This window comes from Sinobaca qinghaiensis (assembly GCF_003610495.1).
In the GTDB taxonomy this organism is placed as follows: Bacteria; Bacillota; Bacilli; order Bacillales; family Marinococcaceae; genus Sinobaca; species Sinobaca qinghaiensis.
The window spans coordinates 344,958-402,628 of sequence record NZ_RAPK01000009.1 but is presented as its reverse complement, the minus strand read 5'-3'; the positions used below and the strand labels follow the sequence as shown (position 1 = coordinate 402,628).

Here is a 57,671-nt window from a genome sequence, read left to right as displayed (position 1 = left end):
ACATGAGTGTATTCCATTTCCAGAAGGTAGGGTATAATGTGGGTGGCAAGCTCCCGGTAAGAATAAAACGAACCATCCGGATGCTGCTTCCATGTGCCGGCGTGCATTTCATAAACGGCGATTTTTGATTCATAAAAGTTAGTGCGTGCACGTTCAGCAAGATATTTCTCATCGTTCCAGTGATGCGTTGATTCCAGCATCGAAACGGAAGCCGTATTAGGCCTGATTTCAGAAAAAACAGCATAGGGATCAGCTTTCAAAAGGATGCTGCCGTCTTCTGCTGTAATGGAGTATTTGTATGTAGCCTGTGCTTTCCACTCCGGGAAAAAACCGGACCATACTCCTAAATCATCAATACGGTGCAGTTCGAAGCCTTCTCCTGTCCAGGCATTTTCTTCACATGCGATGTGGATTTTTTCCGCATGGGGGGCCCAGACGGTAAAGCGACAGCCTTTTTTTCCTTTATAAGTAATATGGTGGCACCCAAACACGTGATGGCTGTGATAAAATGTTCCTTCATGAAAAAGATAAAGTTGCTCTTCTGTAATCCCGTACATATCCATTTGTATAACTCACCTAAATTCGTTTGACGTAAAAGTTTCGTTCCAGCAGTGCTGTCCTATTAATACTTATTCGCTGCATACAGAGGTATTCCCTTTTTTATAAGAAATTATTTATTTTTTCCCAACTTTAATACAAGAATATAAAATTAACGAGAGAAAGGAGCAGGATATATGTTTTTTGGAAAAGAAACGGTGCTTCCGGCCGCCCGCACAGCAAAAGAATTTGATGGTCTGTTAAAGAAAGAAGGGACACACATAGTACTGCTCAATACCCACATTGCGCAGCTGAAAAGCATGATCCAGCTGGCCAAATCCGAAAATAAGAAAGTTATCCTGCACGCTGACCTTGTGCAGGGACTTGCCCATGATGAATATGCAGCCCAGTTTCTCTGCCAGCATATCAAGCCGTATGGATTGATTTCGACAAGAAAACAAATGCTGATCACGGCAAAAAAACATAAAGTTCTGGCTATGCAGCGATTATTCCTGCTCGATTCACTGGCACTCGACACGAGTTTCCGATTAATAGATGACGTTAAACCGGACATTATAGAAGTACTGCCGGGTGTCATCCCGGGCATGATAACAGAGGTACTCGAAAGGTCCGGCATTCCTGTAGTAGCAGGCGGGCTCATCCGCAGCCGCGAAGAAGTTAATAATGCTCTTCAAGCAGGGGCAACAGCAGTAACAACCAACCGGAAGGAACTCTGGAACCCTGATTTATAAAAAGAAAAGCTTTTCTCTTTACAATAATTCCACACGGGGTGTACAATAACTATAAGTTAAAATCAGGTCGGAGCCGCAGGAGAGACCGCAATATTTCTATACAGGACAACTGTATGGTCATATTGCGGTTTTTTTATACCTGATAAAACGGCGGTCCGGCACTACAGGAGGGCGTAACTTTGAATAATCAATCATTTTCAGCTGTATCCAGAGAGAGCAGATTAGAACAAATGAGCCGGGAAACGCTGGACGTTTTAGTAATTGGCGGAGGTATCACAGGAGCAGGAATTTCCCTGGATGCTGCCGCAAGAGGTATGAAAACAGGACTGGTGGAAATGCAGGATTTTGCAGCAGGAACTTCCAGCCGTTCAACCAAGCTTGTCCACGGTGGATTAAGATACCTTAAACAGTACGAAGTAGGACTTGTAGCTGAGGTTGGAACAGAAAGAGCAATCGTATATGAAAATGCTCCGCACGTAACAGAACCACAGTGGATGCTTCTTCCTTTAGTAGAAAACGGTTCGTTCGGTAAAACTTCAATGTCCTTTGGACTTAAAGTGTACGACAGGCTTGCTAAAGTAAAAAAAGAAGAACAGCGCTTTATGCTTAATAGAGAAAAAACGCTGGAAAAAGAACCGCTTCTTAGAAATGAAGGGTTAAAAGGCGGCGGTGTATACGTAGAATACCGGACAGATGATGCCAGGCTGACCCTGGAAACAATAAAGCGTTCCATAGATTTTGGAGCAAATCCGGTTAACTACGCCAGAGTGGAAGATTTTGTGTATGAAAATGGAAAAGCTGTGGCAGTTAAAGTAAAAGATACAGTGAACAATAAAGAGTATACCATTTATGCCAATCATATTATTAATGCTGCAGGACCGTGGGTGGATACGCTGCGTAAAAAAGACGGCTCCAACTTCGGCAAGCATCTTCGTCTGACAAAGGGGATTCACCTTGTATTCGATAGAACCCGCTTCCCGCTGCGCCAGGCAACTTATTTTGATACGCCGGACGGCCGTATGGCTTTCGCTATCCCAAGAGACAACAAAACGTATGTTGGCACAACAGACACCGTGTATGAAGCAGATATCGCTTCCCCGAGAATGACGGAAGAAGACAGAAGCTATGTTCTCGAGATCTCCAACTACATGTTCCCTGAGCTCAAGCTCACAAAAGAGGACGTGGAGTCAAGCTGGGCCGGACTGCGTCCGCTTATCTATGAAGAAGGAAAATCAGCTTCCGAGATTTCCAGAAAAGATGAAGTGTTTCTTTCTGAAACCGGTCTGATCTCTATTGCAGGAGGCAAGCTGACTGGGTATCGCAAAATGGCTGAAAAAGCCGTCGATATTGTGGCAGAACGAATGAATATCCATGCTCCATGTCCAACCGAGCACATTCACCTTTCCGGCGGGGCAGTAGATGGATCTTCCGGCTTTGATACGTATGTAAAAACACAGGCATACCTTGGCGAGCAGGCAGGTCTGTCCAAAGATGAAGCCGAGCAGGTTATTGAATTCTACGGTTCTAATGCACCGAACGTATTTGCTCATATTAAGAAACAGAAAACAGACATTGAACAGGCAGGTCTTCCGTTAAAACTAGGCGGCCAGATTCTTTACGCGCTTGAAGAAGAAATGGCGGTTACACCGCTTGACTTCTTTAACAGACGTGCCGCTCTTCTGTTTTTCGGAATGAACGAAGTAGATAAATGGAAAGAGCCGGTCCTTGCTTTTATGAAGAAAAAAGCAGGCTGGAATGAAACACAGGCAGCTTCATTTGTAGAAGAGCTGGAAACGGAAATCCGTTATGCCAAGCATACAGAAGAAGAAGTAGAAACAGAAAGCGCCGTGCTTTCCTAATAATTTATGAACAGCAGAAGCGATCCGGCTTCTGCTGTTTTTTTATGGGATAAATGAGATAAAATAAGGGTATACATACAACAACGCCGTCGGCAGAAAAGCCATTTTTTATTAATCATGGTAGAACGTGTCTATGTTTACTATAATAAGAATATACAAACAGAAAAGAGGTCATGCGAAATGGACTGGAAAACGAATTGGGAAAGATGGACGTCTTTTTCATCTCTGGAAAAAGAACTTGATGAGGAGCTGAACGTTCTTTCCGAAGAAGAAACGCAGCTTGAGGACAGTTTTTACAAGTATCTGGAGTTTGGCACAGGCGGTATGCGCGGTGAAATGGGACCGGGTACAAACAGAATGAATATATACACGATCCGCCGCGCAGCAGAAGGACTGGCACGGTTTATAGAAAGCAGGGGGGAGGAAGCTAAAGCACGAGGAGTCGCGATAGCTTATGATTCCAGGCACCGATCCGGCTTATTTGCGATGGAAACGGCACGCACGCTGGGTGCACACGGCATTCAGGCATACATATTTGAGAACCTGAGGCCGACACCGGAACTTTCCTTTGCTGTTAGGTATCTGCATGCTTTTGCAGGCGTTGTCATTACGGCAAGCCACAATCCTCCTATATATAACGGTTTTAAAGTGTACGGCAAAGACGGCGGCCAGTTTCCTCCGGAGCCGGCAGAAGAGCTGGTAGACTTTGTAAACAGCGTCGAAAATGAACTGGAGATTGAAACAGCGGAGCAGAGCACATTGGAACAGGATGGCCTGCTGAAAGTAATCGGGGAAGAAATAGATCTTCCGTACAATCAGCATCTGGAAACCATCCTGCTGGATCCGGAAACTGTAAAAAAAGAGGGTGGAGATCTTTCCATCGTTTTCTCACCGCTTCACGGAACCGCTCATATACCGGTAACGCGGATTTTTGAATCGAGCGGATTCTCCAATGTGCATGTCGTAGCCGAGCAGGCAGAGCCTGATCCGGAGTTTTCCACGGTGAAAAGCCCGAATCCTGAAGAAAAAGCAGCATTTGAACTGGCTATTGAGCAGGGAGATAAGCTGGGAGCCGATCTGCTGGTGGCAACGGATCCGGATGCGGACCGGATTGGTATTGCGGTGAAAGCCAAAGACAACCATTACCAGGTGCTGTCCGGAAATCAGACAGGAGCGCTTATTCTGGATTTTCTTCTTTCCCAGCGTAAAGAAAAAGGCATCCTTCCTGAAAATGGAATCGTCATGAAAACAATTGTGACGTCGGAACTAGGACGCGTTATTGCTTCCCATTACGGGCTGGAAACGATGGACACGCTGACCGGATTTAAATTTATCGGGGAGAAAATCAAAGAGTTTGAAGAAAGCGGCGAATACGTGTTTCAGTTTGGCTATGAAGAATCCTTTGGTTACTTGATTGCCGATTTTGTCAGAGACAAAGATGCCGTACAGTCTGCTTTAATTATCGCAGAAATGGCGCTCTGGCATAAAAAGAATGGCCGTACCATCTATGAAGCTCTTCAGGAGCTTTATGAAAAATACGGATGCTATCTCGAAGACCTGGATTCACTGACTTTAAAAGGAAAAGCAGGGGTTGAAAAAATCGAGGAGATTATGCATCACTTCCGTTCCAATCCGCCGGAAATCATCAGCGGGCAGAAAGTAACCTCGATGGAAGATTACCATACCGGGGAAAGAACATTTTTAACAGATGGTAAAAAAGAAAAAATCGAGCTTCCGGTGTCCAACGTTCTTAAATTTAAGTTCGAAGACGACTCCTGGTTTTGTGCCAGACCGTCCGGAACAGAACCAAAAGTTAAATTTTATTTCGGCGTAGTAAAAGACGATGTTAAAGAAGCCGAAGAGTCTCTGCTGCAGCGTAAAATGGATGTTATGTCCATCGTTCACCAGATGATTCAATAATATAAAAAAAGAGCTGCCCCAAATGCTATTTGGGACAGCTTTTTTTATTTTACTTTAAAGCTTTGTTTATGATCAACTTCATCGATCGGGTTGACCTCGATTTTATCCACTTTCGAAAAACGCGGCCCTTTTTCCACAGAAGTCAAAAAAGACCTCATCGCTTTGTCATCGCCTTCCGCTGCGATTTCCACGGTATTGTCTGTTTTGTTATGAACCCATCCATAAATGGAAAGTTTATCTGCTTCCATTTTTGTGAACTGCCGGAAACCAACGCCCTGAACAAGGCCATGTACGATTATATGCTGTTTCACTGCCGCATTCCTCCTTTATCCATTTCTATACCTTAATGAAATGAACTTCAAACCATGGGTCTGACTCCAGGGACTCTTCTGTTTCTGAAATAACATGAGGAACCCCTTCTTCGTCTGTAGACAGCCAGGTGCCGGAGCTGTCCTGAAAAACCGGATATACGTAACCTTCCTGAAATAGGATAGTTCCATTCTGAGGTTCTATATAATCATGGTGCAGTGCTTTCCATACGGTACGTCTGCATTTTACTAATTCCATCTTTTTCTCCTTTGTATCTTTATATCTTTAGCATTATAGCATGAGTAAGCCGGCAGAAGAAAATATTCAGGCAGCTTCATTAATAACAACGAAAGAAATCCCCCTCATCAAAACCACAAGGCTTTGACGGGGGGAGAGGATGTTTATGATTTATTATTTTTTTGCCGAATGGTGGCGGTAGGCCGTGTGGTTAACGGGGCCGATATAGCTGTTAAGAGGAAAGGAATCGGTAATGGCTGCATGAACAAACTGTTTTGCCAGAGCGATTGCCTCTCTAACCGGTACTCCTTTTGCAATTTCGGCTGTAATGGCTGCGGAAAAAGTGCAGCCGGCTCCATGGGTATACGCGGTATCTACTTTAGGCGATTCCAGCAGTTCAAATGTTTTTCCATCATAAAAAACATCCGTAGAGCTGCTTCCGCCAATCTCACCACCGCCTTTGATAATAACAAAAGCCGGGCCTTTTTCATAAATAAGAGCCGCCGCCTGCTTCATATCGTCAATGGTTTTCAATGGCTCGGTGCCGGCAATCGAAGACGCTTCAAATAAGTTGGGTGTCACGACAAGAGCCTTAGGAACAAGGGTGTCGCGCAAGTACTGATCAAGTTCAGGATTCAGCGCTTCATCGGTGCCTTTGCATACCATCACCGGATCGACTACTAATTTTTCTACTTTAAATTCTTCTACCTTTTCTGCGACCAGTTCAATTACTTCTTTTGACCCGAGCATTCCCGTTTTGGCTGCGTCTACGCCTATTCCTTTGAGTACGGTCTGCAGCTGGGCTTCCAGAGCACGAATATCCTGAGGATAAACGGCGTGGAACCAGTCCCGGTCGGGATCTTGTGCAACAATAGTTGTCAGTGCAGTCATTCCGTAAACTTCAAGCTCCTGAAATGTTTTCAGGTCTGCCTGAATGCCGGCACCGCCGCTCGTGTCAGAGCCTGCGATACTGAGTACTTTATTTAAGCTCATATCTATCATCCTTTCTTATATGGCCCATTCACCATTTTGAAATACAGATTCTTTAGTGCCATCCGGCAGAATGCCTTCAATATTCATTTTATTGCTTCCTACCATGAAGTCAACATGGGTCAGGCTGGTGTTTAAACCGGCCTCCTGCTTTTCCTGCTCGTTCATTGTGGTGCCGCCTTCTACACAAAAGGCATAGGCGCTGCCTATTGCTAAATGGTTCGAAGCATTCTCATCGAAAAGCGTATTGTAAAAAAGTATGCCGCTCTGGGAAATAGGGGAGCTGTGGGGAACCAAAGCCACTTCTCCGAGCCGGTGGGACCCTTCGTCGGTGTCGATAAGATTGCGGAGAGTGGATTCTCCTTCACCGGCAGAAAAATCAACAATTTTTCCATCTTTAAAATGAATAGTAAAATCATCAATCACATTGCCGCTGTAATTTAAAGGCTTTGTATTTTTCACATAGCCGTTTACGCCGTCTTTATGCGGAACGGTAAATACTTCCTCGGTAGGCATGTTGGCGATAAAATGAACACCTTCTGTGTTCGGTCCGCCGCCGCCCGCCCAGATGTGATGATCCGGCAGGTCAATTTTTAAATCCGTGCCGGGAGCTGTATAATGCAGCTGCTTGTATTTTTTGCTGTTAAGAATAGCAGATTTGGCCTGAAGCTTTTTGTCATGTTCTTCCCAGGCAAGTACAGGATTCTCAAGGTCGGCGCGGACGGCTTTGAAAATAGCTTCCCACAGCTGCTGCACGGCTTCTGTTTCAGATACTTCCGGAAAGACTTTTTTAGCCCATCCAGTTGAAGGAGCAGCCGTAACGAGCCAGCTTACTTTATCAGATTGAATATAATTGCGGAACTGCTTCATGGCCTCTCCGGCCGCTTTATTGGCAGCAGCCACTTTTCCTGCGTCTGCATATTTCAGCAGATCCGGATCGGAGGATTTCACAGTAATAAACGCGGCTCCTCTTTCTGCCAGCTCTTCCCGTGCTTTGGAATGCCACCACGGATATTCCTGAATAGCCTCCATTGGCGCGTGATCGAGCTTAAGCTTGGCAAGCTCTTCGTCGGACCACTCCACGTGGACATTGTGAGCTCCTGCTTCATAAGCTTTTTCAGCAAGCAGTCTTACAAACTCATATGAATGAATGGGAGCGGCGATGACCAGAATCTGCCCTTTTTGAAGATTGACTCCCTTTTTGATGGACAACGATGCATAATTTTCTAGTTTTGTATTAAAATCTGTCATGATGCTGTCTCCTTTGCGGCTGGAATAGTTGTAATGAAAGTCTGTCAAAATTGTATCATAATATGGACAAAAAAAAGAACGATTGGAACAGCTCCAATCGCTAAAAGGTATTGTACGTATTTAAAAACAAAGAAAAATAGGAGCGGATAGACGAAAACCCGCCCTTTTCCAATGCATTATTATCGTATCAAAAGATAAGACAATGCGTAAACCTAGTATGAAATGATGAGCCGTATTCTATTGATATATGCTTGCTCCAGCTGCTGTTTTAATAAAAAATATAACACTAGGAATATTTTGTTCGTTTTATAGAATAAAACAGCAAAAAAAAAGAGCACTGCCGGGCAGTGTTCTTTTTAATGGATATGCACAGTTTCCCTGGAATGGAAATTATGCGCGTCCGCTACAAACCGGGTAGGAACGGACTGGATTTTGCTGTTGTATTTTGTAACGGTATTATTATACACACGCTTTGCTTTATCAAGCTTTGCTTCCGATTCTATAAAGAGAGCTTCCAGTTTTTCAAAATCTTTATTTCCCTGTAAGCCTTCATTTTCCTGTTTTTTATCAAATACACTGCGCAGGGATGCAGATAGTGCTTCGTCAGCATCCACAAGCTCTGCTCTCGACTGTTTCCTAGAATCCAGCCCGCTGCGGAGTTCCAGAAGCTTTTCAAGAAGTGCCTGCTCATGACGCATATAGGGCTGGGCAGTGTCTACAAGCTCAGGAATGAGGTCGAATTGACGCTTGATCTGCACTTCCACCTGCTCCCAGGACTCTTCCACCCAGTTTAAGTATTTGATTAACGCATTATATCCAATTATCCAGCTTGCTAAAGCAATAACGATAACTATTCCGAGAACGGTCCCAAAAAAGGTCACATTCCATCAACCTCCTTTATAGCATGCGGCAGTATCCTGCCTGCAAAAGCATTAGTCTATTATACCACGAGTGCCGGGTGAAAAAACACACCTGCCATATAATAGAAAAGGCTTTTCCTTTTTAATACGTAATGCCTACCCGTTTTCTTTCATAGGCGGGATGAAGGAGAAGGTGAACAGTGAAAGCTGCTGTATCGGCTGTAGTGATTTTATAGCCATCTTTAGGAAGGAAATCTTCTTCGGCACGGATTTTTCCATGTTCTTCGCCATCAGGCAGGTAAGTAGGACAGATAATAGTCCAGACGAGACCGGTTGTTTGCAGCATTTCATATACTTTGGCATGATCCTCTGCGGCGGTCGTACTGCGGCGCTTTGACTCAGAGGAAGCGAAGCGGTACGTTCCCGGTTCTGAACGGGCATCGAGTATACCTGCTGTGCCTATCGTCAGAAGCCTGTTTATATTGTGTGCCTCCATAGCCTCAATAATATGAGGCATACTCTGCTGGAGCGTATTCTGTTTATCGGTGCCAAGGGCGCTGATAACTGCATCCGCTCCTTGAATCGTCTGTTCGACATCTTCTTTATGAAGAGCGTCTCCTTTTATGACCTTCAAAAGAGGAGAGGCTGATGTTAATTTCTCAGGAGAACGTGCGAGCGCAGTAACTTCGATGTTTTCTTCCAGCAGCATATCCAGAATGTAGCGCCCGACTCTGCCGGTTCCTCCGAAAAGAGCAATTTTCATACTATACCTACTTTCTCAAAGCTTAATACTACTGTATTTTCCCCTGTTCGCAGCAGAAGAAACATAAAAGCCTGGAAAAGATAAGGAAATAAAGCATTCATTATTTCCTGAACTGTATTTGAAAACGTTACCAAATTAGATGGATAACAATGATAAAATAGAAGTAATCAATGAACGAATTTCTCCTCCCAATCTGAATAAAAGGGTGATGCAGTGTGGATAAGCAGGACTGGTGGTTTCCGACAGATATTCAAATAAAAGCGACAAGGCTGCACAAATGGATGAGAAAACTCGGCTATACCGACTACGATGCTTTTTATAAAGCCTCGATATTGGATATAAGCTGGTTCTGGAGCCAGGCGGAAAAAGAGCTGGATATTGAATGGTTCCACCATTACAGGTATGCGCTTGATCTTTCTGACGGCTGGAAATGGCCGCACTGGTATGTAAAAGGAAAGCTGAACGCTTCTCACAATGCCGTTTTTAAATGGGCGGAAAAGGAAGATACCAAGCAGGGCACGGCTCTGAAATGGGAAGGGGAAGACGGAGAGCAGGAACAGTATACATTTGATGAGCTCACAGCTGCCGTTAAACGCGCAGCCAATGGATTGAAGCATTCAGGAATAAGCAAAGGCGATGTCGTCACGCTGTATATGCCGATGATTCCTGAAACCGTCATTTCCATGATGGCTCTCTCGCAGATTGGTGCCGTTTTTTCGCCCGTTTTTTCAGGATACGGGGCAGAAGCAGTAGCGGCAAGAATGGATGCGGCCGGTTCTTCCGTACTGATTGCGGCCTCCGGCTATACGAGAAAAGGCCGTCCGGTTTTAATGAAAAAAGAGGCGGACCGGGCGGTTGATTTATCCGAATCCGGAAAAACGCTGATCATTGTAGAGCGGGAGGACGACGTAGAAATCCGGGATACAATAGATATAACCTGGAAAGAAATTATAAACCATGCCCCGCTTGATAAGGTTCATAAAGCGAAAAGCGACGAACCGTTTATGCTGCTCTATACGTCAGGCACCACCGGAAAACCTAAAGGGACGGTTCATACACATGGCGGTTTTCCTATAAAGGCGGCATTTGACGCAGGGCTTTGCATGGATGTGAAAAAAGGGGATACGTTCTGCTGGTATACAGATATGGGATGGATGATGGGGCCGTTTCTTGTATACGGAGCTCTAATGAACGGTGCGTGTTTAATGATGTATGAAGGCGCACCTGATTACCCGGAACCGGATCGACTGTGGAAGCTGACAGAGTCAGCGGGTATTACCCACTTGGGAGTCTCCCCGACACTCATCCGTTCCCTAATGCAGCACGGGAAAGAATGGACAGAAAGAAAAGACCTGTCCTCTCTTAGAGTGATAGGGTCCACCGGAGAGCCATGGAACCCGGAACCGTGGAAGTGGCTGTTCCGGACAGCCGGCAGAAGCAGAATTCCTATCATTAATTACTCGGGAGGCACAGAAACATCCGGCGGCATTTTAGGAAACCTCCTATTAAAGCCAATCGGCCCGGCTACTTTTAACAGTGCCATTCCGGGTATGGCGGCAGACGTATTCAATGATGACGGCCAGTCGGTGACAGGAGAAGTGGGAGAACTGGTAGTGAAAAAGCCGTGGGTCGGCATGACAGCCGGTTTTTGGAAAGAACCCCAAAGGTATGAAGAAGCTTATTGGAAAAGGTGGAAGGATATCTGGGTTCATGGGGATTGGGCAATAAAGACAAAAGAAGGCTACTGGACCATTACAGGAAGATCGGACGATGTGATGACCATTGCCGGCAAGCGGGTGGGCCCCGGCGAAATCGAATCGATTCTGGTGGAACATTATGCAGTAAAAGAGGCTGCTGCCATCGGGATCCCTGACGAGAAAAAAGGCGAGGCGCTTGTATGTTTCATTGTATTAAATGAAGGAAATCAGCCGGATAAAAGTATCACTGAAGAAGCGGGCAGACGCTGTGAGAGCAGCATGGGAAGGTCACTTGTCCCGTCAGCCATTTTCATTGTGGACGATCTTCCAAAGACAAGAAACGGCAAAATTATGAGAAGAGCGGTGCGGTCTGCTTTTCTAAATGAAGAAACAGGTGATTTATCGGCTCTTGAAAACCCGCAGGCTCTTGAGGATATTAAAGAAAAAGCAGAGAAGATGTAGATTTTCACGACGGCGGTTTCTTGATAAAGAAGCTGCCGTTTTTATCATGCCAAAAATGAGAGTTTCGCATTTCCGTCCTATAAACTTTCTTTCAAGACCTTGAATTTTCCGTACTATTTAGTATAATTATCTTAATTCCGATATAACCAATGTGTTTTATTAGAAAAACAGTTTGCTGATAAATAAAGAGAATAGATGCCTGCGTAAGAAGGCTCTTTCCAAGCAAAGAGTCTTTATTTTTTTCTGGAAGCCGCTTTTTACTAGCAGAGCCTCCGGTGAAAAAATAGATACTTTACCCGTTGTTTATTGAAAATTGTTATAATGAGTGTCGCTGCTGTTTATCGTAAATAAAGCAGTTAACATATAAAAATATCTTTGTGAGGTGGATCTCTTTGCAGCTTCAGGTAATAAATAGTCCTTTTAACCAAGAACAAACAGAGCTTTTAAACAAAGTTCTTCCATCGCTTACGGAAGAACAGAAAACGTGGCTGAGCGGATATCTGGCAGCATCCCAGGCAGCATCTGCAGGAACCACAGCAGTAGCAGAAGCGCCGCAGACATCCCAGTCCCCTGGAGCAGAGCCGGTCTCCAAAGAAGTAACCATCTTATTTGGTTCCCAGACTGGAAATGGACAGTCGATAGCAGAAGAAATGTCTAAAAAGTTAGAAAATCAGCAATATGAAGTAACCCTTTCTTCTATGAATGATTTTAAAGCGAATACGTTGAAAAAAGTAAAAAATCTACTCGTTATTGTGAGTACCCACGGGGAAGGCGACCCGCCCGACAACGCTGTGTCCTTCTATGAGTTTTTAAATGGAAGAAAAGCGCCTCAGCTTCAGGAACTGCAGTATTCGGTATTATCCCTCGGAGACAGTTCATATGAATTTTTCTGTCAGACGGGTAAAGAATTTGATACGAAGCTTGCTGAACTTGGTGGAAAGCAGCTTACGGAACGTGTCGACTGCGATGTTGATTTTGATGAAGATGCCGCAGAATGGATGGAAGGCGTCATTACTGCCCTGAATGAAAACCAGGCTGCTGCTTCTGCACCTTCTGCTTCCCAAACGTCGGACAGTGCAGTAGAAACAGAGCAGACGGCATACTCCCGTACGAATCCGTTTAAAGCAGAGCTTCTGGAAAGCCTGAATTTAAATGGCCGTGGATCAAATAAAGAAACCCTTCATCTCGAGCTGTCGCTTGAAGGATCCAATCTTGAATATGAACCCGGCGACAGTCTGGGCATTTTCCCTGAAAATGATCCAGTGCTGGCTGACCAAGTTATTGAAGAAATGGGATGGGATCCGGATGAAACCATCCAGCTGAACAAGCAGGGTAAAGTAAGCTCCCTCCGTGATGCGCTTATTACTTATTACGAAATTACAGTGCTTACAAAGCCGATGATGGAAAAAATTGCCGGCCTTTCCGAAAATCCTGAGCTGCTAAAGCTTACACAGGAAGGAAATGAGAGTAAGCTTAAAGAGTATATTTACGGCAGGGATCTTCTGGATCTGCTCAGGGACTTCGCGCCATGGAAGGCATCAGCTTCCGAGTTTACAGCGATTCTTCGTAAAATTCCGCCGCGTTTGTATTCCATCGCAAGCAGTCCTTCGGCCAATCCGGAAGAAGTGCATTTGACGATTGGTAAAGTCTGCTATGATTCTCATGGAAGAGAACGTACCGGTGTCTGCTCCGGCCAGACGGCAGAGCGCTCGGAGCCGGGCGATGAATTTTCTGTTTATGTGCAGCACAATCCTAACTTCAAACTGCCGGAAAGTGAAGATACCCCTATCATTATGGTAGGCCCGGGTACAGGAGCTGCACCGTTCCGTTCCTTTATGGAAGAGCGGGAAGAGCAGAATATTGAAGGCAACAGCTGGATGTTTTTCGGCGAACAGTATTTTGTCAGTGATTTCCTCTACCAGACAGACTGGCAGAAATGGCTGAAAAACGGAACGCTCGCCAAAATGGATGTGGCTTTCTCCCGTGATACAGAAGAGAAAATCTATGTGCAGCACCGTATGCTTGAAAAAAGTAAAGAGTTCTATGAGTGGATAGAACAGGGTGCAGTGTTATATATTTGTGGAGACGAAAAGAACATGGCGCACGACGTTCATCAGACCCTTCTGCAGATTCTGAAAGAAGAAGGCGGCATGAGTGAAATGCAGGCCGATGAATACGTTGCAGAAATGCAGCAGCAGAAAAGATATCAGCGTGACGTGTATTAAGGCATATAAAGGAGAGTTATAATTCATGGCTAACAATAAATTAGCTCCGGTTGATGGTCCGCCGAGTGACGTAGAACGAATAAAAACGGAAAGTAATTACCTGCGTGGAACGCTCGTAGAAACACTGGAGGACAGAATCAGTGCCGGAATCCCGGACGATGATAACCGCCTGATGAAATTCCACGGCAGCTATCTTCAGGATGACCGCGACCTCCGTAAAGAACGCCAGCGCTCAAAGCTGGAAGCGGCATATCAATTTATGCTGCGTGTCCGTCTGCCGGGAGGAGTAGCTACTCCTGATCAATGGCTGATGATGGATAAGCTTGCCTATCAATATGGGAATGAAACCCTCAAGCTGACGACACGCCAGACGTTTCAGATCCACGGCATATTAAAATGGAATATGAAAAAAACAATCCAGTCTATCAATGAATCTTTGATGGACACGGTGGCCGCCTGTGGAGATGTAAACAGAAACGTAATGTGTACCCCAAATCCATACCAGTCGCAGATTCACGAGGAAGTATATGAATGGTCCAAGCGGCTGAGTGATGATCTGCTTCCGAAAACAAGAGCGTATTATGAAATGTGGCTGGACGAAGAAAAAATCATGGACAGCGATTCAGAAGATAATGCAGAGCCGATGTACGGCGAAACCTATCTTCCCCGTAAGTTTAAAATTGGTATTGCGGTTCCGCCATCAAACGATGTGGATGTCTTTTCACAGGATATCGGCCTGATAGCTGTAATTGAAGACGGGAAGCTGGCCGGCTTTAATGTTTCTCTGGGCGGCGGCATGGGCATGACCCATGGCGATACGGCGACGTATCCGCAGCTTGGCAGAATCGTTGGTTTCTGTACGCCTGAAAAAATTGTTGATTTAGCTGAAAAAGTAATTACGATCCAAAGAGACTACGGTGACAGAAGCGTAAGAAAATACGCCCGTTTTAAATACACCATTGACCGTCTCGGCCTGGAGAATATCGTAGAAGAGCTTCACAGCCGTCTTGGCTGGGAACTCGAAGAAGCACGCTCGTATGAGTTCGAAAGCAGCGGAGACCGCTATGGATGGAGCAAGGGCCATAATGGAAGATGGCATTTGAATTTGTTTATCCAGAACGGCCGTATTAAAGATACCGAAGACTATAAGCTTATGACAGGTCTTCGTGAAATCGCTGAACTTCATACAGGAGAGTTCCGTCTAAGCGCGAATCAGAATCTAATCATCAGCAATATTACGACCCAGAAGAAAAAGAAAGTAATGGAAATCGTAGAAAAATACGGTTTGACAGACGGTGAGAACCAGTCTGCTCTTCGCAGAAACTCTATGGCCTGTGTAGCCTTTCCGACGTGCGGACTGGCAATGGCTGAATCAGAGCGCTATCTGCCGTCATTAGTCGACAAGCTTGAAGAACTGCTCGATCAGTCCGGACTCAGCGATAAAGAAATTATTATCCGCATGGCCGGCTGTCCCAATGGCTGTTCCCGGGCGGCACTCGGAGAAATCGGCTTTATCGGAAAAGCTCCCGGTAAATACAATATGTATCTTGGAGCCGGCTTCTCGGGAGAGCGACTCAGCAAAATGTACAAGGAAAATATCGGCGAGGAAGAAATATTGGAAAGCCTCCGTCCCTTATTCGATCAATACGCTAAAGAGCGTGAAGAAAATGAGCATTTCGGTGATTTCGTTATCCGGGCGGGTTATGTAGAAGAAGTAACTTCCGGTACTAATTTCCACCGCTGAAATATGAATTTTAATAATGCAGCAAAATAAAAAAGCCTTCACCTGAAAAATGGTGGAGGCTTTTTTTGGATCGGTTCAGGTGATGAAAAAGGATTGAGTTTCCTTTTAAAGGGTATAGGTAAACGGCAGCTAAATGACAAAGGAGTTTTTATTAATGAAGCAATTGAAACTTGGTACGAGCAGTCTGGAAGTGCCTAACATTGGTTTAGGATGCATGCGCATAAAAGACCTTTCCAAAACAGAAGCAGAAAAAGTAATTAGAAACGCCATGGATGCAGGAATTAATTTTTTTGATCACGCGGATATATATGCAGATGAAAACGTACAGGCAGATACCGTATTTGCAGAAGCGGCAGGAATGAATGACGATCTGCGGGAGAAGATGATTATCCAGACAAAATGCGGCATCCGCAGCCGGTCGTTTGATTTTTCCAAAGAACATATTATTGAATCCGTAGAGCAAAGCTTAAAGCGGCTGCAGACGGATTATATAGACGTCCTGCTGCTGCACAGGCCGGATGCTTTAGTTGAGCCTGAAGAGGTAGCAGAAGCCTTCAATGAATTGGAAGAGAGCGGAAAAGTAAAGCATTTCGGGGTCAGCAACCAGAATCCGATGCAGATTGAATTGTTGAAAAAACATGTAAAGCAGGATTTAATCGCAAATCAGCTTCAGTTCAGCATTATGCATTCAGGGATGATTGATGCAGGGCTTAACGTAAACATGAAGAATACACCTTCCATTTCCCACGATGACAGCATTCTTGATTACAGCAGGCTTCATGATATGACGATTCAGGCCTGGTCTCCGTTTCAATATGGAATGATGGAGGGCGTATTTGTCGATAACGACAAGTTTCCTGAGCTGAACAAACAGCTCCGCGAAATAGGGGACCGCTACAACATCACTCCATCAGCAGCAGCTGTGGCTTGGATTTTAAGGCATCCAGCCGGTATCCAGACCATAGCTGGCACAATGAACACAGAACGCCTCACAGGCATAGCAAAAGCCTCAGACGTGATGCTTACAAGACAGGAATGGTATGACATCTACCTTGCAGCCGGAAATGAGCTGCCATAAACAAAAAAACAAAAAAAAGCACCAGCCTCTCGGGAGGCTGGTGCTTTTTAAATGATGCTTTATTAGTTCAATACTGTTACCTTAACGCTCTGGCGGCCGAATGAGAATGCATCGGACTTAGTAGGTACGTGAAGGTCAATGCGGTTGCCTTTGATAGCTCCGCCAGTGTCAGCTGCGATAGCTGTTCCGTAACCTTCAACGTGTACTTTAGAACCAAGTGGGATAACGCTAGGGTCTACAGCGATAACTTTTTTGTTAGGGCTGTTACGAAGGTCTGTGCCGTTAGCAGTAATACCGGAGCATCCTGCGCAGCCTGCAGTGTATGCAGTAGCTTCCATAGTCATAGACTGTCCTTCAGGAGAAGAAGTCTGTTCTGAAGAAGTGTTAGCAGATGCTACAGCTTCTTTTTCTTTTGGAGCAGATTCACTTGAAGTAGACTCGGAAGGTGCTTTTTCTTCAGCTGGTGCTTCTTCTTTAGAAGACTTTGATTCGCTGGATTTAGTTGTGCTTGCGGGAGCGACATCAGATCCGGAATCAAGGGAGTTTTCTAAAGCAGAGCGTGTGTTAGGTCCAACTACTCCGTCAACGTTAATGTCGGCGCTTGCTTGAAGTTCTTTAACTCCAGAAGCTGTAATAGAACCGAAAATGCCGTCAATTTTGTAATCATATAGTCCAAGGCTCTGAAGATCTTCCTGAAGCTCTACAACGGCTTCGTTGGACTGACCTTGCTGAATGTAAGAATCTGTTGAAGCTGCATCACTATCTGCGGGAGAAGCAATAAATAATAGAGTACCTACTGCTGCTGTTACTATACCTGTTTTTAAACGGGGACTTGAAAATTTCATCGAAACACTCCTTATGTTTTGTTTGGGTTACTTGCCGAGTACGAATATATCTAAAAAAAGAACAGGTTACAATACGTTTTTTGATAATGAAATACAACTGAAATAAATGTTAAGTTCCTGTCATCATCCGAAACTACTCATACTATTCTCCCTATATGCTCAAGAATAGGGGTTTTGAAAGTTAACGGGAAATATTTTAAAAATCTTTGTAATCGTAATGATATATTTAGAAAAATCAATTAATATCATAAATAGATACATTGATTATCCAAATGCCGAGAATAATAGAAGGCGTCTTGTTATTTTCGACTCAGGTGAAAGGAATAACCAACCAGCTGTTTTGCAGGCACAACGACTCTTGGGACCGGGACTTCGTCTCGATATACATTATTTATAAATAATATGAAAAATAATGAAAAAGAGGGATGTAAAAGCATGCAAAACGGGGTACAATAATAGAGAACACGCTGCAGTGAATATTTCACGTGCCTGATGAAGTATATCAGTATACTTTCAAGCCGGAAAATATTTTGGAAGCTGCTGCAAGGTTGCGGGACCATGCACAGTTCTCATTATCCGCAGCGTACCAATTACTATATCTGTGAAAATGAAATCATCTTTTCCCGGGTTGCGGGACCTGAAAAAAGGTGAAATGACCACTCTTTATGTTCCGTGCTGAGCAGTCGGGGGACTTCTGCACACGGACAGGTTACATCAGTGAACGGAAGCTTTTCTTCCTATAAGAAAAGCAGAGCATTACAAAACAGCTTTGCTTCAGCGGATCAGCCGCTGCAGCAGAGCTGTTTTTTTCTTTATAAAGGGACCCGGACATATTAGTGTTTTACCTAACCCTATTTGGTGGTACATATAAAGGAGTGTATGATAAATACATAAAAGGAGGAGTGAACGATGAATATAGCTGGAATTATTGTATTAATAGTTGGAATTGTCTTTGCCATATTAGTACTGGTGCTTATGAAGGTACTGCTTAACGTAGCTTCCACGCTTAAGGGCATTAACGAAACGGTAAATAAGCTGCCTGAACAGGTTGAGCAGGGCGGTGCCCAGGTTAATGATATGTTCAGTAAAGCAAACAGCGCACTGACAGAAGTAAACAAGCAGATTGCTTCGTATGCACCAATCGTGTACATTGTGGCAAATGCAGGAGAAAGAGCGAGAAACGAATCCTCTTCTCTGGTTGATATGACCATGTCCTTAAAAGGCGGAAGTGCCCAGGGAACAGATGTAGAAGGCCGCAACAACCTCGGTACGGTTTATGAATCCGCACTGGCAGGCTACTATTTGTTTCAAAAAAGAAATGCCGTAAAAGCAGGTCTAGCCAATACAGCAGAATAATTATCCTGCTTATGCTGCCTATTTAATAAAGACAGGAAGCCTGCTTCCTGTCTTTTTTTAGATGAGGCTGGTTATAATAAGTAAGTCTTAACAATTCGAAGGAGGATTTTATGAATAACTTTTCGTTTTACAATCCAACCAAATTAATTTTCGGTAAAGATCAGCTGGAAAAGCTCCAGACTGAGCTGCCTAAGCACGGAAAGAAAGTGCTGCTCGTTTACGGCGGCGGCAGTATAAAGAAAAGCGGATTATATGATGATATTATCCAGGAACTTCATCAAATGAGCGCAGAAATTTTCGAATTATCCGGCGTGGAGCCAAACCCGAAGCTTACTACAGCTGAAAAAGGTATTGAAATCTGCAAACGGGAAGGGATAGATGTTCTGCTTGCAGCCGGCGGAGGAAGCGTTATTGATTGTACGAAGCTGATTGCAGCCGGTGCGAAATACGACGGCCCGGCCTGGGATATTGTAACTAAAAAAGCTTATGCAAAAGAAGCTCTTCCTTTCGGAACGGTTTTAACACTGGCGGCAACAGGCTCTGAAATGAATGCCGGCTCCGTTATTACAAACTGGGAAACCCAGGAAAAGTACGGATGGGGCAGCCCGGCTGTATTCCCTGATTTCTCGATACTCGATCCGGAATATACGAAAAGCGTACCTGAAGACCAGACGGTGTACGGTATTGTAGATATGATGACGCACGTGATGGAGCAGTACTTTAACAATGCGTCCCACACACCTCTCCAGGACAGAATGTGCGAGTCGGTTCTGCTGACGGTAAAAGAAGCAGCACCGAAATTAATGCAGGATCTGCAGAGCTACGAGCATCGGGAAACGATTCTTTATTCCGGTACAATAGCGCTCAATGGTATGCTGCAGATGGGATACAACGGAGACTGGGCATCGCATAATATAGAACACGCCGTATCGGCGGTTTATGACATCCCTCATGCAGGCGGCCTGGCTATTTTATTCCCGAACTGGATGAAGCATAATGTACAAGTCAATCCTGCCCGCTTCCGCCAGCTTGCTGTCCGTGTATTTGATGTAGACCCATCCGGCAAAACGGATGAAGAAGCTGCGATGGAAGGCATTCAAAAGCTTCGTGAATTCTGGAGCAGCATCGGAGCGCCTGAGCAGTTATCCTATTACGATATTGATGACTCCAAGCTGGATCTCATCACCGATAAAGCAATGATTAACGGCGAATTTGGTAACTTCAACTCTCTTCAGCAGGATGATGTAAAAGCGATTCTGCAGGCTTCTTTATAGAAAATGCGAAAGCCCTCTAAACGGTGCAGCCGTTCAGAGGGCTTTTTTATGTTTCCGGATGATGGTCTTCGTATACATGATAAAGCATCAGATCATGAATCTGCGCTTTTATCTTTTCCTGTTCTTCCTGCGTGAAAGAATCGATGGGAAGCTCCATGCTGCCATCTTTAAAGTAAGATCCATTAATGTGTTCTCCTTTATAATAGAAGGAGACAGCCCATTCGCGGTTAATCCAGTTGTTTTTTATTTCTTTCCATTGAAAGTGGCTGATCATTCGTATCTCTCCTTTACTGCGTTATACTAGTATCGTAGCATATTCCTTTTCCACGCCATAATTCACTGCAATTGCTTGCCTGGAAAGCAGTGGATTGGTAAAGTATGATTGACCCGTAAAGCGAGTGAAACAAAGGAGATACAAATTATGAATGCCATACTGTTAATACTAATCATGATAGCAATGGGAGCAATTATTGGAGGCGCGACCAACTCCCTGGCCATAAAGATGCTGTTTCGGCCTTACCAGGCTGTATATATAAAAAATTGGAGAGTGCCATTTACGCCGGGTCTGATTCCAAAACGAAGAAAAGATATGGCAGAGCAGATGGGGCGGATGGTCGTTGATCATCTGCTGACCCCTGAAGGAATGCAGGAGAAATTCAATGAAAGAGGATTTCAAAAGCAGGTCATACAAATTCTGCAGCGGGAAGCAAAAGGATGGATGCATTCAAAACGTTCCGTGGCGGACCTGCTGAAACAGTATGCAGGCGTCACCGATGCCCGCGGAAAAATGACAGCTTATTCGGAAGAGTGGATAGACAAAAAACTGCAGATGTTTATTTACCATAACCAGGAAAAATCTATTGATGAAATGCTGCCGCCGGAGTGGAAGATTTCAGCAGAATCCTATTTTGATTCCTTTGCAGCAAGAATAGCGGACAAAGGGGCCCGTTACTTTGAAAGCGATGCAGGAAGAGTTCAGCTGGAAACACTGCTGGAGAAATTTCTGCAGGGGAAAGGGTCCGTATTTAACTTTCTCAGCTCCATGTTTGGCAATGATAAAATCCTCGATAAGCTCCAGCCTGAACTGGTCCGGTTTTTCAGGGATCCTTCCTCGGCTATGTTTTTCAAAGGATTTATTATTAAAGAATGGGAAAAGCTGCTCGACCAGCCGGTATGGAAAGCCGGTGCCCAGTTAAATACGAAATCAGTGGCGCGGTACTCAGTGAAAGCATTGAATCGTGAGCTGACGGTACTCGATCGTCTGGATATGCCGATTGCAGAGTGGGCGCCTTCCTACGAAGAGCATATTATTAATAAATGGATCCCCGAGCTGTGGGATCAGGTGCAGCCGGCATTGTCTGCAAAGCTGTTGAGCGTATTTGATTATCTGGAGCTTGAAGATGTTATCCGGGAGCGGGTTGATACATTCTCGGTGGGACGTCTGGAAGCGATGGTGCTCGCGATATCGGGAAAAGAATTTAAAATGATTACGTATCTGGGAGCCCTGCTTGGCGGGTTTATAGGCGCGTTTCAAGGATTGTTTGCGTTATTTTTTTCATAAATGTAGTCGAAATACGTGAATTTCCCAGGTGAGTCTGTTATGATCGTACAAGATTGTTTTAAAGGAGGTCATTAGTTATGTCAAATGTTTATGATAAAGCACACGAACTATCCCGTTCTTTGCGTGATAGTGATGAATTTCAACAGCTTAAAAACCTTCACGTTCAGGTAGAAGAGGACGAAGTAGCCAAGCGTATGCTTGATAACTTCAGAAACGTTCAGCTTGAACTGCAGCAAAAGCAGATGCAGGGCCAGCAGCCAACTGAAGAAGAGATCACGCAGGCTCAACAGCAGTTTGAAATGGTTCAGCAGCATGAGGTTATCTCATTGTTGATGGAGCAGGAGCAGAAAGTAAGCACAGTCATCGGAGATGTAAACAAAATTATTACAGAGCCGTTGGAAGAGCTTTACGGAAACCCGGACGATCCAGAAAACGTTCAATAGTATGAAAGAAAAACCCCTTTTCGGAGGGGTTTTTTTCAAATAAAAAATCAAAAACTACAACCATGCCGGGCAAATTGATTAACAAAGGAGCAGAACAGTATGGTGCTACTATATATTAAAGGTGTGGAGGAAAAAGAAAAGCAGAATTTCCAGCACACCGTAGATCTTTACGGCAGACAGCTCAAGGTGACCGAAGAGCAGAATGAAGATACAGAGATGACGCTTTCCTTTTCTTCGAGCCGCGATCAGACGAGAGGAACCCTGTACGCAGAAGAGGCGGAGCTTTCCTATACTTATTATCCATCAGCTGCGTTTACGCAGGAGGCTCCCGACAGTAAAGAAATCAAAAGAAGAAAACTCCACGTAACGGTTCAGCTGTTAAACAAATGGTTTCATACCGAACAGCCGTGGGGGCTGTTAACAGGGATGCGTCCAACGAAGCTCTGGCATCAATGGCACCAGGGCGGAGCGGGCCCGGAAGATATTAAACACTGGCTGCTGGAAGACTATATTGTGACCCCGGAAAAGGCAGAGCTTTTAACCAGTATTGCCCTCAAGCAGCAGGAAGTGCTTCCGGATATTTACGAGCTTTCCAAAGGTGTCAGCATTTATATAGGAATTCCATTCTGTCCGACCAAATGCGCGTACTGTACGTTTCCTGCCTATGCAATGAACGGCCGGAACGGATCGGTCGTGACGTTTCTGGAAGGACTCCATTATGAGATGGAGGAAACGGGCCGGTGGCTCAAAGAGAACAATGTACCGGTCGACACGATTTATTTTGGAGGCGGTACGCCGACGAGCATCACTGCCGAAGAGATGGATGCCTTATATAGTCATATGTATGAGGTGATTCCTGATATTGAAAACATCAGGGAGATTACCGTAGAGGCCGGACGTCCGGATACGATCACTCCGGAAAAGCTGGACGTATTAAAAAAGTGGAATATTGACCGGATCAGCATTAATCCACAGTCCTTTACGAATGAAACGCTGAAAGCGATCGGGCGTCATCATTCGGTGGAAGAGACGATTGATAAGTATAAGCTGGCCAAAGTCCACGGCATGAATAATATTAATATGGACTTAATCATCGGTCTTCCGAACGAAGGCATGGAAGAGATGGCCCACAGCCTCGCAGAAACAGAAAAGCTGCTGCCGGAGTCTGTAACCGTTCATACGCTGTCGTTTAAAAAAGCATCGGAAATGACGCGCCAGAAAAACAAATACAAAGTAGCGGAGCCGGCGGAAGTGGAACAGATGATGAATCTGTCTTCGCAGTGGATGGCCGACCACAGCTATGAACCTTATTATTTGTACCGGCAGAAAAATATACTAGGCAACCTGGAGAACGTCGGATACTCCTTTAAAGGCAAAGAGAGCCTGTATAATATTATTATTATGGAGGAACTGCAGACGATTATCGGACTCGGCTGCGGCGCGGCAAGCAAATGGGTCGATCCGGAAACGGGCCGTATCTCAAGGTTTGCCAATCCGAAAGATCCGATCTCGTATATTCAGTCCTACGGCGAATATACGGTGAAAAAATTAGATACTCTTTCCGGGCTGTTTCCAGCTTCCCAGAAAGCATAAAAAAAGACTGTTCCTTTTCAGGGGAACAGTCTTTTCAGGTTGTTGAAAATATAGAATATGTACAGGGGACGCTTTCCGCTGGCCATGCCTCAGATAAAGAGGAAAAGAACATCCTCTTTATCTTCTCCTATGGCTGTTCTGCCGGAGTCGCCCCTGTTTATTTTTCATCCTTAACACAGATTTAAAAGGATGTAAGGTTATATATAGATATACAAGATCAGACAATTTCAAAAAAGACTGTTCCTTTTTCAGAAGAACAGTCTTTTTTTATGAATATTATTTTATATAACGATGTTCTCTTAAGCTATTCAAGCTGTTGATTTCCTGTAATAGTTTTTCACCAATATTCGTTTCTCTCACTTTTTTCCGTTCCAGTTCTTCATCGACCAATCTTTTGACTGAAAAGACATCGGTTTCTTTCGTTAACACATCTTCTTTTGAGTTAAATAGCTGATGAGCGACGAGCTGCATGCCATAGGAGTTGTATAAAAGGGTGTATCCGGCTATCCCTGTTGTGGACTGGTATGCTTTCGAGAATCCGCCATCGATAACGATCATCTTTCCATTCGCTTTGATTGGGTCTTCTCCATCAATCTCCTTTACAGGCGTATGCCCGTTGATAATACGTCCCTGATCGGGATTGAGCTCAAACTCAGCGAGCATCCTCCGGCACATTTCCTCATCTTCACGCAGGTAATAATAAGGATTCTTTCGTTCTTTATGTGTTTCTTTTTCTTTAATAAAATACCGCTCAAAGGTGGTCATTTCTCTTTTACCAAATAGGGAGGAATTTTCTCCTGTCCATAGATACCAGATCATATCGGTCGCAAAGTCATCCGTATCTTCAGGATGGGCAAAGGCATTCCGAACATAGCGTTCGAAAACATCCAGCAGCTCACGTCCGGCATAGGTGATTCCTTCAATTTCCATTTCTTTCATGCTTCCGTCTTCATCTAAAGGAATGCATCCATGGATCAGCAGATTTCCGTTATATTTTAAATACAGGCCGCCTTTTTTCATGAGAAAGTCCATATGTCTGGTCAATTTTTCTGAGTGCTGAATAGAAAAGAGCAGTTTATCAATAACCTGTTGTTCTTCCTCTAATAATTCTTCAGGCCGTTCCGGATTAATAGTCGCAAAACAAGGCTTTTCCAACGAGTACGTTTTGCCATGAAGAGTCACTTCATTATTTTTATAATCTACTTTCTCAAGCAAGAGCCGATCTTCCATATTTAAGCAGGGGCGTCTTTTAATAATTGGACTTTCGAGTTTAAACTGAATGATGGAAATGGCTTGATGAATCTTAGTAATCTGAAGCTGTTCCTGCTCGGTCAATTGTTCCCCTGCATTGCGCTTCGGACGAAACGCAGGATTATCGTCATAATATTTCTCCGCTAAATTCAAAAGGGGGCGCAGATTGATGCCGTAAACATCTTCAATAATATCGAGATTGTTGTAACGCGCGCAGATCCGGATAATATTGGCCAGGCAGACTTTAGAGCCGGCAAAAGCGCCTAACCATAAAACATCATGGTTTCCCCACTGAATGTCTACAGAATGATGATGGATGAGCGTATCCATAATTTTATGCGGATCCGGCCCCCGGTCATAAATATCTCCTACCACATGAAGATGATCCACCACCAACCGCTGCGTCGTGTAGGCGAGTCCAATAATCAATTTGTCGGCCTGGCCCAGGGAAATGATTCGCTCAAGCATTTTTCCGTAGTATTCTTTCTTGTTTTTGAACTCATCCGTTTTATATAATAATTCTTCAATAATATAAACAAATTGATTGGGAAGAGCTTTACGTAATTTTGAACGAGTATATTTGGAAGACGCATAGGAAACAAGCTTCAACAGGTGTGCGATGCTGTCTATGTACCAATCCCGTAATTCTTGTTTACTGCTGAAATTACTTTTTACTAATTGCAGCTTCTCTTCCGGATAATAAATCAATGTAGCGAATTCATCGATCTCCCAATCAGCCAGTTCCTCTTTGAAAAGATCGATAATTTTCATTTTTACATTTCCGGAACCATTCCGCAGCACATGTTGAAACGCGTGGTACTCACCGTGTAAATCACTTACAAAATGTTCCGTCCCCTTTGGAAGGTCAAGTATGGCTTCAAGATTAATGATCTCAGTGACGACTTTTTCTTCACTTTCATATTTCTGGGCAAGCAGATCTAAATACTTTAAATTTTCCATTAGGCCACCCCTCTCAACATTCGTACTCCCATTTCCAATAAAGGAAAGTCTATCCTTATTGAATGAATGCAATATCCCCATCTTAGCAGTAGAAATTTTCTGTATACTCTTAGTTTATAGCAGATATTCCACAGGGGCTAGTGAAATAACAAGAATATTTTTACAATTGATAAAGAGGAGAGATGGTAACCGGAAAAGAAAGGAAGTGATATGTATTAAACCATATCTCGTTGTTCATTTTTGTTTAGCTCTTTAAAAAGGAGAGAAAGAGGCTCAAAAAGCCTCTTTCTCTCCTTCTTCATTCATTACACAAGAAAAAATGTATCTGCTATTTAAGCTTTTGAACGATAGCTTAGGTTATGCTGTTTCAGTGTCTTGTCTTTACCGAATAGAAAATGTTTTTCCATATCAGGTGAGTATTGGGAATTGATGGTCTCCAGTCCAGTTGCTTCAGCAATCGCCCGCACCATAGCGGGAGAAGCACCGCAGCATAGTCCGATGTAATTAACTCCGGTATCTTTTGCTTTCTTTGCCCATTCAGCCAATTCATACCGATTGTGGGACAGAGGCTCCAATGCCGTTGGAAACGTTGTTTCCGTCGGCAGATGGCAGCTGCATCCGCTATCCGGCAGATTGAAAAAGGTGGGATGTTCTTCGGTGGTGCGATAAGGAACCGGCAGTCCGCCTACATAGCCATCGACCTGAGAGCAGATTTTTTCGAGGTAGGGCTGCATAGTATCCGGTCCGCGGAAGCAATTCATTCCAACGACCAGTGCGCCTTTCTCAGACAGCGCTTTACAAGAATCCTCCACGGTATAGCCGTCCCGCAGAATATTCTCGCCCATTAGTCCGTGCAGAATGACAGCAGGGAGGTCCTGCTTTTGAATTTCTTCTAATGCGATGGCGGCCTCCTCATGGTAGTAAAATGTTTCGGCATGAATGTAATCAACGCCTTCTTCTTTACACCACCCGATCATCTCAGCAAACATGCCTCTGACTTTTTCTTTCGAATCCGGATCCTCCGGATCGAAAATATTCGTATTGGAGATATTACCCGCTACCAACGCTTCTTCCGTCGGATGTTCTTTGGCTACTTCCTTCGCTAAGCGGATCGCACTTCGGTTCAGCGGTTCCAATAAATCTTCCTTGCCGATGATGCGCATTTTTTCTCTATGAGCATTGTATGTGAAAGCCAGTACTACATCAGACCCCGCCTTCATAAAGTCACGGTATGTCTCTTTTAGTGCATCCGGATTCTCCAATGCTACTTCCGGTACAAAGGAGCCCGCCTGTAAATAGCCTCTACGCTCCAGTTCAAATAGAAACCCTTCTCCGGCAATAACTGTTCCTTCTTTGAGTCGTTCTTCTAAGCTGCGTTTCATCAAAATACTCTCCTTTTTCTCTCTTTATTATTGGGTGATTCTCTTGTCGTGCATCTAAAAAGTAAACCCCCTTCTTAAATAAAGAAGGGGGTTTGACGATGTACGACAAATTGCTCTTCTTATCTTCAAGCTAATGCTTCTGGAATTAGCACAGTACTATTACTAGTCTGCTGCTGAGATGTCAAAGGGCCAGTCCCTCCATCTCTCTTGATAAAAAAGTTGTGTATTAAATTAGTAATATTTAGAATACAATCGCCGTTGATGAAAGTCAAGAAGAGATAATACAAATGAAAAATAATGGAATTCCTTCTTTATTTTATCGGAAAAACTTTGGATACCGCGATTATGTAAATAATGGGTGCAACTAGGTAATGTAGATTTATTGTAACAAGCAAAAAAGGTATAGAAAACGAATTTTATACCAATGTTAATTAAAAGTTATTTGTATAATAAATACAAAAATATCATTTTATAGTATATAGTTAACATGTATTTCTATAAAATTGGAAGAATTTATTTAAGATGGACATTAAGAGATCCCTTAATAGATCCCTAAACGTTCGTTGTTTACATATTTGATATTTTTAAAGAGGAAATAAAAAGGAGAAACCAATGAAGATTTTTCTTTACGTATTGTTTGCTTTGTTTATAGTTTTCCTTTTATTAGCGGCTATAGGGATTCTTTCGTTTTTAAGTGGGTCAACTTCCATCTCTTGATAAGGTGAAAGAGGAGTATATCCATGCATAAAAAGGTTTTACGGTGAATACAAAAATCAGGGAGGAAATAGAATGTATTATTTTAAGGGATTGGATCATATACAATTAGCGGCGCCAAAAGCCACAGAAGAAGAAGCGAGAGAATTCTTTGCAGGAATATTAGGGATGGAAGAGAGACCTAAGCCTGAAAATTTAGCGAAAAGAGGCGGGGTTTGGTTTCAATGCGGAAGCCATCAGCTGCATATTGGTATACAGGATGAATTCAGCCCTGCAAAAAAGGCCCATCCTGCTTTTGAAGTGGACAATCTGGAAGATTTAAAAAAACGAATACAGGAAAATAATATAGAAGTAATAGAAGATGAACCACTACAAGGGGCAAACAGGTTTTACATACACGATCCTTTCGGAAATCGCCTCGAGTTCCTAGAATGGGTGTGAATCATTTTGGTTTAATAGGTTTTGCTGTAAAGATGATATAAGCAGAAGAATATAACGTTAACGCCTTACAAATACCTATTAAATAGAGATTTCTTAGAAAAAACGAAGGTTGTAGTGAAGAGGTGTTGAATTGTTTTCCTTTTATTTCTATGGCGTGGTCATTTCCTTCATGGAAAACATTTCTGAATTTAACGCTGAGATGTTCTTCTTTTTTACAAAAAGGAAATTAAGAAGGAGAAAAGTTGCAGGAAGCTGCACCGCGGCTAATGAAATGCTGGATAGCTTGAATAATGTTCTGAAGTTGAAACAATAAAATATCGTAGTAGTTTATCAATAAAACAGGAGTGTTTTGAGTATCGCTTTTTTTAAGTATTTAGAAGAGGGATGCAGGAACTCTTCTTAAATAATGTTTGAAAATATTTAATACCGTGAAAGAGGAGGGAAAGAGGGGGATTTTATGGCCTACATCGGAAAAGAATTATATGACCATTTTTTTCATAACGTCGACGAAGTAATTGGCCGTATTGTCAATACGACATCTCAGAACCTCGAGCACGAACTCTCTCAACGGGAATATGATCTGCATCACGATTTACTTCATTATTTGTTTCTGAAGATCAAAGAGGAGCTCGATGAACAGCATTCAACGACCGCTGCCAATCTGGATTACGATCCCGCGGATGTGCTGAGCAAGCAAGGGTATAGCTTGACCTATATTGTCATGCTGCTTTCTCAATTCCGCTTGAACGTCGTCAAAGAGATTGAAGGAGAATTTCAAAAGCATGGAGTAGGAATCCTCGGTGATGCCTTTTATTTCATGCATCGGATGAGTGACATTTTCGATCAAGCCATAAAAAATTCTACCGAGCATTACAATATTCAGTTTCAATTAAACCTGCAAAAGCTGGAGGAAGAATTGCTGCTGCTTTCTGCACCTGTTGTACCAGTGAAAAAAGACGTATCTATATTGCCGCTCGTGGGCTCCTTAAATGAAGAGCGCACCGATCATATTATCCAGAGCGTGATACCGGACATTGTAGAAAGTGGCATTACTATCTTGATCATAGATTTTTCAGGCATTCATAAGTTCGACTCGGATGTAGCTTCCCGCTTGTCAACGATTACGGACACTTTAGAGCTGTTAGGTATTCACACCGTTATTGCAGGCGTTCGTCCAGACATGGCACGTACGATCATAAAACTGGGGAGCACCGTAGATAATATTGAAACTTATCGTAGTGTTAAAGAAGCATTAGAACAAATGGTGCCCTCCTAGAACGTAAAATGGAAAGTCCAGTAGTGGACTGTCCACGCCCGTTGCTGGGAGTACGCGTATTTTGAGCAAATGGCGTTTGATACATACCTTAGTGACTAATGGTATTGACTGGTATTCTTTTATTGATCGAATAACTTCTGGACCGTACCTAAATTTGTATTAAAATATCCTCGCAGTCTATTATTGCACCCCAATCGTTAGAGTGAAATCTAACGGTTGGGGTGTTTTCTTTGGATAAACATATTGATACATTTAAAAAGATAAAAAAACCTTTAGATAATCTTATCCAAAGGAAGTCTTGATATTTTATATGATACATATAAACCCTTATAAAAAGTGAGATTAAATTAAAAATTAAGCAGTTGTTATGGCTTTTACTGCTAGAATTGCATCTGCAATCTGTTCAGGCGTAAGTTTAGCAGCCGTAGTAGCATTAGGTATGGTGGCTTACCTCATTAGCTTCTACAAACGAAGATACCAGCGCCACAGCTTCTGCAGCTACCGGGCGTAAAGTATTTAATGAAGGCTTTAATATTTATTTAGCGTTAACTATTAGAGAAGTTATCCTCTGACAGGGAGATCAAAGAAGCGAATAAGTTTATTATTATACAATCAGTGGAAAACAGAAAATGGTACAATATACTATTTTTTGGGGGTTTTTCTTTTGAAGAAATTTGCAATGGTAAGTTTAGCAGGTGTAGTAACATTAGGTATGGTGGCTGGTCCAGCTACCTCATTAGCTTCTACACACGAAGATCCAAGCACAACGGATTATTCTGATGTAGATACCGGACATGAAGAATTTAATGAAGGTTTTAATATTTATTTAGCGTTAACTAATGGAGATGTTATCCTCCGGCAAGGAGATCAAAGAAGCGAATATGTTTCTGATGTTCAGCGGTTATTGGATACTCGAGGATTTTCAACAAATGTGGATGGTATTTTTGGACCAAACACAGCGGACAGTGTGAGAAGTTATCAGGATACCTACGGATTAACTGTTGATGGTGTCGTTGGTCCAAATACGTATCAAAGTTTATCTGACCGTCATCCATACCCTAATGAACTATTTCGATATGGAGATAGAGGCGAGTATGTCATGGAAATTCAGCGATTTCTAACGGAAGAAAGAGGGATGGAAATGGCTGTTGATGGCATTTACGGAATAGAAACAGAAAGAAACATTCGGGTGTACCAGGAATACTCCGGCTTGCAGGTCGATGGAGTAGTAGGACCAAAAACCTGGGATTCCATATTCACTTATGTACGATAAACTATTTATCTGAAAAAAAAGAGCTGTTCTTGATTGGTGCCCTATAAAATGGAAAGTTTATAAAAAGATCTAAGCTGTTAAGAGGTGATCCCGGTATTATACCGGGATCATTTTTCATTAGATCCCACTGATATCTTTTCTTTGGATAAAATATGGAAATCAATAATGGTACAATAAAAGAAATAGATATGCTGCATAAGGAGGACATTACATTGAAGCACATCATGGTATATGCCGGCAGCTTATTGCTGCTGACGGCTTGTATGAACGGAGCGGGAAGCACCACGTACGGGGTGGAGAATGAGAAGGCGGAGAATGAAGAGGATGCATTGTTGGCAGGCAACGCTTACCAGGTCACTATGGATGATTCATTCGAGCGCCTTTCCAACTATGAAGGGGGTGGACCTGATCAGCGTATGTTTTTTTGGCAGGAAGCCATGGCAGATGAATTTGATTTCAACCTGGATACCACTCAATTGCTGAGGGAAGAAGTTCCGACGATAGAGATTAATCCCATCAACAAATATGAGTACATATTTGTACATGACTATTTAGATTTTGATCACACAGAAGAAGAAGCACTAGAGGTCAAAGAAAAGGTCAAGCAAGACGTGGAGGAAGGGACCGGCACACATTTGGAGGACATAAAAGATGCGTACATAAGATGGGTAGATAATTTGGTAGAGGAAGAGGTAACGGTTCTCACTAATGAAGAAAGCGACATCGATCCTTTCACTTATATGGTGAAGCACAAAACAGAAGCCGGAACTCTTCGTTATGAATTATTTGGAGAAGCAGAACAAGACTATATACAAGCTACATTAACCATTCCGAGTACGGAAGAGGAGAATGAAGCGCTGTTTGAGACAATGCTTGGTTCGCTTCAGTCTATTACGTTTGATACGGAAGAGTTTGACGATAATGCGGTAATGAAGGAGACCCCGGCACGCTTGGCCTATGAGCCTTCGAACAATTTACTGGGAGAATACCCGGAGGTCGGATATTCTTTTAATTTTCCTGAAGCAGCAACGTTTAGAGGCTCTTATCCTGCTTATCATGTGTATCGCTACACGTTTGGTACGCCTTATGAAGAAACGGTGGAAAAAGAAAGCGATATCCCTCGCAGTTCCGATTTGGTCATTCGGGCAGAGAAGCTGGAAAATGCCCCCACTCGAGAAGAAAAAATACGGAACAGAGCGGCGGAGGATTTTGTGGGATTTGGGAATAATTATGTGCGTACAATTGATTATTTGCACGAAGAGGAGGAATTTGACACAGGCGTTTTTACAACGGCTGTACGCGCGGAATTTGATGGATATGAAGAATACTGGTTTTTAAAAGAAATAGATGGGCACGTGTACGAAGTGTTTTTTGATCTCACTTTTGACACGGAGGAGTATGACGAATTGCGGGAAGATTATTTCGACGTGGTTCAATCATTTGAGATAACAGATGTGGAAGAATAGCTTGTTTGGTAGGAGAGGTGTGAAAACCGATATCTCTCTCATCCTTATTTTTCTTTTCTCTAAGAAGTAGACTGTTTTCCGTTCGTAAATATGTAGGTGAAATAAAAAACGACCGTAAAGTTAATTTAAACATTTAGGGACAAATAAATAAAAGAATTTATTCCATAAGCCTGTAACAAATAAAACTTCCAAAAGATTTCATACTATTTTTTGAAATATAATTATATTTTACGTAAAATGCACAGTATTGGGTAATACATAATCAAATAACTACAAGCTAGGAGGTGTTGTTATATGGAAAACATCACATGTCATGGTCAACTAAGTCAAAAAGAGTTTGTTATGCTTCGTTTGTTTGATTCCCGAAAGAGGCTTGTGTTAATATCTCTTCCATTTTTTCTTCTTGTATTTATTTTCTTATTACTGATGAACTTGGTGGATGTATATGCTCTTTCTGGGTTGGCTGTTCTTTTTTGGTCGTTAGCTATTACTCTGTTATATTATGCTTTGGGCATCTGTATGATGTATTTTACATCTCAAAAAATTTACCAAAAAGATCCTTATACGAGACGTACCAATACATATTTTATTAACGAAGAATATGTATTCCAACAAAATGAGAGAGGAGAAGCGAAACATATTTGGGAGGAAATTCATCAAGTATTTGAGTTTGCTAATATGTTTATTATATACCTAGCTCCAACGAGAGCCGTGGTTTTACCTCATCGATTCTTTGAATCGAAAGATGATAGGGAGATTGTCAAAAAAACGATGAAACAATGTGTGGACAAAGATAAACTGCATCTTAAAAAACATTCATAACCTTTTATAAAGAATGGTGTTAGAATGTTGACGACATACAAAGCTGAGCATAACTCGTACAGCAATTAATATACGTGGGATGATTAAGAATCTGTTTTAAATAAAAAGAGAGAAGATAAGTTTACGTAAGCTTATCTTCTCTCTTTGTTTGTAAAATCGTACTTTTAGGAACGGTATTGATAAAGAACAATCATTCCTAAATTTTTATGGAATAGTTGTCCAGTATAGATTTAAAACTTTTACTGCTCCAACATTAAAAGTTTTAAACTTTGTACAAAAAACTTTATAATGAAGAAAAATGGGGAGCTTAAAAGTAATTTCTACGAGGGGTGATTAGAATAAAAAACATTGAAAACTTTCTAAAAATAAAGCTTGAGTCAATAGCGCCATTACATGCCGATGCAGAGAAGGCAATTTTATATAGAAACTTTTATGATGATATTTCAAATGAAACATTGGCTCATACGTTTTCTATCATTCATAGCAAACTTAACGACCTCTTTTCATTTATGAATCATAAAAACAGTCCAGGTAGAGGAGGGCATTATAATGCGGATGCAAGCCGCGAATTGATCGACCTCCTTAAAGAAATAAGAATAATTCTAGCAACTCTTGAAAGAGAGCCTTCTGAAGAAACTTATCAAATCGATCATACATATCAAGAAATTATAGAAAAATGTAGCTTTTTTTTAAGTTCCTCGGGAGGCAGCCCTATCCCTGATGAATTTCCGATAATAGAGACTATTGATCATCAGCCAATTTTTATTCCTGCCTTTTCGATAAGTATTCCAAGTCCGGTAAAAGTCGTGAATGCTCGTTTACAATTAATTGGGGGTGGTTCATATGCCCAAGTGTTTCATTACAAAGATCCTAATTATGGTTTAGATTTTGCTATCAAAAGAGCCAGACCAGAGTTAAGTGAGGAAGAATTAAAACGGTTTGAAATAGAATTCGAGCAATTAAGTAAACTTGATTCGCCTTATATTATTAAAGCCTATAAATATGATAAGGATAAAAACGAATATACTATGGAATTTTCTGATCAAACGCTTGAGGAATACATGAAGTTTGAAAATCAAAATCTTCCCTTGAGTAAAAGAAAAAATTTAGTGGGACAAGTGCTCAGGGCTTTTAGCTATATTCATGAAAAAGGTCTTTTACATAGAGATATCAGTTATCGAAACATTTTACTAAAGCATTTCGATGATCGATCTTCGATTGTGAAAATTTCAGATTTCGGCTTAGTCAAAATTACAGAAAGCCAGTTGACTAGACAAGGAACTGATATAAAAGGGACCTTAAATGATTATTCTGATTTAAGTAGAATTGGCTTTGGGAATTATAGTATTGAACACGAAACTTTTGTTCTTGCCAAAGTAATTTATTTTATATTGACTGGAAAACAATCTAACTATCCAAAAGAGAAAAATCAAGCATTGAAAAATTTTGTGTTGAAAGCCATATCTTCCCATAAAACAGAACGTTTTAAAAGTGTTCAAGAATTGCATAAAGTATTAAATGAAAAGGTTTATCCTACCCTTTCGTAAATGTTCTCCTTAGGTTACTGGTTTTTCTCAACTCCTATGCAACACATAACTTAAAATTGATGCAAGTTATCGCTTAAAGTGACAAGAAGGTTTATCCCTTCTTCTTCATCCTCTCAAAAACCATCGTTTTTAAAGGGGGCTATAATAAAGATAAAATCATGTTGTATAAATCGGAAAATCAGAGCTTAAAGTAGCATCATAAACTTTATTCGTTAAAAAACGACCTCCATTATTGTAACAAATAGTTGAGGTCGTCTTTTTATAGCTGTAAATCCACAAGTATAAGAGAAAGAATCTATTTTCACACACAAAAAAAGGAGGGGTTTCCCCCTTCCTAGATAGTGGCTATATCTCTTAATTACGCGACAAGCTGCTCGACGATTACACAGTTTTTAGAGTTAAAAGCAGCCAATCACTTGAAGTTTAATCGATACTTTGTTTTTTCGTAGAATTATAACTCGGGATTGTACGCTAATTTAGCGGTTTTAAAACGAATCACTCTATTTCTTCTTGCTAGAGTAAAATGAGTATAATTTATTTGTTTTGGTATTGATTGGATGAGGTAGAGGCCGAAGGTTCTTCTATCGACTGATAATGGCGTCTTGGTTTATCACTTGTATAGTCTTTCAATGGAGGTTTTTGATGGGCGCGAGTAAAAGAGACTGTTTTGGCTCTTTTTTGGTGAATAGAATCTCTACGCTGTTTGGCTCGATGTTTACGGTAGTTTTGGCGAGCAATCTGTTGGAGCTGATCCATGCGTTCTTTTATTTCTTCAGAATCGCGAACGTCTCTCGGGTGATCCATACGAACACGAAGGAGTTGTAACTCCTGCTTTTCTTCATCGTTTAGAAAATCTTTTAATTTTGGCTTTGGAGAGTTATTCATCTACAACGCCTCCTTTTTTATAGTATATCATACCCTGAATGGAGAAACCTGATTCGTGTTAGCTGTCTTCTTTTTGGGGGGAGACATCTGCTTCTTCTCCGTTCTGAGCAGGTGAGTATTGGGAAGCTTGATCTATGGCTTCCTCCCAAGTTTCTTCAGTGACAAAGTGGGCTAGATATTTTGGATTAATACCTAACCAAAGAAGGTATCTTGCTCCATCAACATCATTTGGATCCAACCTTTGAGGGTCAATTTGAAAAGGGGAAGACTCGTATTCCCACTCCGCATCATGTGGAAGATTATCTTCATCTACTAGGCTGTCGAGCTCTGGATCATTAAAGTAGTCCGGTTCTACGTTCTCAGCTTCATCTTCGAGTATGTTATAAGAGGCAAACGCAAATGCTCTGTTTTTGTTAATTATTTCATTGGATAACTTATCCTCTATCCCGCCGGAAGACATGCTATTAGCGATAAGATATGTTAATCCATTAATTCCAGCGATTATAGATATACCAATTATTTCTCCCACATTTTCCGTGGAATTTAAGAGGTTCGAGCCAAGAATACCGGCAAGTGATCCGGATACAATAAAGATTAAGCCATAAGGAACAAAGGTTAACCGACCAGGGTAACTAGATCGAGGCCAGATGAAATTCCAGAATCGGAACCACCAGTTTGTTTTTTCTTTAAGTGTGGCTTTTGGAAATTTATCGTTGTTTAATTTTCGATTCATGGAGATATAAGCGAAGGTGATTAGACCGCTCATGCCTCCAAAAATAATTGGCAGTACAAGATAATACTGCCAATTGTAATCGCCAAAAAAGGCGTTCAGTAAATTCATCGGCTAGTCCCCTTCTTCTTCCTGGAAGGATTTGGCTTGCAGGTAAGCATTGAAATATCGGCAAGTTTTTGATTTTATGCATCATATACGCCATCAGTCTGTAGGTGTTTTCTGTTTATGAATTCTTATAAATGGAAAATATATACATTAAAATTTTCAATATTTACCGTTTTTGAGATTTTGCTTGAGTACTGACCTGTAGTTCTTGGCCTATCTCTCTTTACCATAGATTACATAGAAATATGTAATAGTTTTCAAATACTACTATGTCTGATAGTTAAGGAGATTTTAGTTCTCCATCAAACATTTCTCTCATTAAATTAAATCATGTTTCTTATATTTAAATATTGTACCAAAAAATAATCAGTTTTGTTTATTAAATAAAATCTTTATTATAGATCTTTAAGCCTGCATGTTCCGAATAATTCCGTTTTCTCAATAAGTATCGCTCCGTTGTCCGAATGGAAGCGTGGTCCAATAAATCGCGGACAGACGTCAAGTCGGTACCTTGTTTCAATATGTAATGGATGGTGTAGTGCCGGCACGTGTGCGGCGTAGTCGGATAGCGGCGATGCTGTACGAATGGAAACGGCGCCGTGGCCATGAGCTTACTAAACCGGTCGTCCAGTTCACGTAGTAAAGTGCGGCATATCGCTTCGGAAACAGGGCAGTGTCGACGCTAAAGTCGACAATCGGCTGTTCTTTATCTCGGAAATACGTGAGAGGCTGCTGCATCTCGTGTTCATGCAGGTCTCGATCGACGATTTCTTGGGACGGCTGCGCGACCGGGGCTATTTGTCGTCGTTAAATCGGTCGGCACCATGATTTCTCGATATAAAAACCGTAAAAACTGCTTGATTACCGTGCTTTGATGCGACAAGGTGGAGACTTTATAGCCCTTGTTCCGTTGAGAGTCAGCTGATACGCATACACGCGTTGAGAGGTAATCCTTCGCAGGCCCCATAGGGCTTCACATGCTGGATAAACAAACGCAACATTTCCAAATATTTTCGTTTCGTCCGGTCGGTGCGACGCGTTCGCAGCGTCTTATGTTGATGCACATATATAGAGAAGGAACTCGTCTGGAATCGTCCCCCATTCCACCCACCCCCTCGAATCCGTCAGAAGAGATTTGTTGATAGAGGTGGTCTTGGATAAAAGAGGTATGCTCATCGAGAGATAATGACATCGATGACGTGTTCGATGTAGAAAGCTGGGAGGGTTTCATGTACATTTCATTTTTTCTATAATTTCACAAATCGAAAATAAACAAATAATTAAAAATCATATCTAGGGTATTGCTCGATGGGAAATGTCTTCCGTTTGTCTAGTTTACGGGGAACCCTAAGGAAAGACAACATTTCCTTAGGGTTATTCTTAGTAGTCTTACATCTATTAAACCATATTAAAAAACTCAAATTTGCTTCTTTATAATAATCTCCTCAGGCCTGCCGGCGGGACGAATGCAGCATCTATTGATACAATAAATGCGTTGGGGTAAAAACCTATTCAGCTGAAGGAGGAGTCATACATTGGCACGTTTACAAGATAAAGTAGCGATTGTTACCGGGGCAGCCGGTGGTATTGGTTTAGGAACCGCGAAGCTTTTTGCAGAAGAAGGGGCAAAAGTCGTCGTAGGAGATGTTCAGTTTGACCTTTTAACAGAAGAAGCAGCTAAGATTAAGGAAGAGGGAGGCGACATTACCTCTCTTTATTTGGATACGGCTTCGGAAGACAGCTGGAAAGAAGCGGTGCAGAAAACCCTGGAAACGTATGGACGGATCGATATCCTTGTCAATAACGCAGGTATTCACATACCAAATAAAATACTGGAAACGTCACTGGATGAATGGCATCAGGTGATGAATATAAACGGTACGGGCTACTTTCTCGGAATGCGCGAAGTCATTCCGGAAATGCAGAAAAACGGCCATGGATCCATTATTAATATCGCATCGATTTCCGCACTGACAGGCACCGGAGCCGCAAGTGGAAATGGCACGGCCTACAGTGCCGCAAAGGGTGCCGTCCGTTCGTTAACCAAGCACGTAGCCGCTCATTTCGCAGAAGAACACATTCGTGCGAACAGCATCTTTCCCGGTCCGATTAAGACGCCTATTATGGGAGAGAGGCAGAAGACGATTAAGGAAGATAACAAAAACGATGTTCCTCTGCCGCCACATCACGGAGAAGCTAGTGATATTGCCTACGCCGCGCTATATTATGCTTCCGAAGAATCCCGGTTTGTTACCGGAGATGAAACGGTAATTGATGGAGGATCCGTTTTATAATGTTTATCAAAAAACCTCACTGCCTTTTAAAAGGCAGTGAGGTTTTCACTTAACGGTAAAATAGAAGAAGCTTTCCTTTCCGGGTGAGGCGGTGGGTCGTTTGAAAATAATTTTCTTCTTCGAGACGTTTTCGCCCATGCGAAATGGCTTCTGCATCTTCTTCATACTCAAATGATTCATTTAAAAGGACCGTGCTGTCTTTATCATATACGGTTAAGTAATACATCATCATGAATCCCTCCGATTTGTTGAATGAACAGTCATTCATATTATAGCTTTATATTACGCTGAAACATAATGGGAAGCAAGACGTATAGACATGAAATAATCATATTTAGGTAGATATACAGCTGTATTTTTGTATATGATGGTAGAGGAGGTGTTTGACCGCCGGTGAAAAAGAAAAAACGCAATATATATTCCTTATTTATTACAATTAGTGTTGTCCTCTCCGCTGTCATCATTCTTTTTTTTATTGCGCTGGGAAATCAACAGGAGCCTCAATTAAGAGAGTATGGCAGCAGTTTTGCGGTAAACGAAATTCCGGAAGAATTTATTCCTGTTTATCAGGACGCTGCAGAAGAGTATAATGTGTCCTGGGAGCTGCTGGCTGCCATTCACCGGGTGGAAACCGTGTTTTCGACGATGAATGAGCTGGAAAGCCCGGTAGGGGCTCTGGGCCATATGCAGTTTATGCCATGTACGTTTGTAGGCTGGAACTATCCGGGCTGCGAAGGCAACGGCAGCCTCGATATTCCGGAAAGTGAACTGACAAGTGTGGAAGTTATTGAAGAATACGGAGGGTACGGGACGGATGGAAATGGAAACGGCCGTGCTGATCCGTATAATTTAGAAGACGCCGTCTATTCCACGGCTAATTACCTGGCTTCCAACGGAGCGGGAAGCGGCCGGGAGGAAGCCGCTATTTTCAACTACAATCAGGCTGACTGGTACGTGGACGAAGTGCTTGAATACCGGCGGGCCTACAGCGAGGAATACGTGGCCGTAGAGCTATCTGACGAAGAGAAAAAGCATATTAATTAATGAATACAAGAGAGGAGGGCGTTGAATGATTGAACTGCTGCTGGATATTACCTGGCTTGAAGTATTATTTTTTATGACTTCCTTGTTTTATGCAGGATTCTTTTCTGTATCCTACCAGGGCGGTTCTTTTTTTCAACCGGGCTGGCTTGAAAAAAAGCAGCCGCCCTCTCTGCTTCAGACAGGTATTACGCCGACTGTTAAAAGAAGGTTTACGTTTGTAAGGAGAAAAGTGCCTGTTCTGATGGACCATTCGATAGATGAAGATCCTCCCGTATTTAACTCTGCTGCATCATAAGGAGATTAAATATGGGAGGAAATAGATATGAAAAGAAAAATGGTATTTTTGCTGGTCATCGTGCTTGGCGTGACGGCACTGTCCGGTTGTGGAATAGAGAGAGAATTTATTACACCGGAGAGCCAGGGAGTATGGAATCATTATTTTGTGTATCCTTTCTCATGGGTGCTTACCCAGCTTGCCCTGATTTTTCAGGGAAGCTACGGCCTGGCTATTGTAGCAGCGACGATCGCTGTGAGGCTTCTGCTCGTGCCGTTATTTGCAAAACAGCAGCGCAGTTCGCATGAAATGAAAAAAATTCAGCCGCAGATGAAAGAAATACAAAAGAAATATAATATGAAAGATCAGACAGAAGCGCAGAAATACCAGCAGGAAGTGATGAAGCTGTATCAGACAAGCGGGGTTAATCCTATTGCAGGATGTCTGCCGATCCTGATTCAAATGCCGATTCTGATGGCTTTTTATTTTGCGATTGTCCGTACCGAAGCTATCGCCGGCCATTCTTTTTTATGGATGAACCTGGGCGACCCGGATCCGTATTTTATTATGCCGCTTCTTGCAGGAGCCGCTGTGTTTCTGCAGACAAAGATTACCTCAGGCGGTCAGGAAATGCCGGATATGATGAAGCCGATGCTGTATTTGATGCCGGTTATGATCATAATTGCCGGTATAGCACTGCCTTCAGCCTTATCACTGTACTGGGTTACCGGGGGAATATTCATGATCCTTCAGGCGCTGATTTTTAAGAAGAAAAGAGAGAAATGGGAGCAGGAACCCGTAAAATAATACCGAAGCTGATGATATAATAGTATCATCAGCTTTTTTTATACCAAATAGAAAAAATCCACAGCATATCTTCACGGATAGAAGGGAATCCGGATACTGACATAACGTTTGACTGAAAGGATGAACAAATGATGAGGGCAATCCGTTTTATCCACGCGGCAGACTTACATATAGGAGCGCCTTTTGCCGCTTTAAAAACAGCGGATACAGGCATGCAGGACGAAGTACTTAAAAGCACCGAAACGGCAGTTGAAAGAATGGTCAGGGCGGCAGTACGCGAATCTGTTGATTTTCTGCTGTTAGCCGGTGATCTATTTGATCAGAAAAGCCGCAGCATCCGCGGCCAGGTTTTTTTAAAGCAGCAGTTTGAAAGACTTGAGAAGGAAAAAATAAAAGTGTATATCATCTACGGAAACCATGACCCGGTGGAAGGCAATTACGCACCCGTGACATGGCCGGACAACGTACATGTATTTTCGAATAAAGGAGAATGGGCTGTACACCGGGTGGATGAAAAACAGGCTGTACATATTTACGGCTACAGCTACGAGAAGCGGGAGGTAACGGAAAACATTGTTCCCTTTTATGAGAAACAGCCCGGCGGCATGCTGCATATTGCCCTGCTTCACGGCCAGCAGCTTGAATCCACCGCGCCTCATCAGCCGTATGCTCCGTTCCGCCTGCAGGAATTAAAGGACAAGCAGATGGACTACTGGGCGTTGGGTCATATTCATAAGCGGATGGAACTGGCGCCAAATATACATTATCCCGGATGTATTCAGGGACATCATCTAAAAGAAGACGGAGAAAAAGGCTGTCTGCTCGTGGAGCTGTCTCCCGAACAGACAACAACAAAATTTATGCCGGTTTCCCCGTTCACCTATGAAAGGATTACGGTGTCGATCAATCAGATGACTTCTATAGAGGAGCTGCATACAGCGTTGGAGGAAACACTGGAAACCAGGTTTACGGGAAGCATCAAAGGATGTGCTGTCCGCTTAATAATAGAAGGAAGCGGGCCGCTTCATGACGTGCTCCGGCAGGAAGCAAAGCGGGAAGAAATGCTGGAGTGGCTTGGAGAGGCCGGGAGAAAATCCGTTCCTTTTTATATAGTAGAATCAATAGAAAACAAAACGATGCAGCAAAGCGATATTGATGCATTTGAGCAGCTGTTGTTTACCGGGGATTTAAAAAAAGCAGCGCAAACTGTAAAAAGCGGAGAAGCGAACCTGAAAGATAATTGGCCGTCTCTGAAAAATTCGGCAGAGCGGTATGGAATAGAAGAACCTGCGGCAGAAGAATTAGTAGAGGAAGCGCTTCATCTTATTCGGGAAAAATGGTTAAGGAGAGAAGCGGATGATCATTAAAGAACTTCACATATACGGCTTTGGAAAGTGGATCGATACGACGATATCCTTTTCGGACGGCCTTGTTATTGTGCAGGGTGATAACGAAGCGGGCAAATCCACGCTCCGTGCCTTTATTTTATCGATGTTGTTTGGATTTCCCTCCAAAGTAGAAAAGCGGAAAAGCTATCGGCCGAAAGAAGGCAGCCGCTACGGAGGCAGAATGATTTTTATCTCCAATGAGGGAAAGCAGTTCACCCTGGAGAGGATAGAAGGAAGGAAAGTTGCCGGGGATGTTAAAATCCGTGATGAAGCAGGAGTGCTGCAGGATGACAGGTGGCTTGAACAGTATCTGCACAGGCTCGACAAAACCACCTACCAGGATATTTTCTGCTTTGGAGCAGAGGATTGGAGCGAACTGCAGCAGTTAAAGGCGGATTCGCTCAATCAGTATTTATACGAAGCCGGCATGACCGGCACGAAGCATATGATGGAAATTGAAAAAGAAATGACCCAGGAGGCGGGAAGCTGGTTCAAGCCCCAGGGCAGAAAGCCGGTGATTAACCAGCTTCTGGCATCGATAAAAGAGAAAAAAGCTGAGATTGTACGGTTTGAACAGGATCTGGAAGAATACGAAAACCTGCAGGAAAAAGTAAAAACCCTGCAGGAGCAGATCAAAGACCGGCAGAAAGAGATGCAGCAGCTTTACTACCAAAAGGAATGGATCCGCCGCAAAAAAATGCTGCAGCAGACCCTGTCCGAAAAAGAAGAGTTAGAGGCAATGGCCGAAGTGTATCAACCATATGAAAAGCTGCCTTCTACTTTAAAACAGCAGTGGGAGAGCATCCAGGATAGAAAAAGAAATGCAGAGCAGATGCTGGAAGAAGCGGAAGCAGAATACCGCGAATCGATAAAGTCGGTTGTAGGAAAAAGCTGCTCTCTGCCGCTGCATAAAGAAAAGCATGTGATTCATGACTTAAAAGAAAATCTGCCGCTCCGGGAAAGCAATAAGCAGGAGACAGAGCAGCTGGCGTTGAAACTGGAGCGAATTACTTCCGCCAAAAAAAAGCTTTTTCAAAAGCTGGAAGTAGAAGATGAGAGTTCCGTTCCTTCACAGTTACCGAGTATAGCTGGAGAAAATGATTTTCATTCCATCCTCAGCAGAAAGCAGACGCTGCAGGAAAACATTTATCTGTCTTCCAAAGAAGCAGAAAAGCTGGAACAGCAGAAAGCCTTTTATGAAAGAGAAAAGGAAAAAAAGGCTTCCGTGCCTCCCGGAGACGAGACCGTTTCCAAGCAGCCGGAGGAAGTGATGAACGGCGACTCCAGCGGGGAATGGAGCAAACTGCTTTTCTTCCTGAAAGCCGCTGCCTTTATTTTTACCGTGCTGGGATTGTGGGAACTGTTTACCGGCTCCTGGTTCGAAGGCATGACCATGCTTGTGGCAGGAATTGCTGCGCTTGTGCTGTTTCTGCTGCAAAAACAGCAGGACATCCAAAAAGAAAAGCAGCAGTCCAGAACAGATCAGGAAAAACATATGGAAGCACAGCACAGAGAGCAGGCTCTGGCAGCCATTGACCAAAACATTAACCTGGAAGCAAGACGAATCGAGTCTGTTCTCGCCCAGTTGGATAAAGAAATGCAGGAGCAGAAAGACCTGGAGCTGGAATTAGCAGAATGGTGCAGCCGCTGGGGACTGCCAGCTTTCCCGCTGGCCGGGGCAGAGGATTATTTTCAGGCATGGAAAAATCTCAAAAACGAAATCGAAAATGAAAAAGAGGCAGAAGAAGAGCTTGCTGCAAAACAAAAGCAGGTCAATGATGTAGACCAGGGCACAGTACGTTTGTATGAACGCCTGCGCCTGGAAAAAAAGCTCCCAACAGCCCAGTCGATTCATTATGCTGCGGATCTGCTGAAACAGGAGGAGGAACACCTGCTTCAGGTTAACAGCCAGGTAGAAACAGCAGAAAAAAGCAGATTGTTTTTGAAAAAGTGGAGCCATGTAAACGAGCAGCTGGAACAAGAACAGCACGATTTTCTGCAATCGTATGAATGGTCTTCAGAAGAAGAACTGCTTCAGGCGGCAGAGGGGAAAGAAAAATACCAAAGCCTGCAGCAGCGCAGGCAGATGGCCGAAGCCCAGTGGCGTTCCCAGGTTCTTGCCGGGGAGCAGGAAGAAGAGCTGATTGCAGCATTAAAGCTTCCCGGAGACTCAGAAGAAGAGCTTAAAGAAGCGGACAATCACATTCGTTCAGCCCAGGAAAGTATTCAATCATTACATGAAGACGAGGCCGCTGCCGCCCGGCATATTTACGTACTCGAAGAAGGTGGAGGATACGAGCAGCTTCTGCAGCAGTACCAGAACCTTAAAGAATCCCTTTCCGGCCATATGTACCGCTGGAAGGTATGGAATACGGCAGTGTATTTAATGGAAGAGGCAAAATCCGTTCATGAAAAAGAAAGACAGCCGGAAGTGCTGAAAAAAGCGTCGGACTATTTTCAGCAGATAACCGCAGGTGAGCATGTTCGTGTGTTTTCGCCGATGGGTGAAGAGACGATTATGGTGGAAAGCGCCGCGGGCATCGTTTTTACACCGGAGGAATTAAGTTATGGTACGGCAGAGCAGTTGTATCTGTCTTTACGGCTGTCCCTGGCAGAGATATACGAGAAGCAGCGCAATGACAGTATTCCGATGACAATAGATGATGCGTTTGCCCATTTTGATGCTGCGAGGCGGAGGGAAGCATTTACCTTGCTCTCTTATATCAGCAGGAGCCGCCAGGTTATTTATTTCACGTGCCATGATTATGCGGAAGTTCCTGGATTAAAAGATAAAATAATCGTTTTGGATAAAGGGGACCGGGGTGAAAGGTAGCGCCTTTTAACAAACATTGATACCATTATAATGAACGCCTCAGTGAAAGGACTAAATATATGAGTGAGTACAAAGTATATCTGGCAGAAGATGAAAAGAATTTATCTGAAATATTAAAAGCATATATGACAAAAGAAGGCTGGGACGTCGTCGTGTTTGAAAACGGCGATGATGCCATCGCTGAAGTTGAAAACACGCCTCATTTGTGGGTGCTCGACATCATGCTTCCAGGTACGGATGGATATCATGTATTAAAAGAGATCAGGGCTCATAATGAAAATACGCCCGTTATTTTCATCAGTGCCAGAGACCAGGATCTGGACCGGGTGCTTGGCCTCGAAATGGGAAGCGATGATTACCTGTCCAAACCCTTTCTCCCGCAGGAACTGATTATCCGGGTGAAAAAGCTTTTAAAAAGAGTGTACGGGGAGATAGCGCAGGAAAACAAGAAAGTGGAGCTTAATGATTACATCGTTGACGCAGAAGCACGGGTGGTTATTGATACCCTGGATGAAGATCGTTCTATTGAACTGACGACCAAGGAAATGGATCTGATTCTGCTGTTAACAGAAGATGTCGGAAAAGCTCTGTCCAGGGAAGATATTATCGAACAGGTCTGGGGAGAAGATTATTTCGGGTCGGAGCGGGCAGTGGATGATGTCGTAAGACGAGTCAGAAAAAAAATGTCCCGCATCCATCTTGAAACACTATATGGATTTGGGTACCGAATTTTATCGTCATGATGAAGCTGAATTTGACCAAGCGTGTCTATCTGTCGTTCATCTCCCTTATCGTTCTTGTCGGACTGACGATGATCATTGTTTATCCTATTTCCATTCAGGGGACGCTGACGGAGGAAACGTACCGCATTATTGAGGAAGAACAGGCAAGAAGCGCCAATCCTTTCAGCGAGTATTTTACACCGCCTGAAGAAGACTTTGATTTTATTGAACGCCAGGAAGCAGAAAGGTCTGTCGGGCACTTGTTTCTGCTGAATGAAACAGGAACACTGCAGGGAGGACAGGTCCCCGACAGCGTGCTTCAGGAAATGATATCAAACGCGGTTGATCAGGAAAATGATCAGGAGCGTTTTGAAATGACCTACAACGATGCGACTTTATTTTATGTGATTAACCGGATTGAATCAGATGGGGAAGAAGCCTACCAAATTTCCTACATGTGGGATACATACAGAGACTTAATGGTATCAAGGCTCTGGGAACGCCTTGCCTATCTGCTGCTGATTACAAGCGCTCTCAGTTTCCTGCCGGCTATATGGCTTAAACGATATTTGAGCCAGCCTCTCCGTGTGCTCGGCAATCAATTTGAGCAGATTGCCAAACGAAATTGGAGAGAGCCTTTTCATCTTGAAGGAGATGATGAGTTTATACGGCTTTCCAATCAGTTTGAAGGAATGCGCCAGAATCTCATCCGCTACGACAAGGCCCAGAAAACATTTATTCAGCATGCCTCGCATGAACTGAAAACGCCTATTATGGTCATAAAAACTTATGCCCAGTCGGTAAAAGACGGTATTCTTCCTAAAGAAGATATCGAAAAAACGATGGATGTTATTTTGGAAGAAGCCAATCGGATGGATAAGCGGGTAAAAGATATGCTTTATTTTACCAAGCTCGATGCCATGAAACGAGATACTATTAAATTAGAAGAAATGATGTTCGGAAGTGTTGCTTTCCGGATTGAAGAGCGTTTTCGAATGAAACGCGGTCACGTTAAATTTATTATTGAAGGCGCCGACGTGGAAATGACGGCTGATAAAGAGCAGATCCAGATTCTGCTGGAGAATCTTATAGAAAACGCGATGCGTTATGCCGAGGATAAGATCTGGATAAAGGCAGAAGAAACAGCCGATACCGTGATAATTTCCGTCCGTAATAACGGCACGCTGATTCCTGAAGAAGAGCTCGATCAGATATTTACTCCTTTCCAAAAAGGAAACAAAGGACAGTTCGGACTCGGTCTTGCTATTGTACAGCGCATTGCCGAGCTTCACGAAGGCACCCATGAAGCGGTTAATGAAACAGACGGCGTTTGCTTTAAAATAACCATCCCAAAATCTTTAAAGCAGAGAATAGAAGAACGGTAAAAAAGGATGGGCGGAGGCCCATCCTTTTTGTGTTCTATTCGATTTTCATGAAGATATTAGAGTTATCGTGTCTGCTTATTCTTCTTCTGCAGGCATGTCGAGCCAGTCTTCATAAGATGGTTCTTCTACGTTGATATTGGCTTCTTCCATCAGGTTCTGCATTACTTCTGTTTCATCAAGACGCTGTTCCTGCCTTAATGCTTCCTCAATGTCTCCTTCGAGTTCTTCATACGTATCGCGGATTTCGATGAGTTCAATAATGTGGAAGCCGAACTCGCTTTCAATAGGTTCGCTTACTTCTCCTTCTTCCATGCTGAACACAGCTTCATCGAATTCAGGAACCATCTGTCCTCTGGTGAAAAAGCCAAGATCTCCTCCCTGTTCGGCAGAACCGGGATCAGTGGACATATCAGTAGCTACATCCTCAAAGCTTTCTCCATCATCAAGGCGGGAGACGGCCTCCTCGGCTGTTTCTTCATCTTCTACCAGAATATGGCGGGCATTGGCAGATTCCAGATCTTCCTGGTTTTCTTCAAAGTACGCTTCTTTGTCTTCTTCAGTGACTTCTACATCTGCTTCAGCCAGCTCATACACTACAACCTGAGGCTTCAGGTAATCTTCTTTGAAGTCGTCAATGGATTCGATCTGGACGCCCAGCTGATTTTCCATAAGAGTAAGAAGCTCTTCATCTTCCTGAACGCCGACCTGTTCTTTAAAGTCAGCTAATTCTTCATTAAGGCGTTCGTCGGTAATCTCCATCTCTTCTGCCTGTTCTTCGATTAAAGCACTTTGTACCATATCGTTAAAAACCTGAGAGCCATATGTGTTTTTTAGTTCTCCGGTAAATTCTTCTTCGGTGATTTCTCTATCATTGACCTGTACAACGGTCTGCGAATTATCTGATGACTGTTCTTCATTATCATTACAGCCCGCAAGAAAAAGCAGTCCGCTCGTTCCCAAAATGGCAAATAGTTCTTTTTTCATGTTCAATCCAGCCCCTTATTATGTATATACCGTGCCACTCTTTACTATATCATAAATTGAAACGCAGTTTTACCTATTTATTTTCCATCGTTTTCTTTCTCTGCTGGCATGAACTTGTGTAAAATAGAAAGAGTACGAAAGGTAAAAGTAAATAAAGACAAAGAAAGAGAAATGAGTGAGGGAAAAGTGGGGAAAAGACGAATTATTTGGAAGTGGCTGTTTCTGGGTCTGCTGATAGTCAATTTATTTATCATTGCTTTCTTATTTATACTGCTTGTCCAGCCGTTCAGCGGCAGTGAAGAACAGACAGAAGAGAGGCAGCTTGAAAGAGAGCCGTCCGAAGGCTTTCAGCATTACTTTACGCTCAGTCTTACGACGGACCAGCTGAAAGAAATTATTGAAGAAGAATGGCAGGAAGAACAGCTTGAACTTGATGTCGTAGACAGTCGTCTGCTTCAGGCCAATCTTCCGCTTGAAATTTTAGGAAATGAAGTGAATGCCACATTTGAGTTTGAACCGGAAGCGCTCGACAACGGCAATATGGCTTTTCATCAGGAGAATTTCTCGCTCGGCGGGATTACGCTGCCATCATCGATCGTATTAACGCTGCTTGAAAGTCAGCTTGATGTGCCTGAATTTGTAGAAATCCAGCCATCTGAAGAGCAGATTGTGGTCCATACAAATGATATTGAAGTTGGGGAAGGGTTTTATACCCAGGCAGAATCTTTTAATTTAGAAGAAGACGATATCTCCGTTTATGTAGGCAGAATGGAAAATTAAATAAAAATAAAAACAGCCTGCATTTTTTATGCGGGCTGTTTTATTAATATATGCATGCCGTGCTGTTTCTTTTCAATAAAGCAGTGTTTAGGCGCTGTGAGCAGCTGTTTCACGTAAATATAATCGTATAACGTAAAGCCGGCGTTTACAGCAAACAAAATCAAAAAGTAAGGAAGCAGCGAGGGCATAAAGAAAGCACCAGCAGCGGAAAACAGGCCGGTAATCAAACATGGAAATATCATAGAAAAAATATAAACATTCTTGCTGATCGGCTTTTTGGAACGGAAAACCAAATAAGGAACATTTCGTTTTTTCGTCCGTTCGATGGTCAGGGACGTATGAGACCCGACAGTAAAAAGCGGCAGGTAGTGAAGCAGAATATGCCCCGGAAACAATATTCCTATAAACAGCAGAATGCCGATAAAGCTTATATCAGCATATACCGGAGATGTATGCCAAAAACTGAAAAATAAATAAGTCATAATAAATGTAATCATCATTAGTCCAGCAGCTCCAAATTGAAGCTTCTTAGGATTGTATTCTCTTTTAACGTTTATTGATTTCCAGCAGTTCACGGGAAACCCCCTTCTCTTTCCAACTATCTATTTGATTAATCTAATCCCTATTGGAAGAAAAAGCAAGGGGGTGGGGAAATGTTTAAAAAGTCTAACAATTTGAAAAGGATATCACAAAAAAACTATGCCGGAGTTACCGGCACAGCTTCGAGAGAGTTATTCTTTTTCTGCGTGATATTTCGACACAAGGTTTCCGTCTTTTTCAAGAAATTCATCATCAAAATTTGAGAGCGATGCATCAAAAATCTCCATAAAATCTTCTCCATATAAATGACGGACAATGGTAATCAGTTCTGAAAAATCAGGAAACTTTCCGTAAAGCTGTTTGATCGGCATAGCTCCTTCATAAATACCAAACGTATCTTTCTCATATTCTTCAAATGTCTGCAGCAAAAGCTCACTGCCTTTTTCCGTTAACTCAATGTACGTGTTTCTTTTGTCAGTCGTTTTTTTAGAAAAGCGGAGAAGCCCGCGTTCTTCCAGTTTCTTTGAAAAGTTAAATGCAGTAGATACATGCATCACGCCGAATTTAGCAATATCTGATATAGAGGCACCCTCCAGCTGATAGGAAATCAATAATATTTGATGCTCATTGATATTCAGGTCAAATGGCTTCACCCACATCTGCCAGTCTTTCTCTACAGATTTCCATAACGCTTTCGTAAGCTGGGCCATTTTGTAACTGAACATAAGAGACTGTTTTGATCCGGCAGGCATTGATTCCAAGGTAGGTCCTCCTTTCAAAAAAAGTATTGTAAAAAAAAGTGGGAATACATTCATTTTTCAGAAAAGGCCGGAAAATGGAATGATTATTTGAGTTCTTTACGAATCTTTTTATTCAGCTGAGATACTGCTTCGGAAATTTCCTTGATCTGTGATTGGATCGTTTCTACTTCAGGTTCCACTTCTTCTTTATAGCGGGTATATGTTTTACTCATTTCTTTGGAAAAACCATCGACTGCTTCAAATCCTTCTGCGGCCATGTCCTGCCAGTCCTGCATCAGCCTTTTTCCCTTTTTGGAAGCACTGGAATCGCGCCAGTATGTCCAGTCGCCGCGGATCAGCGCGTCCCGGTTTTTCCGACCGGAGGATGGAGAGGTAAGCAGCATAATAATACTTCCTGCAATGGTTCCTACAGAAATTCCTAATACTAATGATTTCGTATTCATTAGAACTCACTTCCTTTCAGCATAAGAAACGGTTTTTTTAAAATACTATTCTTTAATAACAGTATAAGAAAAATTCAGAGAAAAAGAAAGCATCACGAGTGAAATTATTCACGCAATTCCGTGATCAGTATATATATCCATAAAAAAAAGAACCCGGCATCCCGGATTCTTCAGCGTTCACTTATTTAATGCTGCAGAAAATAAACGAGAGCAAAGGCTCATTTTTTTAAAATAATGATCAGCGGTTGGATTCATGAAATTTTTTCATGAAAGAGGCAAGAGCGTCGCAGGACTCCTGAGTCACTGCATTATAAATAGAAGCGCGGCAGCCGCCTACGGAACGATGGCCGTTCAAGCCAATAAAGCCATTTTCTTTTGCTTCTGTCAAAAAGGCTTTCGTTAAGTCTTCAGACGGGAGAGTGAACGTTACGTTCATGCGCGAGCGGCTGTCTTTTTCCGCATGGCCCGTATAAAAACCGCTGCTCTCATCAATAGCCGCATAGATGGTATCGGATTTTTGTTTGTTTCTTTTTTCCATGCCTTCGGCTCCACCGTTTGCTTTGATCCATTCCAGTACATTATTGAGCATGTAAATAGCAAAGGTCGGAGGGGTATGGTAAAGAGAATTTGCTTTAGAGTGGGTGCTGTATTTAAGTACAGTCGGCACACCGCTTTTTTCATTTTCAATCAGGCTTTTCTTGATAATGACGGTAGTAACACCGGAAGGACCGAGATTCTTCTGGGCACCGGCATAAATAACAGAAAATCGTTCTACTGGAATAGGCCGGCTCAAAATATCGCTCGACATATCGGCAAACAGCGGGGCTTTCCAGTCATAGTCAAAATCCTGCCACTGCGTGCCGAATATCGTGTTATTAGAAGTAATATGCACATACGCATCATCATTATCCATATCAAGGGAGTCAAATGCAGGAATGTAGGTATAGTTTGTTTCTTTTGCGCTTCCTCCTACTTTTGTCGGTCCCATCGCTTCTGCTTCTTTGAGGGCCTTCTCCGACCAGGAGCCGGTCAGCACATAGTTACCAGGAGCTTTTTCGGGAAGAAAATTCATAGGAAGCATGGAAAACTGGAGACTCGCTCCGCCTTGAAGAAACAAGACTTCATAGTCGTCGGGTATATTCATAAGTTCTTTCATCAGCGCGGCAGCATTGTTGTGCACTTCTTCATAATCAGCGCTGCGATGGCTGAGTTCCATAACAGACATCCCGGTGTTGTTGAAATTAGTCAGTTCCTTTTGGGCTTTTTCCAGCACTTCTGTTGGAAGAGCGGCCGGTCCTGCATTAAAATTATGTGCTCTAGTCATTGAATAGGTCGACTCCTTTACTCCGATAGAGATATTTAGGTTCATGTGAATAGTTTAACAAACAAAGTATAAAACAGCCAGAACAGAGGCGGTAAGGATTATTGTTTTTTCAAAGCTTCGCCAATTTGTGAAGCGATTTTCTGCAGTTCTTCTGCGGAATAGTCATCGGAATGATCAGCAAATGAAGGCTGGAACCCGTCTGTGTCATCGTAGCGCGGGATAAAATGAAGATGATAGTGAAACACGGATTGGGAAGCAGCTGCTTCATTATTGTTGAGAAGGTTCATGCCGGCCGGGCTGAATGCTTCTTTAATGGCGTTGGCAATGGCGGGAGCTTTGCTGAACAACCGGGAGGCTGTTTCCGGCTGAAGTTCGTAGATGTTTTTCTGATGATCCTTCGGGATAAGAAGCGTATGTCCTTTCGTTACCTGGCCGAGGTCGGTAAACGCCAGCAGATCTTCGTCTTCATATACGATAGAAGCAGGGATATCCCCCTTAATAATTTTACAGAAAATGCAGTCGTGTTCTAATGCCATGGCTGATCTCTCCTTCATCTGGGATTTACTTTCTATCATACGTAGGATTGCCGGAAATGAAAAGCAGGAATGGCAGGGGAGGGAAGATTTGTTATAGAAGAATTCCCTTTTTACGGCATCAAAACTTATATAAAACAGGGTATTTTTGTTGTGGTACAATGAAATAAATATTTTACTATTACAACATTTAGGAGGATGCTTATGTACGTCCCTCTCGTATTAACGACCTTTTTAGACAGAGCGGCCGAGCTTTATGGCGGGAAAACAGCAGCAGTAGATGGAGAAAGAACCGTAACCTACGGAGAACTGCAGTACAGGGTGAATCAGCTGTCGAATGGATTGAAAGCGCTTAATATTAAAAAAGGGGACAAGGTGGCCTATCTAAGCCCGAACGCCGTGGAAATGCTGGAAGGGTTTTATGGCGTCTACCAGCTCGGTGCTGTTATGACACCGCTGAACACGAGACTAACTGCCGAGGATTATGAATTTATTTTAAATCACAGCGAAAGCAAAGTGCTGTTTGCTGATAAAACGCTGTTCAAACAGCTGGAGCCGATTCTCGGCAATTTAACATCCATTGAAACGATTATTCTGCACGGGGAAGAGGCAGATACAAAGACGGCTATAGGATACGAAAACTGGCTCAGCGGGTTTGATGGAAAATGGTTTGACCGGGTGGAAGTAGATGAGCATGATATAGCAAGCCTGCTTTATACGAGCGGAACGACAGGAAACCCAAAAGGGGTGCTTCTGACCCACCGCAGCAACTATCTGCACGCTTTGTCCACGATGCACCATTTAAGAATCAGGGAAAACGATAAAATGCTGCATGTGCTGCCTATGTTCCACGTGAACGGCTGGGGATCGCCTTTTTACTATACGGCAAATGGTGTTACGCAGGTAATGCAGCGTAAAATAGACCCGGAATCTATTTTTAACAATATTAAAAAGCATAAAATCAGCATCCTTCATATGGCACCTACTGTATTAAATATGCTGCTGGAATATTACCACCTGCATAAAGAAGAGTGCCGGATGGATCATCATGTACGCATCGTTGTAGCCGGGTCGGCACCGCCGCCTGCTTTCATTGAAATGACGGAAAATGAGCTGGGCTGGGAGTTTATTCATGTGTACGGCATGACTGAAATCTCCCCGCTTGTTACGACATCGCAGATTACGTCAAATGATGAGCATCTGCCGGTTAAAGAGCAGCAGCGCCTAAAGTCAAAGACCGGTTATTCGCTTATCGGATCAGAAGTAAAAGTAGTAAATGAAGCCTATGAAGAAGTAGAAAAAAACGGAACGGCTGTAGGCGAAATTGTCGTACGGAGCAACAATGTGATGGAAGGATATTTCAAAAATCCCGAAGCGACAGCCGAAACGATCCAGCACGGCTGGCTGCATACCGGAGATATGGCGGTCGTGTTTGACAATGGCTATATAGAAATTGTAGACCGGAAAAAAGACGTCATTATCAGCGGCGGGGAAAACATCTCTTCCATAGAAGTAGAAGGGTATTTATATCAGCATCCGGATATTGTGGAAACAGCCGTAGTGGCCCTGCCTCATGAAAAATGGGGCGAGATTCCCCATGCGGTTGTTGTGAAAAGAGAAGGAAGCAGTCTGACAGAAGAGGACGTCATTGCATACGCACGAGAAAAAATGGCTCATTTTAAAGCGCCGAAAAGCATTAATTTCGTCAAGGAACTGCCGAAAACAGCTTCCGGCAAAATACAAAAAGTTCAGCTGCGAAAGCAGCTTTGGAACGATTCCGATAAGCTGGTAAATTAAAGCAGAATATCTTGTAACCGCTCAGTCTATTAAATAAAGGATGTGGCCTATGGGACTATTTGATTTTTTTAAAAAGGAGCCGGACAACCGGACTGAAGCTCCAAAAGATAAATACTGGTCCCTCACAACAGCAAAAGGGGAAGTGATCGATCCAAGCTGGGAACAAATTAAAGAAACGCTCGCTGATATCACTCATCAAGAGCTGGAATTTGTTTCTTTAGGCTGCATTCATTCCGGTCTGGAAATTGAAATGATTCAAGCGGTTGATATAGGGGAAGGATATCGTTTGGAAGCCCTGGCGCCGGAACAATCCTCCGATTACGGAAAAGTGTTTGTTAACAGCGGTATTTCCTATGAAGAATTGGTGAATCAGTTTAAGGAATTTCATACAAACGAAAAAGTAATTGGATTTCGCAGCTGGCCGTCAGAAAAAATATAAATAAGAAGAAAGAAACCTGTCTCTTCCTTAAGAGCGGTTTCTTTTGTTTTGCCGTGTTTTCCGTATATCATTCAAATCACCGTTCCCTCCAGGGCATCTTAATTGATGAAAAGGAAGCACGCGGTCATCAGAAAAATGCGGAATTATGATATAATTTTCAAGCAGTCATGATCACATCATTTTAATTTTTACATAAAAGGAGCTTTTACAATGGCGGAACTGCTGAATGTACAAAACATGAGCGGCGGATACAACGTTCATAAACCAGTCCTTCACGGATTGAATTTCACTGTAAAACAAAATGAGATCGTCGGCTTGATCGGCTTAAACGGTGCCGGTAAAAGTACAACGATTAAACATGTGCTTGGATTAATGGAAGCTATAGAAGGAACCGTAAGCATTCATGGCAAGCGCCTGATGGATGGACCGGAGGAATACCGCAGGCATTTCACCTATATTCCCGAAACACCGATTTTATATGATGAGCTGACGTTATGGGAACATATGAGGTTAACAGCGATGGCTTATGGAATAGAAGAAAAGGTATTTGAAGAACGTGCGGAGCGTCTCATGGAAGAATACCGGATGACCAAAATGAAAAATTGGTTTCCGAGCCATTTCTCCAAAGGGATGCGCCAGAAAGTAATGATTATGTGCGCCTTTCTCATCGAACCCGAGCTGTATGTCGTGGATGAACCATTTATTGGACTCGATCCCTTAGCGATTAAAGCACTGCTGGATATGATGGTGAAAATGAAAAATGACGGCGCCGGAATATTAATGTCCACCCACATATTGGCAACAGCAGAACGCTACTGCGACCGCTTTATCGTGCTTCATGAGGGACGCATCAAGCTGCAGGGAACAATGGAGGAGCTTCAGGAACAGGCAGGCATGCCTGGAGCCCTGCTGGATGATCTTTACATCGAAGTCGCTAAAGGAGCGATTTAAGATGGGGACGTTAGATCGGCTTTGGGAGGAACGTGCCGGGGAATTTGCCGGTACTGCGATCCGTTATTTAAGGCTTGTCGCCAACAGCGGTTTTATGTTCAGCATCTATGCCTTATTTCTGGTAGGCGGCTTTATGTATCCTGCCTTTCTGGAATGGCTGCCGGCCTATGTGCCCGTGCTCGAATTATTCACGCTCGTATTTACGTATTTTCTGACGAGGAATCCGATCCGGACCTTTTTGAAAGAGGCGGATATGGTATTTTTGCTGCCGATGGAAAATCAGCTCGGTCCGTATTTTAGAAAAAGCGTCTTATATTCTTACGTGCTCCAGTCTTTATTTATTGTCCTGCTTTATTTTATTCTTGGTCCGCTTTATCAAAATCGGCTGTTTGAAGAATCCAACAGCTTCCTGCTTGTGCTTGTTGTTATTCTCGCGGTTAAAGGCTGGAATATTGCTTCGGCCTGGGCGGAGTGGAGACTGCAGGATCACCGGATAAGATGGGGGCTTCTGTTCGGAAGAATTCTGCTTACGGCTTCTGTGCTGTATGTCGTTTTCTCTGATGCGTCATGGCTTCTGGCAGCTCTGCTGCTTGCTGCGATGGCAGGAGCATACCTTGCTTATCACGGCAGACTGTCAAAAAAGTATGCGTTGAAATGGGAAGCTGTTTTTTCCATGGAACAGCGCAGGCTTTCTGCTTTTTACCGATTTATTCAATCATTTGCCGATGTGCCTTTCATCAAAACACCGGTAAAACGGAGAAGGTGGCTGTCCGGCCTCGCCGATCGCATGCCTTTCCAGAAAGATAAAGCCTACCGTTATATGTATGTTAAAGCATTTGTACGCTCAGGAGAGTATTTAGGAATGTATGCCAGGCTTCTGCTTGTGGGCTGCCTTGTGATGTATGCTTTTCCTTTTGAATGGCTGAGGGTACTGGTAAGCGTGCTGTTTGTTTATTTAACAGGCGTACAGCTTCGGACATTGTGGTATCATTTTGATACGAATATCTGGCCGGATCTGTATCCGTTGGCGTTATCGGAAAAAGAATATTCTTTTCAGTTTTTAGTACTGCGCCTGCTTTTGCTGCAGTCGATTCTTTTTTCTGCGGCGTATCTCCTTTTAGGGACGTATATGCTGTTTTCCCTTGTTATTTTAGGAGCGGGACTGCTGCTCAGCTATTATCTGGCCCGGCAGAGACCGAAAAACCGGCTGGAGCTTTCATAACGTAAAAAAACCATTTTCAAGCGGGCTGCTGCCCGGCCTGAAAATGGTTTTTTGTATAAGGAAAATTATGCGTTTTGGTAAGAAAGGTTTTCAGCAGCGGCTTTTACTTCATCAAGGCCGTCCTGAATAATTTCTTCGGATTTCTCCGGCATCGCATTGTGTCCTTCAATGATGATTTCATTAAGAATATCCATGCCATACAGACCGCCGAACAGGTTGCGCATATAAGTGACGGACATATCCATTGGAGCTGCTTCTGGAAGGGAATAAACTCCGCCGCGTGCGTTTAGAAGAATAACTTTCTTCTCGGACATCAGCTGTTCAAGGTTACCGTACTGGTCGTATTTGAACGTGAAGCCGGCTTCTGCAATATAATCAATAAATGTCTGAAGCTTAGCTGGAATAGTCAGGTTCCAGAGCGGGAAGGCAAATACAAGAACGTCTGCAGCTGCAAGCGCGTCTTTTGCTTTCTGCTTGGCATTAACAATGCGCTGCTCTACGTCGGAAAGTTCTCCGTCGTTTTGAATTTTGCCAATTGC

Annotated in this window: 53 protein-coding genes and 1 riboswitch (2 of these 54 cut by a window edge); of the genes, 31 read left to right on the top strand and 22 right to left on the bottom strand. The window is 43.0% G+C overall.

Annotation, left to right across the window (positions count from 1 at the left end):
- On the bottom strand, positions 1 to 563 hold the start of the coding sequence (gene glgB / locus ATL39_RS11795; RefSeq protein WP_120193550.1) for a 1,4-alpha-glucan branching protein GlgB. It extends 1,354 nt beyond the left edge of the window; 563 of the gene's 1,917 nt are visible here — the first part of the coding sequence; its start codon is at positions 561 to 563; the stop codon falls past the left edge of the window.
- A gap of 171 nt (positions 564 to 734) precedes the next feature.
- On the opposite strand from glgB, the gene ATL39_RS11790 reads away from it, so the two are divergent.
- The 3 genes from ATL39_RS11790 (at position 735) to ATL39_RS11780 (ending at position 5,068) form a co-directional block, all read left to right on the top strand.
- Positions 735 to 1,289: a glycerol-3-phosphate responsive antiterminator gene (locus tag ATL39_RS11790; RefSeq protein ID WP_120193549.1), complete on the top strand. Its 555-nt coding sequence runs from the start codon at positions 735 to 737 to the stop codon at positions 1,287 to 1,289.
- A 230-nt stretch (positions 1,290 to 1,519) separates the two neighbouring features.
- On the top strand, positions 1,520 to 3,148 hold the full coding sequence (locus ATL39_RS11785; protein ID WP_120193597.1) for a glycerol-3-phosphate dehydrogenase/oxidase: 1,629 nt from the start codon (positions 1,520 to 1,522) through the stop codon (positions 3,146 to 3,148).
- Positions 3,149 to 3,328: 180 nt separating this feature from the next.
- Positions 3,329 to 5,068, top strand: coding sequence for a phospho-sugar mutase (locus ATL39_RS11780; RefSeq protein WP_120193548.1), 1,740 nt, complete (start codon positions 3,329 to 3,331; stop codon positions 5,066 to 5,068).
- 44 nt (positions 5,069 to 5,112) lie between these two features.
- On the opposite strand, the gene ATL39_RS11775 is transcribed toward ATL39_RS11780, so the two are convergent.
- The 6 genes from ATL39_RS11775 to ATL39_RS11750 form a co-directional block, all read right to left on the bottom strand.
- Positions 5,113 to 5,379 (bottom strand): acylphosphatase, encoded by a 267-nt coding sequence (locus ATL39_RS11775; RefSeq protein ID WP_120193547.1) that lies wholly within the window; start codon positions 5,377 to 5,379, stop codon positions 5,113 to 5,115.
- Between the two features lie 25 nt (positions 5,380 to 5,404).
- Positions 5,405 to 5,635, bottom strand: a complete 231-nt coding sequence (locus ATL39_RS11770; RefSeq protein WP_120193546.1) for a hypothetical protein — start codon at positions 5,633 to 5,635, stop codon at positions 5,405 to 5,407.
- A gap of 153 nt (positions 5,636 to 5,788) precedes the next feature.
- On the bottom strand, positions 5,789 to 6,607 hold the full coding sequence (pdxK, locus tag ATL39_RS11765; protein ID WP_120193545.1) for a pyridoxine/pyridoxal/pyridoxamine kinase: 819 nt from the start codon (positions 6,605 to 6,607) through the stop codon (positions 5,789 to 5,791).
- Positions 6,608 to 6,622: 15 nt separating this feature from the next.
- On the bottom strand, positions 6,623 to 7,855 hold the full coding sequence (locus ATL39_RS11760) for an aminopeptidase (protein ID WP_120193544.1): 1,233 nt from the start codon (positions 7,853 to 7,855) through the stop codon (positions 6,623 to 6,625).
- A gap of 356 nt (positions 7,856 to 8,211) precedes the next feature.
- A complete protein-coding gene (locus ATL39_RS11755; RefSeq protein ID WP_120193543.1) occupies positions 8,212 to 8,736 on the bottom strand; it encodes a LemA family protein in 525 nt (174 codons plus the stop codon).
- Between the two features lie 121 nt (positions 8,737 to 8,857).
- Positions 8,858 to 9,478 carry an NAD(P)-dependent oxidoreductase gene (locus ATL39_RS11750; protein WP_120193542.1) on the bottom strand — a complete coding sequence of 207 codons (621 nt, stop codon included), beginning with the start codon at positions 9,476 to 9,478 and terminating at the stop codon, positions 8,858 to 8,860.
- 215 nt (positions 9,479 to 9,693) lie between these two features.
- Here ATL39_RS11750 and ATL39_RS11745 point away from each other — a divergent pair, with 215 nt between their 5' ends.
- The 4 genes from ATL39_RS11745 (at position 9,694) to ATL39_RS11730 (ending at position 16,684) form a co-directional block, all read left to right on the top strand.
- Complete coding sequence (locus ATL39_RS11745) at positions 9,694 to 11,637, top strand: AMP-binding protein (RefSeq protein WP_245960980.1); 1,944 nt, start codon at positions 9,694 to 9,696, stop codon at positions 11,635 to 11,637.
- A 392-nt stretch (positions 11,638 to 12,029) separates the two neighbouring features.
- Positions 12,030 to 13,862 carry an assimilatory sulfite reductase (NADPH) flavoprotein subunit gene (locus tag ATL39_RS11740; RefSeq protein ID WP_120193541.1) on the top strand — a complete coding sequence of 611 codons (1,833 nt, stop codon included), beginning with the start codon at positions 12,030 to 12,032 and terminating at the stop codon, positions 13,860 to 13,862.
- A 25-nt stretch (positions 13,863 to 13,887) separates the two neighbouring features.
- Positions 13,888 to 15,606: an assimilatory sulfite reductase (NADPH) hemoprotein subunit gene (gene cysI / locus ATL39_RS11735; RefSeq protein ID WP_120193540.1), complete on the top strand. Its 1,719-nt coding sequence runs from the start codon at positions 13,888 to 13,890 to the stop codon at positions 15,604 to 15,606.
- 154 nt (positions 15,607 to 15,760) lie between these two features.
- Positions 15,761 to 16,684 (top strand): aldo/keto reductase, encoded by a 924-nt coding sequence (locus ATL39_RS11730; RefSeq protein ID WP_120193539.1) that lies wholly within the window; start codon positions 15,761 to 15,763, stop codon positions 16,682 to 16,684.
- 62 nt (positions 16,685 to 16,746) lie between these two features.
- Here the strand turns inward: ATL39_RS11730 and ATL39_RS11725 are convergent, their stop codons facing one another.
- Positions 16,747 to 17,529, bottom strand: coding sequence for a 3D domain-containing protein (locus ATL39_RS11725; protein ID WP_120193538.1), 783 nt, complete (start codon positions 17,527 to 17,529; stop codon positions 16,747 to 16,749).
- Between the two features lie 909 nt (positions 17,530 to 18,438).
- Between ATL39_RS11725 and ATL39_RS11720 the strand changes: the two genes are divergently transcribed.
- A complete protein-coding gene (locus ATL39_RS11720) occupies positions 18,439 to 18,885 on the top strand; it encodes a DUF948 domain-containing protein (protein WP_120193537.1) in 447 nt (148 codons plus the stop codon).
- Between the two features lie 110 nt (positions 18,886 to 18,995).
- Entirely contained in the window at positions 18,996 to 20,159 is a 1,164-nt protein-coding gene (locus ATL39_RS11715; protein ID WP_120193536.1) for an iron-containing alcohol dehydrogenase, read from the top strand.
- Between the two features lie 46 nt (positions 20,160 to 20,205).
- Here the strand turns inward: ATL39_RS11715 and ATL39_RS11710 are convergent, their stop codons facing one another.
- The gene (locus ATL39_RS11710) at positions 20,206 to 20,433 is read right to left on the bottom strand and encodes a DUF5342 family protein (RefSeq protein ID WP_120193535.1); all 228 of its coding nucleotides are present in this window, start codon (positions 20,431 to 20,433) and stop codon (positions 20,206 to 20,208) included.
- 147 nt (positions 20,434 to 20,580) lie between these two features.
- On the opposite strand from ATL39_RS11710, the gene ATL39_RS11705 reads away from it, so the two are divergent.
- The 3 genes from ATL39_RS11705 to ATL39_RS11695 all read left to right on the top strand — a co-directional run bounded on the left by ATL39_RS11705 (position 20,581) and on the right by ATL39_RS11695 (position 23,756).
- Positions 20,581 to 21,720, top strand: coding sequence for a DUF445 domain-containing protein (locus ATL39_RS11705; RefSeq protein ID WP_120193534.1), 1,140 nt, complete (start codon positions 20,581 to 20,583; stop codon positions 21,718 to 21,720).
- Positions 21,721 to 21,797: 77 nt separating this feature from the next.
- Positions 21,798 to 22,163, top strand: coding sequence for a YlbF/YmcA family competence regulator (locus ATL39_RS11700; protein ID WP_120193533.1), 366 nt, complete (start codon positions 21,798 to 21,800; stop codon positions 22,161 to 22,163).
- 99 nt (positions 22,164 to 22,262) lie between these two features.
- On the top strand, positions 22,263 to 23,756 hold the full coding sequence (locus tag ATL39_RS11695) for a coproporphyrinogen III oxidase (protein ID WP_120193532.1): 1,494 nt from the start codon (positions 22,263 to 22,265) through the stop codon (positions 23,754 to 23,756).
- Positions 23,757 to 24,032: 276 nt separating this feature from the next.
- Here ATL39_RS11695 and ATL39_RS11690 read toward each other — a convergent pair whose 3' ends face one another.
- Together ATL39_RS11690 and ATL39_RS11685 are read right to left on the bottom strand one after the other, a co-directional pair.
- A complete protein-coding gene (locus ATL39_RS11690; RefSeq protein ID WP_120193531.1) occupies positions 24,033 to 25,967 on the bottom strand; it encodes a fructose-1,6-bisphosphatase in 1,935 nt (644 codons plus the stop codon).
- 332 nt (positions 25,968 to 26,299) lie between these two features.
- On the bottom strand, positions 26,300 to 27,349 hold the full coding sequence (locus ATL39_RS11685; RefSeq protein ID WP_120193530.1) for a homocysteine S-methyltransferase family protein: 1,050 nt from the start codon (positions 27,347 to 27,349) through the stop codon (positions 26,300 to 26,302).
- Between the two features lie 116 nt (positions 27,350 to 27,465).
- Positions 27,466 to 27,566: riboswitch (SAM riboswitch) on the bottom strand.
- A gap of 572 nt (positions 27,567 to 28,138) precedes the next feature.
- Here ATL39_RS11685 and ATL39_RS11680 point away from each other — a divergent pair.
- The 6 genes from ATL39_RS11680 (at position 28,139) to ATL39_RS11650 (ending at position 34,888) form a co-directional block, all read left to right on the top strand.
- Complete coding sequence (locus ATL39_RS11680; RefSeq protein ID WP_120193529.1) at positions 28,139 to 28,504, top strand: VOC family protein; 366 nt, start codon at positions 28,139 to 28,141, stop codon at positions 28,502 to 28,504.
- 457 nt (positions 28,505 to 28,961) lie between these two features.
- Positions 28,962 to 29,780, top strand: a complete 819-nt coding sequence (locus tag ATL39_RS11670; protein WP_120193527.1) for an STAS domain-containing protein — start codon at positions 28,962 to 28,964, stop codon at positions 29,778 to 29,780.
- Positions 29,781 to 30,444: 664 nt separating this feature from the next.
- Positions 30,445 to 31,053: a peptidoglycan-binding domain-containing protein gene (locus ATL39_RS11665; RefSeq protein ID WP_120193526.1), complete on the top strand. Its 609-nt coding sequence runs from the start codon at positions 30,445 to 30,447 to the stop codon at positions 31,051 to 31,053.
- Positions 31,054 to 31,265: 212 nt separating this feature from the next.
- The gene (locus ATL39_RS11660; RefSeq protein ID WP_120193525.1) at positions 31,266 to 32,519 is read left to right on the top strand and encodes a hypothetical protein; all 1,254 of its coding nucleotides are present in this window, start codon (positions 31,266 to 31,268) and stop codon (positions 32,517 to 32,519) included.
- A gap of 294 nt (positions 32,520 to 32,813) precedes the next feature.
- Positions 32,814 to 33,341, top strand: a complete 528-nt coding sequence (locus tag ATL39_RS11655; protein WP_120193524.1) for a YcxB family protein — start codon at positions 32,814 to 32,816, stop codon at positions 33,339 to 33,341.
- Between the two features lie 329 nt (positions 33,342 to 33,670).
- Entirely contained in the window at positions 33,671 to 34,888 is a 1,218-nt protein-coding gene (locus ATL39_RS11650; RefSeq protein ID WP_120193523.1) for a protein kinase domain-containing protein, read from the top strand.
- A 534-nt stretch (positions 34,889 to 35,422) separates the two neighbouring features.
- Here ATL39_RS11650 and ATL39_RS11645 read toward each other — a convergent pair.
- From ATL39_RS11645 to ATL39_RS17690, 3 genes are all read right to left on the bottom strand, one after another.
- Positions 35,423 to 35,773, bottom strand: a complete 351-nt coding sequence (locus ATL39_RS11645; RefSeq protein WP_120193522.1) for a hypothetical protein — start codon at positions 35,771 to 35,773, stop codon at positions 35,423 to 35,425.
- Positions 35,774 to 35,831: 58 nt separating this feature from the next.
- Positions 35,832 to 36,614: a hypothetical protein gene (locus ATL39_RS11640; RefSeq protein ID WP_120193521.1), complete on the bottom strand. Its 783-nt coding sequence runs from the start codon at positions 36,612 to 36,614 to the stop codon at positions 35,832 to 35,834.
- A 376-nt stretch (positions 36,615 to 36,990) separates the two neighbouring features.
- Positions 36,991 to 37,218 carry a tyrosine-type recombinase/integrase gene (locus ATL39_RS17690; protein ID WP_120193520.1) on the bottom strand — a complete coding sequence of 76 codons (228 nt, stop codon included), beginning with the start codon at positions 37,216 to 37,218 and terminating at the stop codon, positions 36,991 to 36,993.
- A gap of 928 nt (positions 37,219 to 38,146) precedes the next feature.
- Here ATL39_RS17690 and ATL39_RS11630 point away from each other — a divergent pair.
- Positions 38,147 to 38,905 (top strand): SDR family NAD(P)-dependent oxidoreductase, encoded by a 759-nt coding sequence (locus tag ATL39_RS11630; RefSeq protein WP_120193519.1) that lies wholly within the window; start codon positions 38,147 to 38,149, stop codon positions 38,903 to 38,905.
- A gap of 49 nt (positions 38,906 to 38,954) precedes the next feature.
- Here ATL39_RS11630 and ATL39_RS11625 read toward each other — a convergent pair whose 3' ends face one another.
- Positions 38,955 to 39,137 carry a YhzD family protein gene (locus ATL39_RS11625; protein WP_245960979.1) on the bottom strand — a complete coding sequence of 61 codons (183 nt, stop codon included), beginning with the start codon at positions 39,135 to 39,137 and terminating at the stop codon, positions 38,955 to 38,957.
- 161 nt (positions 39,138 to 39,298) lie between these two features.
- Between ATL39_RS11625 and ATL39_RS11620 the strand changes: the two genes are divergently transcribed.
- The 7 genes from ATL39_RS11620 to ATL39_RS11590 all read left to right on the top strand — a co-directional run bounded on the left by ATL39_RS11620 (position 39,299) and on the right by ATL39_RS11590 (position 47,358).
- Positions 39,299 to 39,949, top strand: a complete 651-nt coding sequence (locus tag ATL39_RS11620; RefSeq protein ID WP_245960978.1) for a lytic transglycosylase domain-containing protein — start codon at positions 39,299 to 39,301, stop codon at positions 39,947 to 39,949.
- Between the two features lie 25 nt (positions 39,950 to 39,974).
- A complete protein-coding gene (locus ATL39_RS11615) occupies positions 39,975 to 40,244 on the top strand; it encodes a hypothetical protein (protein ID WP_120193517.1) in 270 nt (89 codons plus the stop codon).
- A gap of 27 nt (positions 40,245 to 40,271) precedes the next feature.
- Positions 40,272 to 41,030, top strand: a complete 759-nt coding sequence (gene yidC, locus ATL39_RS11610) for a membrane protein insertase YidC (RefSeq protein WP_120193516.1) — start codon at positions 40,272 to 40,274, stop codon at positions 41,028 to 41,030.
- A gap of 128 nt (positions 41,031 to 41,158) precedes the next feature.
- A complete protein-coding gene (locus ATL39_RS11605; RefSeq protein WP_120193515.1) occupies positions 41,159 to 42,397 on the top strand; it encodes a metallophosphoesterase family protein in 1,239 nt (412 codons plus the stop codon).
- Complete coding sequence (locus tag ATL39_RS11600) at positions 42,387 to 45,251, top strand: ATP-binding protein (RefSeq protein ID WP_120193514.1); 2,865 nt, start codon at positions 42,387 to 42,389, stop codon at positions 45,249 to 45,251. Before ATL39_RS11605 ends, ATL39_RS11600 begins: the two co-directional genes overlap by 11 nt.
- A gap of 59 nt (positions 45,252 to 45,310) precedes the next feature.
- Positions 45,311 to 45,994, top strand: coding sequence for a response regulator transcription factor (locus ATL39_RS11595; protein WP_120193513.1), 684 nt, complete (start codon positions 45,311 to 45,313; stop codon positions 45,992 to 45,994).
- Complete coding sequence (locus ATL39_RS11590) at positions 45,991 to 47,358, top strand: sensor histidine kinase (RefSeq protein WP_120193512.1); 1,368 nt, start codon at positions 45,991 to 45,993, stop codon at positions 47,356 to 47,358. Before ATL39_RS11595 ends, ATL39_RS11590 begins: the two co-directional genes overlap by 4 nt.
- 75 nt (positions 47,359 to 47,433) lie before the next feature.
- On the opposite strand, the gene ATL39_RS11585 is transcribed toward ATL39_RS11590, so the two are convergent.
- Positions 47,434 to 48,342, bottom strand: a complete 909-nt coding sequence (locus tag ATL39_RS11585; RefSeq protein WP_120193511.1) for a foldase protein PrsA — start codon at positions 48,340 to 48,342, stop codon at positions 47,434 to 47,436.
- 186 nt (positions 48,343 to 48,528) lie between these two features.
- On the opposite strand from ATL39_RS11585, the gene ATL39_RS11580 reads away from it, so the two are divergent.
- Positions 48,529 to 49,122: a YpmS family protein gene (locus ATL39_RS11580; protein WP_211326987.1), complete on the top strand. Its 594-nt coding sequence runs from the start codon at positions 48,529 to 48,531 to the stop codon at positions 49,120 to 49,122.
- A 26-nt stretch (positions 49,123 to 49,148) separates the two neighbouring features.
- On the opposite strand, the gene ATL39_RS11575 is transcribed toward ATL39_RS11580, so the two are convergent.
- From ATL39_RS11575 to ATL39_RS11555, 5 genes are all read right to left on the bottom strand, one after another.
- Complete coding sequence (locus ATL39_RS11575; RefSeq protein WP_120193509.1) at positions 49,149 to 49,697, bottom strand: DUF3267 domain-containing protein; 549 nt, start codon at positions 49,695 to 49,697, stop codon at positions 49,149 to 49,151.
- A gap of 156 nt (positions 49,698 to 49,853) precedes the next feature.
- Complete coding sequence (locus ATL39_RS11570; RefSeq protein WP_120193594.1) at positions 49,854 to 50,414, bottom strand: HTH-type transcriptional regulator Hpr; 561 nt, start codon at positions 50,412 to 50,414, stop codon at positions 49,854 to 49,856.
- Between the two features lie 92 nt (positions 50,415 to 50,506).
- The gene (locus ATL39_RS11565; protein WP_120193508.1) at positions 50,507 to 50,866 is read right to left on the bottom strand and encodes a YtxH domain-containing protein; all 360 of its coding nucleotides are present in this window, start codon (positions 50,864 to 50,866) and stop codon (positions 50,507 to 50,509) included.
- A 238-nt stretch (positions 50,867 to 51,104) separates the two neighbouring features.
- Positions 51,105 to 52,190, bottom strand: coding sequence for a 3-phosphoserine/phosphohydroxythreonine transaminase (gene serC, locus ATL39_RS11560; RefSeq protein WP_120193507.1), 1,086 nt, complete (start codon positions 52,188 to 52,190; stop codon positions 51,105 to 51,107).
- Between the two features lie 98 nt (positions 52,191 to 52,288).
- On the bottom strand, positions 52,289 to 52,726 hold the full coding sequence (locus tag ATL39_RS11555; protein WP_120193506.1) for an HIT family protein: 438 nt from the start codon (positions 52,724 to 52,726) through the stop codon (positions 52,289 to 52,291).
- A 201-nt stretch (positions 52,727 to 52,927) separates the two neighbouring features.
- On the opposite strand from ATL39_RS11555, the gene ATL39_RS11550 reads away from it, so the two are divergent.
- The 4 genes from ATL39_RS11550 (at position 52,928) to ATL39_RS11535 (ending at position 57,132) form a co-directional block, all read left to right on the top strand.
- On the top strand, positions 52,928 to 54,520 hold the full coding sequence (locus ATL39_RS11550) for a long-chain-fatty-acid--CoA ligase (protein WP_120193505.1): 1,593 nt from the start codon (positions 52,928 to 52,930) through the stop codon (positions 54,518 to 54,520).
- A gap of 49 nt (positions 54,521 to 54,569) precedes the next feature.
- The gene (locus ATL39_RS11545; protein ID WP_120193504.1) at positions 54,570 to 54,959 is read left to right on the top strand and encodes a hypothetical protein; all 390 of its coding nucleotides are present in this window, start codon (positions 54,570 to 54,572) and stop codon (positions 54,957 to 54,959) included.
- Positions 54,960 to 55,169: 210 nt separating this feature from the next.
- A complete protein-coding gene (locus ATL39_RS11540; protein WP_120193503.1) occupies positions 55,170 to 55,910 on the top strand; it encodes an ABC transporter ATP-binding protein in 741 nt (246 codons plus the stop codon).
- 1 nt (position 55,911) lies between these two features.
- Positions 55,912 to 57,132: an ABC transporter permease gene (locus tag ATL39_RS11535; RefSeq protein ID WP_170146913.1), complete on the top strand. Its 1,221-nt coding sequence runs from the start codon at positions 55,912 to 55,914 to the stop codon at positions 57,130 to 57,132.
- Positions 57,133 to 57,197: 65 nt separating this feature from the next.
- Here the strand turns inward: ATL39_RS11535 and ATL39_RS11530 are convergent, their stop codons facing one another.
- Positions 57,198 to 57,671, bottom strand: partial view of an FMN-dependent NADH-azoreductase gene (locus tag ATL39_RS11530; protein ID WP_120193501.1) — the 3' portion only. The gene runs 162 nt beyond the window's last position; the window shows 474 of its 636 coding nt (coding positions 163–636); its start codon lies beyond the right edge, outside the window; the stop codon is at positions 57,198 to 57,200.

Excerpts from the sequence above, each read along its gene's own strand:
- ATL39_RS11790 (WP_120193549.1), top strand. The coding sequence starts at position 735 with ATGTTTTTTGGAAAAGAAACGGTGCTTCCGGCCGCCCGCACAGCAAAA.
- ATL39_RS11785 (WP_120193597.1), top strand. The coding sequence starts at position 1,520 with ATGAGCCGGGAAACGCTGGACGTTTTAGTAATTGGCGGAGGTATCACA.
- ATL39_RS11780 (WP_120193548.1), top strand. The coding sequence starts at position 3,329 with ATGGACTGGAAAACGAATTGGGAAAGATGGACGTCTTTTTCATCTCTG.
- ATL39_RS11770 (WP_120193546.1), bottom strand. The coding sequence starts at position 5,635 with ATGGAATTAGTAAAATGCAGACGTACCGTATGGAAAGCACTGCACCAT.
- pdxK (WP_120193545.1), bottom strand. The coding sequence starts at position 6,607 with ATGAGCTTAAATAAAGTACTCAGTATCGCAGGCTCTGACACGAGCGGC.
- ATL39_RS11760 (WP_120193544.1), bottom strand. The coding sequence starts at position 7,855 with ATGACAGATTTTAATACAAAACTAGAAAATTATGCATCGTTGTCCATC.
- ATL39_RS11750 (WP_120193542.1), bottom strand. The coding sequence starts at position 9,478 with ATGAAAATTGCTCTTTTCGGAGGAACCGGCAGAGTCGGGCGCTACATT.
- cysI (WP_120193540.1), top strand. The coding sequence starts at position 13,888 with ATGGCTAACAATAAATTAGCTCCGGTTGATGGTCCGCCGAGTGACGTA.
- ATL39_RS11730 (WP_120193539.1), top strand. The coding sequence starts at position 15,761 with ATGAAGCAATTGAAACTTGGTACGAGCAGTCTGGAAGTGCCTAACATT.
- ATL39_RS11725 (WP_120193538.1), bottom strand. The coding sequence starts at position 17,529 with ATGAAATTTTCAAGTCCCCGTTTAAAAACAGGTATAGTAACAGCAGCA.
- ATL39_RS11720 (WP_120193537.1), top strand. The coding sequence starts at position 18,439 with ATGAATATAGCTGGAATTATTGTATTAATAGTTGGAATTGTCTTTGCC.
- ATL39_RS11715 (WP_120193536.1), top strand. The coding sequence starts at position 18,996 with ATGAATAACTTTTCGTTTTACAATCCAACCAAATTAATTTTCGGTAAA.
- ATL39_RS11710 (WP_120193535.1), bottom strand. The coding sequence starts at position 20,433 with ATGATCAGCCACTTTCAATGGAAAGAAATAAAAAACAACTGGATTAAC.
- ATL39_RS11705 (WP_120193534.1), top strand. The coding sequence starts at position 20,581 with ATGAATGCCATACTGTTAATACTAATCATGATAGCAATGGGAGCAATT.
- ATL39_RS11700 (WP_120193533.1), top strand. The coding sequence starts at position 21,798 with ATGTCAAATGTTTATGATAAAGCACACGAACTATCCCGTTCTTTGCGT.
- ATL39_RS11695 (WP_120193532.1), top strand. The coding sequence starts at position 22,263 with ATGGTGCTACTATATATTAAAGGTGTGGAGGAAAAAGAAAAGCAGAAT.
- ATL39_RS11690 (WP_120193531.1), bottom strand. The coding sequence starts at position 25,967 with ATGGAAAATTTAAAGTATTTAGATCTGCTTGCCCAGAAATATGAAAGT.
- ATL39_RS11685 (WP_120193530.1), bottom strand. The coding sequence starts at position 27,349 with ATGAAACGCAGCTTAGAAGAACGACTCAAAGAAGGAACAGTTATTGCC.
- ATL39_RS11680 (WP_120193529.1), top strand. The coding sequence starts at position 28,139 with ATGTATTATTTTAAGGGATTGGATCATATACAATTAGCGGCGCCAAAA.
- ATL39_RS11670 (WP_120193527.1), top strand. The coding sequence starts at position 28,962 with ATGGCCTACATCGGAAAAGAATTATATGACCATTTTTTTCATAACGTC.
- ATL39_RS11655 (WP_120193524.1), top strand. The coding sequence starts at position 32,814 with ATGGAAAACATCACATGTCATGGTCAACTAAGTCAAAAAGAGTTTGTT.
- ATL39_RS11645 (WP_120193522.1), bottom strand. The coding sequence starts at position 35,773 with ATGAATAACTCTCCAAAGCCAAAATTAAAAGATTTTCTAAACGATGAA.
- ATL39_RS11640 (WP_120193521.1), bottom strand. The coding sequence starts at position 36,614 with ATGAATTTACTGAACGCCTTTTTTGGCGATTACAATTGGCAGTATTAT.
- ATL39_RS17690 (WP_120193520.1), bottom strand. The coding sequence starts at position 37,218 with ATGGCCACGGCGCCGTTTCCATTCGTACAGCATCGCCGCTATCCGACT.
- ATL39_RS11625 (WP_245960979.1), bottom strand. The coding sequence starts at position 39,137 with ATGATGATGTATTACTTAACCGTATATGATAAAGACAGCACGGTCCTT.
- ATL39_RS11615 (WP_120193517.1), top strand. The coding sequence starts at position 39,975 with ATGATTGAACTGCTGCTGGATATTACCTGGCTTGAAGTATTATTTTTT.
- yidC (WP_120193516.1), top strand. The coding sequence starts at position 40,272 with ATGAAAAGAAAAATGGTATTTTTGCTGGTCATCGTGCTTGGCGTGACG.
- ATL39_RS11605 (WP_120193515.1), top strand. The coding sequence starts at position 41,159 with ATGATGAGGGCAATCCGTTTTATCCACGCGGCAGACTTACATATAGGA.
- ATL39_RS11600 (WP_120193514.1), top strand. The coding sequence starts at position 42,387 with ATGATCATTAAAGAACTTCACATATACGGCTTTGGAAAGTGGATCGAT.
- ATL39_RS11595 (WP_120193513.1), top strand. The coding sequence starts at position 45,311 with ATGAGTGAGTACAAAGTATATCTGGCAGAAGATGAAAAGAATTTATCT.
- ATL39_RS11590 (WP_120193512.1), top strand. The coding sequence starts at position 45,991 with ATGATGAAGCTGAATTTGACCAAGCGTGTCTATCTGTCGTTCATCTCC.
- ATL39_RS11585 (WP_120193511.1), bottom strand. The coding sequence starts at position 48,342 with ATGAAAAAAGAACTATTTGCCATTTTGGGAACGAGCGGACTGCTTTTT.
- ATL39_RS11570 (WP_120193594.1), bottom strand. The coding sequence starts at position 50,414 with ATGCCTGCCGGATCAAAACAGTCTCTTATGTTCAGTTACAAAATGGCC.
- ATL39_RS11565 (WP_120193508.1), bottom strand. The coding sequence starts at position 50,866 with ATGAATACGAAATCATTAGTATTAGGAATTTCTGTAGGAACCATTGCA.
- serC (WP_120193507.1), bottom strand. The coding sequence starts at position 52,190 with ATGACTAGAGCACATAATTTTAATGCAGGACCGGCCGCTCTTCCAACA.
- ATL39_RS11555 (WP_120193506.1), bottom strand. The coding sequence starts at position 52,726 with ATGGCATTAGAACACGACTGCATTTTCTGTAAAATTATTAAGGGGGAT.
- ATL39_RS11550 (WP_120193505.1), top strand. The coding sequence starts at position 52,928 with ATGTACGTCCCTCTCGTATTAACGACCTTTTTAGACAGAGCGGCCGAG.
- ATL39_RS11545 (WP_120193504.1), top strand. The coding sequence starts at position 54,570 with ATGGGACTATTTGATTTTTTTAAAAAGGAGCCGGACAACCGGACTGAA.
- ATL39_RS11540 (WP_120193503.1), top strand. The coding sequence starts at position 55,170 with ATGGCGGAACTGCTGAATGTACAAAACATGAGCGGCGGATACAACGTT.
- ATL39_RS11535 (WP_170146913.1), top strand. The coding sequence starts at position 55,912 with ATGGGGACGTTAGATCGGCTTTGGGAGGAACGTGCCGGGGAATTTGCC.